Source organism: Nitrospiraceae bacterium, assembly GCA_035623075.1.
GTDB lineage: Bacteria > Nitrospirota > Nitrospiria > Nitrospirales > Nitrospiraceae > DASPUC01.
Genome location: DASPUC010000027.1, coordinates 1 through 57,671, shown reverse-complemented (window position 1 = coordinate 57,671; position 57,671 = coordinate 1). Strand labels below are relative to the sequence as shown.

The 57,671-nt window shown below is 54.7% G+C and carries 51 protein-coding genes (1 of these 51 running past the window's edge); 18 read left to right on the top strand and 33 right to left on the bottom strand.

Features of this window, described 5'->3' with window-relative positions; translation table 11 throughout:
- The 8 genes from VEI50_09625 to VEI50_09590 form a co-directional block, all read left to right on the top strand.
- A protein-coding gene (locus VEI50_09625; protein ID HXX75377.1) for a hypothetical protein crosses the window boundary here: on the top strand, nucleotides 1-348 show its 3' portion. Its footprint begins 21 nt before the window's first position; 348 of the gene's 369 nt are visible here — the last part of the coding sequence; its start codon lies off the left edge, out of view; it ends in the stop codon at nucleotides 346-348.
- A gap of 84 nt (nucleotides 349-432) precedes the next feature.
- Complete coding sequence (locus tag VEI50_09620; GenBank protein HXX75376.1) at nucleotides 433-1,626, top strand: DegT/DnrJ/EryC1/StrS family aminotransferase; 1,194 nt, start codon at nucleotides 433-435, stop codon at nucleotides 1,624-1,626.
- A 19-nt stretch (nucleotides 1,627-1,645) separates the two neighbouring features.
- Nucleotides 1,646-2,563, top strand: coding sequence for an NAD-dependent epimerase/dehydratase family protein (locus VEI50_09615; GenBank protein HXX75375.1), 918 nt, complete (start codon nucleotides 1,646-1,648; stop codon nucleotides 2,561-2,563).
- Nucleotides 2,564-3,229: 666 nt separating this feature from the next.
- Nucleotides 3,230-4,537, top strand: coding sequence for a BamA/TamA family outer membrane protein (locus VEI50_09610; GenBank protein HXX75374.1), 1,308 nt, complete (start codon nucleotides 3,230-3,232; stop codon nucleotides 4,535-4,537).
- Nucleotides 4,538-4,593: 56 nt separating this feature from the next.
- Nucleotides 4,594-5,058 (top strand): ankyrin repeat domain-containing protein, encoded by a 465-nt coding sequence (locus tag VEI50_09605; GenBank protein ID HXX75373.1) that lies wholly within the window; start codon nucleotides 4,594-4,596, stop codon nucleotides 5,056-5,058.
- Nucleotides 5,059-5,167: 109 nt separating this feature from the next.
- Nucleotides 5,168-5,368, top strand: a complete 201-nt coding sequence (locus tag VEI50_09600) for a MoaD/ThiS family protein (GenBank protein ID HXX75372.1) — start codon at nucleotides 5,168-5,170, stop codon at nucleotides 5,366-5,368.
- Between the two features lie 252 nt (nucleotides 5,369-5,620).
- A complete protein-coding gene (locus VEI50_09595) occupies nucleotides 5,621-6,196 on the top strand; it encodes a hypothetical protein (GenBank protein HXX75371.1) in 576 nt (191 codons plus the stop codon).
- A gap of 252 nt (nucleotides 6,197-6,448) precedes the next feature.
- A complete protein-coding gene (locus tag VEI50_09590; GenBank protein HXX75370.1) occupies nucleotides 6,449-6,871 on the top strand; it encodes a hypothetical protein in 423 nt (140 codons plus the stop codon).
- Between the two features lie 775 nt (nucleotides 6,872-7,646).
- Here the strand turns inward: VEI50_09590 and VEI50_09585 are convergent.
- Nucleotides 7,647-7,982 (bottom strand): hypothetical protein, encoded by a 336-nt coding sequence (locus tag VEI50_09585; GenBank protein ID HXX75369.1) that lies wholly within the window; start codon nucleotides 7,980-7,982, stop codon nucleotides 7,647-7,649.
- 490 nt (nucleotides 7,983-8,472) lie between these two features.
- Here VEI50_09585 and VEI50_09580 point away from each other — a divergent pair, with 490 nt between their 5' ends.
- The 6 genes from VEI50_09580 (at nucleotide 8,473) to ilvD (ending at nucleotide 14,003) form a co-directional block, all read left to right on the top strand.
- On the top strand, nucleotides 8,473-9,411 hold the full coding sequence (locus VEI50_09580) for an ATP-binding protein (GenBank protein ID HXX75368.1): 939 nt from the start codon (nucleotides 8,473-8,475) through the stop codon (nucleotides 9,409-9,411).
- A 175-nt stretch (nucleotides 9,412-9,586) separates the two neighbouring features.
- Nucleotides 9,587-10,609 (top strand): J domain-containing protein, encoded by a 1,023-nt coding sequence (locus VEI50_09575; GenBank protein ID HXX75367.1) that lies wholly within the window; start codon nucleotides 9,587-9,589, stop codon nucleotides 10,607-10,609.
- Between the two features lies 1 nt (nucleotide 10,610).
- Nucleotides 10,611-11,258, top strand: coding sequence for a MarC family protein (locus VEI50_09570; protein ID HXX75366.1), 648 nt, complete (start codon nucleotides 10,611-10,613; stop codon nucleotides 11,256-11,258).
- A gap of 23 nt (nucleotides 11,259-11,281) precedes the next feature.
- Nucleotides 11,282-11,929 (top strand): Spy/CpxP family protein refolding chaperone, encoded by a 648-nt coding sequence (locus VEI50_09565; protein HXX75365.1) that lies wholly within the window; start codon nucleotides 11,282-11,284, stop codon nucleotides 11,927-11,929.
- Between the two features lie 49 nt (nucleotides 11,930-11,978).
- On the top strand, nucleotides 11,979-12,323 hold the full coding sequence (locus VEI50_09560; protein ID HXX75364.1) for a PepSY domain-containing protein: 345 nt from the start codon (nucleotides 11,979-11,981) through the stop codon (nucleotides 12,321-12,323).
- Between the two features lie 6 nt (nucleotides 12,324-12,329).
- Nucleotides 12,330-14,003, top strand: coding sequence for a dihydroxy-acid dehydratase (gene ilvD, locus VEI50_09555; protein HXX75363.1), 1,674 nt, complete (start codon nucleotides 12,330-12,332; stop codon nucleotides 14,001-14,003).
- Here the strand turns inward: ilvD and VEI50_09550 are convergent.
- The 28 genes from VEI50_09550 to VEI50_09415 all read right to left on the bottom strand — a co-directional run bounded on the left by VEI50_09550 (nucleotide 14,000) and on the right by VEI50_09415 (nucleotide 49,381).
- Nucleotides 14,000-14,782 (bottom strand): methyltransferase domain-containing protein, encoded by a 783-nt coding sequence (locus VEI50_09550; GenBank protein HXX75362.1) that lies wholly within the window; start codon nucleotides 14,780-14,782, stop codon nucleotides 14,000-14,002. The two genes, ilvD and VEI50_09550, sit on opposite strands and share 4 nt — an antisense overlap.
- 99 nt (nucleotides 14,783-14,881) lie before the next feature.
- Nucleotides 14,882-15,727 (bottom strand): hypothetical protein, encoded by an 846-nt coding sequence (locus VEI50_09545; GenBank protein HXX75361.1) that lies wholly within the window; start codon nucleotides 15,725-15,727, stop codon nucleotides 14,882-14,884.
- 43 nt (nucleotides 15,728-15,770) lie between these two features.
- Complete coding sequence (locus tag VEI50_09540; protein HXX75360.1) at nucleotides 15,771-16,772, bottom strand: response regulator; 1,002 nt, start codon at nucleotides 16,770-16,772, stop codon at nucleotides 15,771-15,773.
- A 3-nt stretch (nucleotides 16,773-16,775) separates the two neighbouring features.
- The gene (locus VEI50_09535; protein ID HXX75359.1) at nucleotides 16,776-18,584 is read right to left on the bottom strand and encodes a PAS domain S-box protein; all 1,809 of its coding nucleotides are present in this window, start codon (nucleotides 18,582-18,584) and stop codon (nucleotides 16,776-16,778) included.
- A gap of 446 nt (nucleotides 18,585-19,030) precedes the next feature.
- The gene (locus tag VEI50_09530) at nucleotides 19,031-20,062 is read right to left on the bottom strand and encodes a serine protease (GenBank protein HXX75358.1); all 1,032 of its coding nucleotides are present in this window, start codon (nucleotides 20,060-20,062) and stop codon (nucleotides 19,031-19,033) included.
- Between the two features lie 162 nt (nucleotides 20,063-20,224).
- The gene (locus tag VEI50_09525) at nucleotides 20,225-21,370 is read right to left on the bottom strand and encodes a glycosyltransferase family 4 protein (GenBank protein HXX75357.1); all 1,146 of its coding nucleotides are present in this window, start codon (nucleotides 21,368-21,370) and stop codon (nucleotides 20,225-20,227) included.
- 9 nt (nucleotides 21,371-21,379) lie between these two features.
- Nucleotides 21,380-22,708 (bottom strand): FAD-dependent oxidoreductase, encoded by a 1,329-nt coding sequence (locus tag VEI50_09520; protein ID HXX75356.1) that lies wholly within the window; start codon nucleotides 22,706-22,708, stop codon nucleotides 21,380-21,382.
- A complete protein-coding gene (locus VEI50_09515) occupies nucleotides 22,705-23,751 on the bottom strand; it encodes an MraY family glycosyltransferase (GenBank protein ID HXX75355.1) in 1,047 nt (348 codons plus the stop codon). The genes VEI50_09520 and VEI50_09515 overlap by 4 nt, the downstream gene beginning before the upstream one ends.
- 4 nt (nucleotides 23,752-23,755) lie before the next feature.
- Nucleotides 23,756-24,964, bottom strand: coding sequence for a glycosyltransferase (locus tag VEI50_09510; GenBank protein HXX75354.1), 1,209 nt, complete (start codon nucleotides 24,962-24,964; stop codon nucleotides 23,756-23,758).
- A 54-nt stretch (nucleotides 24,965-25,018) separates the two neighbouring features.
- Complete coding sequence (locus VEI50_09505; protein ID HXX75353.1) at nucleotides 25,019-26,092, bottom strand: glycosyltransferase; 1,074 nt, start codon at nucleotides 26,090-26,092, stop codon at nucleotides 25,019-25,021.
- A complete protein-coding gene (locus VEI50_09500) occupies nucleotides 26,089-26,979 on the bottom strand; it encodes an NAD(P)-dependent oxidoreductase (protein HXX75352.1) in 891 nt (296 codons plus the stop codon). The genes VEI50_09505 and VEI50_09500 overlap by 4 nt, the downstream gene beginning before the upstream one ends.
- A complete protein-coding gene (locus tag VEI50_09495) occupies nucleotides 26,976-28,178 on the bottom strand; it encodes a glycosyltransferase (GenBank protein ID HXX75351.1) in 1,203 nt (400 codons plus the stop codon). Before VEI50_09495 ends, VEI50_09500 begins: the two co-directional genes overlap by 4 nt.
- Entirely contained in the window at nucleotides 28,175-29,470 is a 1,296-nt protein-coding gene (locus VEI50_09490; GenBank protein HXX75350.1) for a glycosyltransferase, read from the bottom strand. Before VEI50_09490 ends, VEI50_09495 begins: the two co-directional genes overlap by 4 nt.
- Entirely contained in the window at nucleotides 29,467-30,465 is a 999-nt protein-coding gene (locus VEI50_09485) for a methyltransferase domain-containing protein (protein ID HXX75349.1), read from the bottom strand. Before VEI50_09485 ends, VEI50_09490 begins: the two co-directional genes overlap by 4 nt.
- Before the next feature lie 168 nt (nucleotides 30,466-30,633).
- The gene (locus VEI50_09480; protein ID HXX75348.1) at nucleotides 30,634-31,863 is read right to left on the bottom strand and encodes an ABC transporter ATP-binding protein; all 1,230 of its coding nucleotides are present in this window, start codon (nucleotides 31,861-31,863) and stop codon (nucleotides 30,634-30,636) included.
- A 9-nt stretch (nucleotides 31,864-31,872) separates the two neighbouring features.
- Nucleotides 31,873-32,679: an ABC transporter permease gene (locus VEI50_09475; protein HXX75347.1), complete on the bottom strand. Its 807-nt coding sequence runs from the start codon at nucleotides 32,677-32,679 to the stop codon at nucleotides 31,873-31,875.
- Between the two features lie 86 nt (nucleotides 32,680-32,765).
- On the bottom strand, nucleotides 32,766-34,754 hold the full coding sequence (asnB, locus tag VEI50_09470) for an asparagine synthase (glutamine-hydrolyzing) (protein ID HXX75346.1): 1,989 nt from the start codon (nucleotides 34,752-34,754) through the stop codon (nucleotides 32,766-32,768).
- Between the two features lie 7 nt (nucleotides 34,755-34,761).
- Nucleotides 34,762-35,670: an NAD-dependent epimerase/dehydratase family protein gene (locus VEI50_09465; protein HXX75345.1), complete on the bottom strand. Its 909-nt coding sequence runs from the start codon at nucleotides 35,668-35,670 to the stop codon at nucleotides 34,762-34,764.
- 308 nt (nucleotides 35,671-35,978) lie between these two features.
- Nucleotides 35,979-36,743, bottom strand: coding sequence for an ABC transporter permease subunit (locus tag VEI50_09460; GenBank protein ID HXX75344.1), 765 nt, complete (start codon nucleotides 36,741-36,743; stop codon nucleotides 35,979-35,981).
- A 2-nt stretch (nucleotides 36,744-36,745) separates the two neighbouring features.
- Nucleotides 36,746-37,690 carry an ABC transporter ATP-binding protein gene (locus VEI50_09455; protein HXX75343.1) on the bottom strand — a complete coding sequence of 315 codons (945 nt, stop codon included), beginning with the start codon at nucleotides 37,688-37,690 and terminating at the stop codon, nucleotides 36,746-36,748.
- 3 nt (nucleotides 37,691-37,693) lie between these two features.
- Nucleotides 37,694-38,566: a hypothetical protein gene (locus VEI50_09450; GenBank protein HXX75342.1), complete on the bottom strand. Its 873-nt coding sequence runs from the start codon at nucleotides 38,564-38,566 to the stop codon at nucleotides 37,694-37,696.
- A 32-nt stretch (nucleotides 38,567-38,598) separates the two neighbouring features.
- Entirely contained in the window at nucleotides 38,599-40,419 is a 1,821-nt protein-coding gene (locus VEI50_09445) for an O-antigen ligase family protein (GenBank protein ID HXX75341.1), read from the bottom strand.
- A 482-nt stretch (nucleotides 40,420-40,901) separates the two neighbouring features.
- On the bottom strand, nucleotides 40,902-41,432 hold the full coding sequence (locus VEI50_09440) for a prepilin-type N-terminal cleavage/methylation domain-containing protein (protein ID HXX75340.1): 531 nt from the start codon (nucleotides 41,430-41,432) through the stop codon (nucleotides 40,902-40,904).
- Nucleotides 41,433-41,919: 487 nt separating this feature from the next.
- Nucleotides 41,920-43,791 carry a tetratricopeptide repeat protein gene (locus VEI50_09435; GenBank protein ID HXX75339.1) on the bottom strand — a complete coding sequence of 624 codons (1,872 nt, stop codon included), beginning with the start codon at nucleotides 43,789-43,791 and terminating at the stop codon, nucleotides 41,920-41,922.
- 56 nt (nucleotides 43,792-43,847) lie between these two features.
- Nucleotides 43,848-45,194 carry a replicative DNA helicase gene (gene dnaB, locus VEI50_09430; GenBank protein ID HXX75338.1) on the bottom strand — a complete coding sequence of 449 codons (1,347 nt, stop codon included), beginning with the start codon at nucleotides 45,192-45,194 and terminating at the stop codon, nucleotides 43,848-43,850.
- Between the two features lie 5 nt (nucleotides 45,195-45,199).
- Nucleotides 45,200-46,504, bottom strand: a complete 1,305-nt coding sequence (hisZ, locus tag VEI50_09425) for an ATP phosphoribosyltransferase regulatory subunit (GenBank protein HXX75337.1) — start codon at nucleotides 46,502-46,504, stop codon at nucleotides 45,200-45,202.
- Between the two features lie 107 nt (nucleotides 46,505-46,611).
- Complete coding sequence (gene serA, locus VEI50_09420; protein ID HXX75336.1) at nucleotides 46,612-48,195, bottom strand: phosphoglycerate dehydrogenase; 1,584 nt, start codon at nucleotides 48,193-48,195, stop codon at nucleotides 46,612-46,614.
- 43 nt (nucleotides 48,196-48,238) lie between these two features.
- Complete coding sequence (locus VEI50_09415; protein ID HXX75335.1) at nucleotides 48,239-49,381, bottom strand: alanine--glyoxylate aminotransferase family protein; 1,143 nt, start codon at nucleotides 49,379-49,381, stop codon at nucleotides 48,239-48,241.
- Between the two features lie 432 nt (nucleotides 49,382-49,813).
- Between VEI50_09415 and VEI50_09410 the strand changes: the two genes are divergently transcribed.
- Nucleotides 49,814-51,046, top strand: coding sequence for a transglycosylase SLT domain-containing protein (locus tag VEI50_09410; GenBank protein HXX75334.1), 1,233 nt, complete (start codon nucleotides 49,814-49,816; stop codon nucleotides 51,044-51,046).
- A gap of 56 nt (nucleotides 51,047-51,102) precedes the next feature.
- Here VEI50_09410 and VEI50_09405 read toward each other — a convergent pair whose 3' ends face one another.
- The gene (locus tag VEI50_09405) at nucleotides 51,103-51,885 is read right to left on the bottom strand and encodes a tetratricopeptide repeat protein (GenBank protein ID HXX75333.1); all 783 of its coding nucleotides are present in this window, start codon (nucleotides 51,883-51,885) and stop codon (nucleotides 51,103-51,105) included.
- A 153-nt stretch (nucleotides 51,886-52,038) separates the two neighbouring features.
- Between VEI50_09405 and bioF the strand changes: the two genes are divergently transcribed.
- From bioF to VEI50_09390, 3 genes are all read left to right on the top strand, one after another.
- The gene (bioF, locus tag VEI50_09400) at nucleotides 52,039-53,199 is read left to right on the top strand and encodes an 8-amino-7-oxononanoate synthase (protein ID HXX75332.1); all 1,161 of its coding nucleotides are present in this window, start codon (nucleotides 52,039-52,041) and stop codon (nucleotides 53,197-53,199) included.
- A 135-nt stretch (nucleotides 53,200-53,334) separates the two neighbouring features.
- Nucleotides 53,335-54,393 (top strand): type IV pilus twitching motility protein PilT, encoded by a 1,059-nt coding sequence (locus VEI50_09395; protein HXX75331.1) that lies wholly within the window; start codon nucleotides 53,335-53,337, stop codon nucleotides 54,391-54,393.
- Nucleotides 54,394-54,421: 28 nt separating this feature from the next.
- Nucleotides 54,422-55,597, top strand: coding sequence for a PilT/PilU family type 4a pilus ATPase (locus VEI50_09390; protein ID HXX75330.1), 1,176 nt, complete (start codon nucleotides 54,422-54,424; stop codon nucleotides 55,595-55,597).
- 46 nt (nucleotides 55,598-55,643) lie between these two features.
- Here VEI50_09390 and VEI50_09385 read toward each other — a convergent pair whose 3' ends face one another.
- From VEI50_09385 to VEI50_09375, 3 genes are all read right to left on the bottom strand, one after another.
- Nucleotides 55,644-56,132 carry a hypothetical protein gene (locus tag VEI50_09385; GenBank protein HXX75329.1) on the bottom strand — a complete coding sequence of 163 codons (489 nt, stop codon included), beginning with the start codon at nucleotides 56,130-56,132 and terminating at the stop codon, nucleotides 55,644-55,646.
- Between the two features lie 77 nt (nucleotides 56,133-56,209).
- Entirely contained in the window at nucleotides 56,210-57,124 is a 915-nt protein-coding gene (locus tag VEI50_09380; GenBank protein HXX75328.1) for an SUMF1/EgtB/PvdO family nonheme iron enzyme, read from the bottom strand.
- Between the two features lie 305 nt (nucleotides 57,125-57,429).
- Nucleotides 57,430-57,671: hypothetical protein (locus VEI50_09375; GenBank protein ID HXX75327.1), on the bottom strand; the 242-nt coding region annotated here is incomplete at its 5' end.

Genomic DNA, 57,671 nt, shown 5'->3' with positions numbered 1-57,671 from the left:
GCAATCATCGTGCTGGCAGATGCGGCGGCGGACGTCTTCCTGACGAAGGGCATGAGACAGATCGGCGAAGTTACCAGCTTTGCTCCTCGAGAATTACTGACCGTCGCGCTGAGGGCGCTCTCCAATCATCACGTTCTAGCGAGCATGCTGTTTATGACCTTGCATTTGACCGGATTTCTGATCGTGCTCTCCTGGGCCGATTTGAGTTTTGTGTTCCCCGCCACCGCGATGGTCTATGTGGTCGGGACGCTCGGGGCCAAGTTTATCCTGGGAGAAACGATTTCCGCCCACCGGTGGGCCGGGACCATGCTCGTCTGCCTGGGTGTCGGATTGGTAGCCATTCCATAGAAGGAAACAGTGGTTGGAGGAGGCGACCTTCCCTGGTATTTTGAAGAACCCAAGGTCGGTCAATGAGAAAGGAGCGGTGATCATTTGCAAACTCTGAAGCAGACACACAGCCCGCGCCCATCCGTGAACGGGCTGGCACGCCAAGACGGCGGGGCGGGACAAACGAGGAAAGTCCCCGCTGCGAAGATTCAGTTTCTGCCTGAAGACCGCGCCTGGATCGCGGAACGGATTCAGGAGATCCTGAGCACCGGCCAATTGACGCTCGGGAAATACGGAGCCGAATTCGAACAGAAGTTCGCCCAGTTCTGCGGGACAAACCACGCGATCGCCGTGAGCAGCGGCACCAGCTCGCTGGAAATCATCCTTCGGGCACTCGCAGTTGAGGGCAAGGACGTCCTGGTGCCCACCAACACATTTTTTGCTACAGCGGCTGCTGTCATTCACGCCGGCGGGCATCCGGTTCTCGTGGACATGGACCCCGAATCATTTGCTGTGCGGCCGGAAGACCTCGAGGAGAAGCTGACACACAAGACCGCCGGCCTGATTGTCGTGCACATTGGAGGCATCGTGTCCCGCCGCCTTCCTGAGTTGCAGCGATGGGCGACCCAAAAAGGCTTGTGGCTGGTCGAGGATGCGGCCCATGCGCATGGGTCGTCGTTAAACAGCGTCCGTGCCGGTGCATTCGGCATCGCCGCATCTTTTAGTTTTTATCCCACGAAGGTCATGACCTCGGCAGAGGGAGGCATGATCGTGACGAACGACGCTCGCATTGCCGAAGAGGCCCGCATTTATAGGGACCAAGGAAAAGCCAGCTTTACACAAAATGCCCACATTCGTATGGGGTACAACTGGCGGATGTCTGAGCCCCACGCCATTATCGGACTCAAGCACTTCGAACGTTTGCCCGCGATGATCAACGATCGCCAGAAAATTGCCTCCGTCTATGACCGTGAATTGCGGATCTTCAGAAACCTGACGACCGTGGCAGTCCCTTCTCAAGGGATCTGCAATTATTACAAGTACCTCGTCGTGCTCAAAGAGAGGCAGGATCGCAAAGCCTTGAAGACCCTGTTGCGCGAAAAATACGGCATCTCGCTGGCCGGCGAGGTCTACGAAGAGCCGCTTCACAAACAACCGGTATTTGCCGGGTACGTGTCAGAGTCGCTTCCTATGGCTGAGGATTATTGTGCGCGGCACCTCTGCCTGCCTGTCTTTTCCGGTATGGAGGAGGAAGACGCACAGCACGTCGTCCATGCATTGAAAGCCGTCGTCGGTTAACCAAAAAGGAGACCTCAATATGGCAAAGGTTGTTGTCACTGGAGGCAGTGGGTTCATCGGATCCCATGTCGTCGATGCCCTGATGGATGCCGGACATCGGGTGACGGTGATCGACCATAGGGTACGCCCCCATCGATCAGACGTAGGCTTCGAGGACGTGGACCTTATGGATCTCTCGTCGGTCCTCGAAGCCACTAAGGGAGTTGAGCATATTTTTCATCTAGCCGCTGTGTCGAATGTGAACTATGCGTACAAGTATCCGGTGTATTCCACAGCGCTGAACGTGATGGGCACGACCCACATACTTGAATCTGCGAGGATCAATGAAGTCCAGCGTGTTCACTTGGCTTCGACTGTGTGGGTCTATAACGGCGCGCCCAACGGTAAACCGGTGGACGAAACTGTTCCCTTCTACTTGGAAGGTGCCGGCCATATCTACACGTCCACGAAAATGGCAGCCGAAATGGTCTGCCACAACTATGCTCAACTGTATAAGGTACCGTTTACAATTCTGCGGTACGGCATTCCCTACGGCCCGCGCATGCGCGAAGAACTTCTGATTCCCGCTTTCATCAAGAAAGCGTTGAACGGCCAGCCGCTGACGATCTCCGGCAAGGGCGAACAGTATCGCAACTTTGTCTATGTGCGTGACATGGCCGAAGCCCATGTGCTTGCGATGAAAGACAAGGCCGTGAACCAGACCTACAACCTTGAGGGCACGAGGAAAGTGACGGTTCTTGAAGTAGCCGAGGGGATCAAGAAGCTACTTGGCGATGACGTGAAGCTCGAATTCGTACCAGCACGGCCCGGCGACTTCGACGGCAAGGAAGTCACAGCCACAAAGGCGCGACAGGAACTTGCGTGGTATCCGACGGTGTCATTCGAGGAGGGGCTAAGACGAACCGTTGACTGGTTCCGCCAAGTATGGTTGAACTGAGTCCAGGACGTAAACATGGGTGCCTCACGCAGTGGATCTTAACCATTCCTGCGAAACCTTACTTTCCGGGGTACCTGGTTCCCGCTCATTCAACAGGCAGATCGGTTGTTTTGCACTGCCCAAGCCGTGCCACGTAAATCACCGTCAGTTCCTCTTACTCTAGAGACATACGCGACAGGATCATTGTGGAATTCCCTCACAGTTACTGGAAGAGCGGCAATGGCTGCAGCTATTGCGCTTTTGTTCTATATGGCGTCGAATGAATCGTGAGCAGGGCAGGACACGCAAAGCAAGTGCTCGCGCTATCTCTCATAGCCAACACATGAACGGAGCAAACTGGGCCTAGTCATGAAACGACTCCCTGGAAGGTTTTCGCTCGAGGTGGTCGGGCGAGTCATTGCCGGTACATAGTTGAATGTTACTTCTGTAAACCCGCAGGGGCTGCCTACTCTAAGATTTTTCCGTCTCATGGAGATGTGACGCCCGCGAAGTGGAAAGGAGCCGCCAATTTTCCCTGTCGTGTTCCGGCGTCGCAGTCAAAGTCTCGTCTGGCCCTTTCCTTGGTACCTTCGTCTCCTCCTTACAGCACATTTCACACCGACCGTGCGAGAGTTGGGTTGGGACGAGTCTGTTTGTGCCCTGGGTAGACTGGCTCGCCTGTTCACAGTGTTCTGCTCACTGCTTCTGTTGCCCGATTACTCCTTAGCTGAGACCAAGTCGGATGCTGCGTCCGAATTCATCGGTCCTCTTCATCCGCGACAGAACCCCTCGCCAGTTGCAGAAACGGAATATGAGCGCGCTGAGGCCAAGCAAGCCGAAGGCAAAGAAGAGGCCCTGAAGTCCGTACCTCTCGCTGGTGAGTATACCTACATCCCGCTTCCTGCCTTTTCCTATAACCGGAACGAGAAGTACTGGGTTGGAGCCTTGATGCCGGTACTACGATCGACTGGGAATGATGAAGTCAAAGATATTATCGCCCCCCAATATCTGCACAACCAATACATTGGCGAGACGTTGTCGCTCAACTATTACGGATATCCGTCCGACACCGAGACCTATCATGCGGTGGCCTCGTACGCGACGAAGATCGAGCGAGACTTCGACTTGAGTTACAAGAACGTCGCGGCTGGCGGAGGCCGCTACATCATTGCGGCAGACATCCATTGGTTCAAGAACGCCTTTCGCCGGTTTTTCGGTATCGGGAACACTACTCCGGAAAGCGACGAGACCAATTACACCTCACGAGAGGCCATTGTAGAGTTGACCGCCGGCATCAATCTCACCTCGGACTTTGCCCTCATGTGGACCGAACGCTATCACGATGTCCGAGTCGATCAGGGAGCGGTGAACTCGTTGCCACAAACGAGCGTGGCTTTCCCCAACGTCACTGGAATCGATGGAGCACAGATCGTGGGGCACAAACTCTCGCTTCGCTATGATACACGGGACAAACAATTGATCCCGACGCAGGGCAGTTATGCTAATGTCTCAGCCGAGTTCAATCAGAATTTGAAGCTTTCAGGGAAAAACCAGTGGTGGCGGTTTTCGTTTGATGCACGGCAGCTGGTTCCCCACGGGCCCGGGCTTGTCTTTGCGGCCCATGCCTATATGGATTCGATCAGCGGGCCGGGCGTGCCGTTCTATGAAGAGCCTACGTTGGGTGGAGAGACGACGTTACGAGCGTTTGGTCAGGGTCGGTTTATCGATGAGAATGCGCTCCTCGTCAATTTTGAAGAACGGATCCCCGTCCTGGAAAAACGAATATTTGACCACCCGATCAGTTTCGAAGCCGCTCCCTTTATGGACATTGGACGGGTGTATGACACTTTCGGCACCAAGTCCTTCACGAATCTCCAAGTGAACCCCGGCGTCGGCCTTCGGATGCTCGCTCGCCCCAATGTCGTCGGTCGACTGGACATCGGGTATGGACGCGATGGGACTAACGTCTTCGTAGGTCTAGATTACCCGTTCTAATCTTCACGACACTCTGCTATTCTGTCCAATAGCTGCTTTGATCGCAGGATCATCAGATGATACCCAGGTCCCTTGTCGCCTTACTTCTGCCCCTGCTCGCACTGTGTTCTGCCTGTACGACCGTCTCTCTGCTCAATGCCGCAGGCGCCGGTGAGACGAAATCCGTTAGAGGTATCCTCCAAGAGGGGGTTGATGCAAATTCGTCATTCCCCATCATCGGGACGAACGGTCTTATGATCGCCGCTGCGCAGGGTCATGCAGACACGGTCAAAGTGTTACTCGACGCCGGAGCGGATGTGAATGCTTCCGACATTACCGGATGGACCGCGTTGCACGCCGCTGTCTATAAAGGTGATAAGCAAACTGTTGCGTTGTTGTTGGAGCGTGGAGCCGTTGTCCCTCGATCCGCTTGGTTCTTACAAAGCCCGTCGCTTATGGCGGAGAAGTTAGGGCACCAAGACATCGTGCCGATCCTCATACAGGCTCAGGCAAGAAGCACGCAAGTTTCGACCCTCCCCTGAGGAATCGGCTGTGACTACCTAAGCCAGGAGGAGTCAACCGTCTCAGTGGTTCTGGGGACGGTACAGCCTATTTGCAATCGTCTAGCAACCACCCGTATCATCGTGCGCAATGAAGATCCAGCTCAGTCATCCAGCCAGAACGGTCGAAGTCAAGGGTCCCAAGCGGGCGAAGGACCTGTTGCGGGACCTGAACCTCATCGTTGAAGCACACTTGGTGATTCGCGGCGATGAGCTCGTGACGGAAGACGAAATCCTCACCGACAAGGACCAGATCGAAATCCGACCGGTGATCTCGGGGGGCGCTTTCTAGCAGACTCGATTCCTTCCTGCCTTTCCCTTCGCATCAGTCGCACCACGGTCTCGCAATGAGCGCCAGGCTGTGCGAGCGCAAAACTTGAGGCGGCCCTTATATGCAGGTGGGTGGCGTTGTCAGGGTCACTCTTGAGCGCCGTGCGTCAGGAGTTCGAGAAGGGGGACGGCGAAGAGCCGTCATCTGCCGCAGGTGTTGAACGGGCCCGCTTATTTTTTACTTGCGGGAGGGTATTGGCGTATCCTAACCGGCATGAAACGGTGGTACGTGTATCTGATATCTGTTCCGGTCGGGTTGGTGGTGCTAGTTTACCTCATGGTCAGGTGGAATTTTCCAATGAACTTCACCGGAATGTGGAGCGGGACCAATGACGCAAAGAACAGGCAGACCGATGGCGGAAAGAGTCGGGATGGAAAAGTTGCCCCCGATGATGTACTGGAAGAACTACGCCGGAGGTACGATCTCAGGCCGCTGACCAAACTAGAAGATGGAGCGAAAATACAGAATTTGCCGAATGGAGTTTATGGTTTCTCACTGTGCGATGTCCCATCGCTCAGCGCGAAGCGTGACAACACATTCCCCTTGGAGATTCACAAGAAGCATGATGGGATCGTGTACTATGTTGGCTATGCTTCGAACGAGGACATCGCAAAATACCTGACTCATCAAAAACAGTTTCATATACTCATGTACCCTCACGCACGGGAAACGACTGCCTCACTGCTCGAAATCCCTATCGCATTTATAGCGAAATGTGAGTCACGTCCTTTTAGAGACGATTATCTTTTTGATCTGTATGTGACGGACATCCCCGAGTCGCCAGACTAAGGTGCATTCAGTTCTCAGATCCGTGCCTCTAGCTTCCCTCGGCAGAAGCATCTTCCCCCACTCCCACTAGGGCAGGCAATGGTCCGGGCCGCCCTTGACCAGTAACGATTGCAGCTGTTGTAATGTAATTGTGAAGGGGCCTTTCTCGCAGAGAACGGAAAAGGACTTTGTTCCGTGTCTTTCAGCACCTCATGTAGGATCCTCCCAAGGGCCTCCGGCCAGCCAGAAAGGTTCATCGCAACGAGAACCCACTTGCTGACTGGTTGGACAAAAGCTGTCGCCCTGGTGTTGCTGGTGGCAGTGGTGGGAGTCTTCCTGCTCCCGCCTGGATGGGCTTGGGCTGATGATGCGGCTTCTGGCGGTGACGGATCAGACGACACGGGAACCCAGGTTGCCGCCTGGGCACTGACTGTTCCCTACATCATCGGCAAAGGCGCCTTTGCGCTCGGAGGCGCCGTCGTCGGTGGTCTAGGCTACCTGTTTTCAGGGGGAGATTCTGACACGGCGAAGACTGTTTGGACCAAGAGTATCTATGGGACATACATCATACGCCCAGAGCATTTGAGGGGAGAAGAGCCGGTGTACTTCCTCGGTAAAGCCGATGAGAGTCAGGCCGAGGCTCCAGCCTCTCCGGCTAAACCAACACCAGAACCAGTCAAACCCGAGAAGAAGTGATCTCACCATTACATCTCTGTTTGCAGCACGGAGAAAACAAGTCCTGAAGAAATCGCCCTCTAACTTCTGTCTCGCCACAATCTGATCCTTGGTCGCTTCAGGTGTCACGATATCCCCGTCGCCGTGTTCGGTGATCTAAGGTTTCACCTCTATCTGCGGTACCTCTCTCAGAATGTACGCAACCAGATCAGAGATTTCCTGATCAGTTAAGACGGTGCCCCACGCGTGCATCGGCGTTAACTTCCGACCCTGTCGGATCGTTTCCTCCAATTCAGACGCCCCTCTGTCCAACATGAGGTATGTACGAAGGTTGGTAGGCCGCAAGCGAAGTGAGTCCGCGTCCGGTCCATTCCCATCCAGCCTCCCTCCATGGCATCTGAGGCAGTGCTGCTGGTAGAGGGCCTGACCCTGTCTGGGATTGCCTAAGGGTCTCTCGGCAAGGACCGAGGAGGCGATTGGGACCATCAGCCCGCATAGGAGGACCACAAGCCGATCTGCTTTCATGGCATACCCTTCCTGCCCCAAAGGTGAGCGTCCAGCGCAATCAACACGAGGCGCACTCCGAATGCCTCACTTCTGTTTCGCCTCTACCTGGTCCTTGATCCTGTCATAGGTCGCTTGCGGAATGATTTTGTTCTGAATAGCTCGTCCTTCCTGATATAGGGACGCCCGTCCATGATGTCGTGCGCTGTAGGCTCATCTATCCCAGAAAGAGCAGGTAGGTCACGCGCGAATATCCTTTAGGCCCTCCTCGATTTTCTTCCGTAACTGCGAATCATTTGCCGAATGGATTACTCAGCAGTCCCTTGGCTCCGTCCTCAAGACTCTTGGTGTTGTCCTCAAGACCCTGTACATCTTGTTTTACCTGACCCGCATCCTGTTCGGCTTTGTTCACGTCCAAGGCTTTGACATCATCCGTCGTCTTACCGGTGTCCGTCTGGATTTGTCCTATTGCGCCTTCCACGGACGACGAAGGTGTAGGTGTGGGCGGCGTGGTACCCTGATTAGCGGGGGGCACTCCTTGGGCCCACACAGTGGACTGAAGTATCAAGGCAGCACTGAGACTCAACGCCATGGCGACCACGATCGTAACAGCGGGTGATTGTCGCATCACATTCCTCCTTCCTCTCTGATCGGCAGTGTTTTGTCAGTGATCTTGTCGAGCGGTTCAATCAGATAGAGTTACTCTACGATAGCCTCTCGGACAGATCAACCAGGAGAAGTGGGCAAGGATTACCGTGCGTTATGTGTTGGTGAATATTCGATCAGAGGGGAGCGAAACAAGAATTGAGCCAAGAACTAGGGGTCAGGTCTTGCGATCACACATTTTTCCCTTGAACGCGCTCGAACGGCTCATGTGAAGAAATTTCACTCGGCGGTTGAACAGAAGCAATGTCTAATCATCTTTCAAGCAAGGTTGCCGTTTCCGCCCGAAGCCCCCAGTTATCGTACAGGATCGGCCACTGTGTTCTGTCCTCTCGCCATTTGCATTTGCCATCATCCTACTCGTATGATCGAATTGCTCCTGAGAGACCTCAGCTATCAGCCGTCACTCTTGCTGAAAGCTGATGGCTGAACGCTGAAAGCCTTTTTCTCACATCATGAACTGCACGAAGTGTAAAACCAAAGCGGTCATCGACCTGCCGCGCCACAATGCCGCGTTCTGCAAGGGCTGCATCAATGGCTACGTCCACGACCAGGTCGCCAAGGCGATCAAGTCGCAGCGGATGTTCGGGAAAGATGACCGCATCCTGGTGGCGGTCTCAGGCGGCAAGGACAGCTTGGCTCTCTGGGACATACTGCTCAAGCTCGGCTACCGCGCTGACGCGCTCTACGTGAATCTCGGCATCGGAACCTATTCGGAGGAATCCCACCGTAAGGTCACAAAGTTCGCGGAAACGGTTGCTGCCTCGCACGGCGCCAAGTTGCTCACCCACACCGTCGAAGAGGAGGAAGGAGCCGGCATCAAGCAACTGGCTCAGCTTATCCACCGCCCGACCTGTTCGACATGCGGGACGATCAAACGGTACCAATTCAATCGCGCCGCCGTGGAACAGGACTACGACGTGATGGCCACGGGCCACAATCTGGACGACGAGGCGGCCCGCCTGCTCGGAAACGTGCTCCACTGGCAAGAAGAGTATCTCGACAAACAAGGGCCGTCGCTGCCGGCTTCGGTCGAAGGGTTCGCCAAGAAAGTGAAACCACTCTACCGGCTGTCGGAACGAGAACTTGCCGCTTATGCGGTGTTGAACCGGATCGACTATATCGTCGAGGAATGCCCGATGGCGAAGGGCGCCCGGACGCTCGTGTACAAGGAAGTCCTCAACCGGCTGGAAACCGAATCGCCTGGCACGAAGCAGACCTTCTACTGGGGATTTCTTGACAAACAGAAGAAGAGCCCATCGAGTCCTGCAACCATGACAGAAAAGGATCAGTCCACCCTCCATCCCTGCAAAACCTGCGGCCAGCCGACTACTGCCGAGGTCTGTTCCTACTGCAAGATGATGGCGCGCGCCAAGATCGCAGCTTCTCACTAGTCCATTGCCATGACCCTTGCAATGTGGGAAGGCTCCCCGTAAGCTGCATTTCTAGCGCTGAGTGCTGTGTCAGATCAGCCGTCAGCTTCCGGAATCACAAGCTGAACGCTGATCGCTGAGTGTCACTCTAATCGATCAATGACGACTGACGACTGAGGCCTTACCTCCTTAACGCATGGCGACAACTGAACGCGACTACTATCAGATTCTGGGCCTCGCTCGCGGTGCGTCCGCCGACGAGATCAAGAAGGCCTACCGGCGTTTGGCCCGCCAGTACCATCCCGATCTCCATAGCGGCGCCAAGAAAACCGAGATGGAAAAGAAGTTCAAGGAACTGAACGAAGCCAACGAAGTGCTCTCCGATCCCGACAAGCGAAAGAAATACGACCGGTACGGCGCCCAATGGGAACAGGCCGAAGCCTTCGAGCGGGCGCGGCAGCAGGCCGGTACTCGCGGCGAGGCCGGACCGGAATTTTCGTTCGGCGGGGAAGGATTTTCCGACATCTTTGAAAACCTATTCGGCGGCCGTGGACGGGCCGGTTCCGCACAGGGTTTTGCCCTGCCGGGTGAAGACCTTGAAACGGAGGTTGAACTTACGTTGCGTGAAGTGTTGACCGGCGTGACGAAACGGGTCAGCTTGCAGGAGCCGGTGCCTTGCTCAACCTGCCAAGGAAGCGGCCGGCTGCGGGGACGTCCCTGTCCCACCTGTTTGGGCCACGGTGTTCGGCTGGAACCCAAGACCATCGAAGTCAAAATTCCGGCCGGCGTCCAAGAAGGGACGAGGGTTCGCGTCGCAGGCAAGGGCCAGGCAGGACAGAACGGCGGGAAACGTGGCGACCTCTATCTGCAAGTCCTGCTCAAGCCCAACAAGATTTTCCGCCTGCAAGGCAGTGATCTTCATGTGACTCTTCCGGTCTGGCCCTGGGAAGCAGCCCTCGGAGCGGACGTGATGGCGCCGACGCTGGGCGAGCCGGTGCGGGTGAAGGTTCCTCCCGGCAGCCGCGCTGACAGCAAGCTTCGCTTAAAAGGAAAGGGGTTACCCTCGGCCTCCGGCGGACATGGGGATCTCTTTCTCATTCTGCAGATCGTGATGCCGCCTTCCGTCTCAGAGGAAGAACGCAAACTGTATGACCAACTCAGCCGTATGAAACAGCAGGATCCCCGCGCCGAGTTGCTGGCGTCGGCACAGCGGAGTTGAGATGACGCTGGCCGAATACGCGCTGTTCGCCTTTAGCTCCCTGTTCGTGATCGTAGACCCGGTTGCCGCCGTTCCAGCCTTTGTGGCCATGACGTCGCGCGACACTGTCGCTCAACGACTGCGGATGGCGCGCGTGGCTTGTCTGGTCATGGTCGGACTCCTGACCGGCTTTGCGCTGGTGGGTCAGTCGTTGTTGAACCTCTTGGGCATCACGTTACCCGCCATCCAGGTGGCCGGTGCGCTCGTCCTGCTCTTAGTGGCACTGGATATGTTGCGCGCGCAACGATCCGCCGTCCAGGAAACTGCGGAAGAAACCGCGGCGGGAACCAGTAAGGAGGATATCGCGATCACGCCGCTCGCCATACCGATGCTGGCCGGACCGGCCGCTATTTCGACGGTGATCCTGCTCGAAGCTCAGGCGACGACGTGGGCCCATCGGGGAATGTTGCTGGCTTGTCTTGCACTGGTCGGTCTGGCAAGCTATATCATCTTTGCCCTTGGCGCGACCGGCGCAAAGTGGCTGAGTCCCATCGCCGATAAAATCATTACGCGGTTGATGGGATTGTTGCTCGCTGCGCTTGCCGTCCAATTCATTTTTAATGGGCTCAAGGGAGAAGCAGGATTGCTGAAACAACTCACGGGACACTGAGAAGGCTCACCACGAAGGAGGACATGATGACGATAGCAACACGATTTCTCACGATCGGGACTGCGGTGGTTCTTGCGCTTTCCCTGAGCCTTTCCACCGGCTTGGCCGATCCGCCACCGAAACCATCCGAACATGGCGACGGCTACGGAAAAGAGGGACATGGCGAAGGGTACGGCATAGGCGGGCCGATGATGGGCATGATGAAGATGATGGGAGGGATGCATGGCGGGACCGGGCACTTCCTCCGCCATCTCATCAAGCACCAAAAGGAGATCGGTCTCAGCGACGAACAGGTTTCGAAGCTCAAGGAAATGGAACTCAATTTGGATCGCACCAGGATCAAGGCTGAAGCAGACATCCTCGTTGCGGAACGAGAACATGCGGCGCTGGTCGAGGACGAAAAGTCCGATCTTGCTGCTATCGAGGCGAAGATCAAGCAGAGTATGGACCACCAACTTGCCCTTCGCATGGCCGTGATCAAGACCAAGCGGGATGCGCTGGCGCTGCTCACTCCCGAACAGCGGGCAAAGGAGAAGGCCGAATATGAGAAGATGATGCAGCAGCACAGGGAGATGGGAAAAGACCGCGGAGGCCCGCATGGCGGCCCCACTCCCCATAAGGGTGATGGCAAGGCTACACCAGCCCCTCCATCAGACATGAAAGTTCAATGACCCCGAGGAGCACAGCATGACTCACCATTTAGCATAGAGGAGACCTCCTATGAGACCGGTCGGAATCATCACCGCCATGGTAGTCGGAATCGTGTTGGCACTCAGCACCGCTGTCTGGGCCGACGATAAAGAAGGCAAGGTCAAGGATCTCGCCAAAGAGGCGAAGACCACGATCGATCAGGCGATCAAGACTGCATCTGAAAAAGCTCCCGGCACGGTTGTCGAGGCGGAACTCGAAAAGAAGCACGGCAAGACCGTCTGGGAAGTCGAGGTGCTCGGTGCAGACGGCAACGTCACGGAAGTCCACATCGATGCCGCCACCGGTGCGGTCATCGACACGGAATTGAAGAAAGAAGAGAAACACGAGAAGCACGAAGGGAAGAAAGGCAAGTAAGCAGGCATGCCGAAGGAATTGAAGCTCAAGAGCCACGATCTGTTGGTCGGTCCCGGCCGCGCACCGGCACGGGCGATGTTGAAAGCCGTTGGATTTACCGATGAAGACTTGTCACGTCCGCTCATCGGCGTGGCCAACACCTGGATCGAAGTCATGCCCTGCAACTTCCACCTGCGGCGCCTGTCAGAACGGGTGAAAGCCGGCATTCGAGCGGCAGGAGGCACTCCCATCGAATACAATACGATCGCCGTGTCCGACGGGATCTCGATGGGGACCGAGGGGATGAAGGCGTCCTTGATCAGCCGAGAAGTGATCGCCGATTCGATCGAGTTGGTGGCACGCGGGCACCTCTTTGACGGCGTCGTGGCGCTGTCAGGTTGTGACAAGACCATCCCCGGGACCGTGATGGCCTTGGCTCGCTTGAACGCGCCGTCGCTGATGCTCTACGGCGGGTCCATCATGCCGGGCCGGTTCCAAGGTCACGACGTGACGATTCAAGATGTCTTCGAAGCCGTGGGCAAACATGCGGCTGGCACGATGACGAATGCGGAGTTGAAAGACCTGGAAGACCATGCTTGCCCCGGACCCGGGGCCTGCGGCGGCCAGTTCACGGCCAATACGATGGCGATCGCCTTTGAATTTCTCGGTATCTCTCCGATGGGTCGCAACGGGGTCCCGGCGATGGATCAACACAAGGACGACGTGGCGTTCGAATGTGGAAGGATGGTGATGGACCTCCTGAAGCACGATCTGCGACCACGCCAGATCATCACGCGGAAGTCGCTGGAGAACGCGATCGCAGCGGTGGCCACGACTGGTGGCTCGACCAATGCCGTGCTGCACTTGCTCGCCGTCGCTCGAGAAATGGGCGTGAAGCTCACGATCGATGATTTCGATCAGATCAATCGGAAAGTGCCGCTGCTCGCCGACCTCAAGCCGGGAGGCAGGTTTACGGCGGCGGATCTCTATGCTGCTGGAGGAACCACGCTGGTGGCCAAGCGGCTGCTCGAGGCGGGCATTCTCCACGCCGGCCAACCTACGGTGACTGGGCAGACGATCGGCGAAGAAGCCAACGAGGCGAAGGAAACGGCCGGCCAGCAAGTTCTCAGACCCTTGTCGAATCCCATCAAGCCGACCGGCGGATTGGTCATCCTCAAGGGCAACTTGGCTCCGGAAGGTTGCGTGGTCAAGGTGGCCGGCCATTCCATCATGACCTTCCGCGGTCCCGCGAAGGTGTTTGACCGGGAGGAAGATGCCTTCGTCGCCGTCCAAGCACGGCAGATCAAGGCCGGGGATGTCGTGGTGATCCGCTATGAAGGTCCCTCAGGTGGCCCGGGCATGCGCGAAATGTTGGGAGTGACGGCGGCAATCGTCGGAGCGGGGCTGGGAGACTCGGTGGCCCTGCTTACCGACGGCCGGTTCTCCGGCGCCACCCACGGCCTCATGGCTGGCCACGTTGCCCCAGAAGCCATCAAAGGTGGGCCGATTGCCGCTGTGAAGAACGGCGACATGATCCGGTTCGACATCGCGAAACGGCGCTTGGACGTCGAACTCTCGCAAAAAGACATTGCGGCGCGGTTGAAGAAGGCGAAACGGCCTGTTCCCCGCTATACCTCCGGCGTGATGGCTAAATACGCACGGCACGTCTCCTCCGCATCCGAAGGAGCGATTACCAGTTAGCTTGATTGCAAAGCGTGAGCGTTCAGCGGCTTTTCCAGGCAGACCGTCAAGATACTCGTGACGGCGTCGTCATGACTGTACTTGTGCAGATACTTCAGCGTCGGTAGCAAGCGCGCGATATTGTCACTGGCCGTCGACTCCTGCACCCGCACCACAAATCCCGCCTGCGAGAAGAGCCTGAGCCAGTCCGATCGTCTCAGTCGGTTCACATACGAGCTTCGATTCCATCTCATGAGATTCCATAACCATTCCGGATACCGAAGGCAATCGAACAGTTTGTCGGGGCCGGCTACTGCACGTCCATAGAACGCATGATCTCCGAGGTCGATCACAGAGACGAGACACCCTCCCGGCCGAAGAATCCGAAAACATTCTCGGACGGTGAGCTCGGGATAGCGCAAATGCTCAAAGGTCGTATACGACCAAATGAGGTCAAAGCGGTCTGCTTCAAACGGCACCTCTCTCCCCCCGTATATCACGTATGTAATAGCCCGCTCTCTCGCCTGCACCGGCGACCGGTATTCCGTCACATCGATCGCTGCACAGCTCCGTGCCCCCTCCGCTTTCGCCCGTTCCAAGACTTCCAGTGTCTGACCAGGACCGATTTCCAGAATGTCCTTCCCCTGTACGGATACGAATCGTGAATAGAGTCCAAACACACGGCTGACCATCTCAGGGTCAGCGTTAATTCCCGTCGAATGATATCGCTGGGCAAACTTCGCGACAGGCCGGAGGCCCATGAGGAGATTGTGAAGGATTTCCTTTGGAATGAACTGCATCAGGCAGATCCTCCGGTACCGACATCGGATCTTCGACTCGGTCTTTCATCCCTGGATGCATGTCGGACAACACCCTCACAGGCATCCGGGCACCTCGCGTTATTCTGATCCGTAGTAGGTCAAGAGCCGCTCTCGGCTGACGACGGTATCGGCCAAGGTGAGACTCCCACCCTTGTCCGTCCACTGCTGAACGGTCTCTTTGCTCCAGTTGCCGACGTGGTCGAACTCGAAGGTCACGATCGTCTTTCTGAGGTGAGACTGGTGAAAGAGCTCGCTCTGCTGTTCGATGAGCTGACCCGCCTCGTTGTAGCGATAAAGGTCCTTTCGCATCAAGTCTCCATCGAACCCGTAGTACCGGCTTTCCATTAAACGGCCGAGGGGGTTGTGGTGATGCGTCGCTTCTTGCACCAATTTCCCTTGGTAGTAGCGCGCATGGTAGACGAGATTGCCCCGAACATCGAAGAGGCTTTTTTCGATCAATCCTTGGCCGGAGAGAATGAGCTCTTCGACCAGGAATCCGCGGTGGTCATAGATCGAAAACTCCGCATTGGTGAAGACTCCCGTGTCTGTGGCAGCCACGAGCGCGGTTTGCCGACCCCGCTCGTCAAAGCCATAACGAACAATCTTCTTATAGGCGATCGTGCCATCCGGCTCGAAGGTCTGTTCCTCGGTCACACGCCCCGACGCATCACGGACAAACACGTAGCGGGCTGAGTCCTTCCCATCGGTTTGGAAGAGCTCCAGGCTCGTGAGGAGGCCGTTTCGATCGAATTGATGAGTGGTCCGTAACTGGGGATACTTCGTGACAACCGTCTTGACAGGCCCGAGCAACTCGAATCGCTCGAGATCAGTTCTTGCGAGTACGTCCGCCGCCCAGATGAACAGGACGGACAAAGCGATGCCCGCGACTGGAAGATACCGACCGAGGGAACCGTTCGGCGACATGCCAGGGTGTCATCATACACTGCCCGCAGGATTTGAGAAACCCCTACTCATCACGTGAGGGTTCGAGATCACACAACTGCCCCTGATCCTCGACCTTACGTGGGAAGCACCTGGCCATACATTCCGGACAGAGTCCTCCATTGAATTGGAGCAACGAATGTTCGCTGATGAAGGTTGCGAGATCATACCAATGTCCTGATTCATCCGGCACCCGTTTGCACCAGGCGCAGAGGTTAATGATCCCTGCCGGCCTCGCATAACGGTGATCCAGTTCTCCCCGCACCAGCTCGGTCCCTTTCATCTCTTGGAAGACAACCACGGCGCCCATGATCGTTCCTACGTCGTCGGACACAGGCGCAACGCGGCCGCTGATCTCGTCGACGGCCCCGTTTTTCTTCTTCAAGTACAGCCCCTCCAGTTGAACGACATTCCGTTCGGCGATCGCACGCCGAGCCGGATTGTCGATTGTCACGCATGGCATCTCCTTGCCGGCCTGTAAAAGGACTCTGAGATCCAGTTCCACCAGTTCTTGCAGCGTCCAACCGGTCAACGCTTCCGCAGCCGGGCTCAAATAGGTCACCCGGCCGTCTCGGTCGGTGGTGACCACGGCCTCTTGAATGCAGCGCACAGTCGTCATCAACCAGCGCAAACTCTCCTTCACATGCCGATTGGACCGTGACCGGTGCAGAGCCAGCTCAATGGTCGTGCGCAACTCGGTGGGCTGGAAGGGTTTGAGCATGTATCCAGCCGGCGTAGTTGTTTTGGCCCGATCCAACGTCTGACGATCGGCATAGGCGGTCAGGTACACGACCGGAACATCGTACTGATGCTGCAGCTGCTGCGCGGTCTCGACCCCGTCCATCCGCCCTTTGAGCACGATATCCATGATGACCAGATCCGGCTTGAGTTCGCCCGCCTTGCGGATCGCCTCTTCGCCCGACGTGGCCGTACCGGGCACGTGATACCCTAGCCTCTGAAGGCTACATTGAATGTCCTTCGCCACAATGGTTTCGTCTTCGACAACGAGAATGGTGGCCTGTTCCATAGTTCACATCCTTTCTTGGTACTGGAGCGGACGGAACCGGACCTGCCATTCGGTCCCTTGCCCGCTTTGCAATGTGACAGCTCCGTCCAGTTTTTCCGCCATGAGACCGACCAATTCCAGACCCAGAGAGTCCGGATTGTTCAAGACTCCGTCCTTGGGCAGGCCAACGCCATCGTCGCTGACCCGGAGCGAGTAGGTATCGTCTGCGTGCGCCTGCAGCGAAATCGTAATGCAGCCTGTGCGGTGGCCGTTGAAGGCGTGTTTGAGACAATTGGATACGAGTTCGTCCAGAATCAAGCCGCACGTCAGGCCTGTATCGATGTCGAATTCAACCTCATCAAGCTGAAGGTTGACTCGAATTCTGGCGCTATCCACTCCGTAGGACCGGAAGAGATGGCCGATCAGAGTCCGCATATACTCGCTCATGGCGATCTTGGACAGGTTGTCGGACCGATGCAGCGTGTCATGGAGCAAGGCGATCGAGGTGATGCGCACCTGGCATTCACGAAACAGCTGAGCAACCTGCGAATCTTTGATCGAACTGACCTGAAGGTTCAGCAGACTCGAGATGATCTGCAAGTTATTTTTTACCCGGTGATGGACTTCGCGGAGGAGGCTTTCTTTGTCCTTCAGTGCCTTGCGCAATCGATCTTCCATTTCCTTGCGCTCGGTCATGTCTACACAGGTTCCGATATAGCCTCCGAACCGGCCGCCTGGTTCGAAAAACGGCACTCCGGTATCCAAAACCCATCGATACTTCCCATCGCTCCGTTGCAACCGATATTCCATCGAAAACGGTTGCTCGGTTTTGAATGAACCCTTGTAGGTGTTCTGGCACCGTTCGGCATCGGTCGGGTGAAGTCCGATAATCCAGTCGTCGCCGATCTCATCGTTGAGCGAGCGCCCCGTAAACTCGAGCCAGCGCTTGTTCACGAAGGTACAGCGGCCGTCCGGACCGGCCATCCACACCATCACCGGGGCGGTGTCCGCCATCATATGGAATCGAGCTTCGCTTTCACGCAGAGCGGCTTCAGTGCGCTTTCGCGCCGTGATATCCCGGGCGATCGACGAAGCACCGATCACGATACCGTCTGCGTCCTTTACCGGAGAGACGGTCAACGACACATCGATCGGCGTTCCTCGTTTCCGTCGCTGGACTGTTTCGACGTGGCGGACGTGCTCGCTGCGTGCGATTCGGCCCAGCATCGCCGGCACTTCGTCGAGTCGATCGGGTGGACACAGCAGTGAGATCGATCGTCCGACCATTTCATCCGCCGTATAGCCGTAGATCTGTTCGGCCCCGGCGTTCCAACTTCTAATAATGCCGTTGAGCGTCATGCCGACAATCGCGTCATCCGAGGACTTCACGATTGCCGCGAGCTGCGAGACAGCCTCTGCATGCAGAGCGTCCAGGAGTTTGTTGGCCCGGGCCAGATCCGCCGTTCGCTCTTCAACCTGCTGTTCGATGGCCTGACAGACTTTGCGCAGCCGCGCCTCGTCCCGCTGCCGGTGGAGACAGAGCACCGCCGTGACCCAAATGACCAGAAGAGTGAAGGATCGATTGCACACCGCCACCCAGGTGAGGTTCGCCAGCGGCGTGCGGATCATTTCCGTCAGAGTCAAGACAGAGGCCAGGATTGCTACCTGTGACGTGAGCCAGGATACATGAATCCGCGACGCCAGCAGAACAGGAACCACATACAGCACAGTAATCGCGAGAGTTTGCGGGAGCCACCAGTCGACGGCGAAGATCCCGGCGATCAAGGCCAGGATCGCGGCAACGACCGGATAATGGGCTTGCAGGAGCATCATAGGGACACCAGCCTGTTTCTCTACCTAGATATTTCTCAGCAATGCTCATGCCGTTCGCTCTAATCGATCTTTAATCCAAAATGCTCTGATGGTGGTGCACTCTCGCACCAATTCAGCCGTCACATTTTCTTCGGTGCACTTCTTTGAGAGCCACATGGGCCATGTGGCTAGTCCATTCGCCTCATCACTGGTTGGTTTCCACCAGCGCACGAGACAAAGTTGTACAGAGAGGAGAGAACATCACTGAGGCTCGCCGACAGACCAAGGGAAACACCTAGGTTTTCGGCGTACGATTTGGGAAGCACAAATGTTCAGCCTTGAACGGATTGACAGAAGGGAAAACGCGCAGAGCGAGGGTGGACACTCGATAGCTAGAGACGCGACCTGCGCGAGAAGACTGCAGCGCTTGGCCTGAACGTCACATTATGTCGCCGCGAGATCGGCGGTTAGCGGCCTTTCATCCTACCGCGCATCTCACTGATCATATTGTCGAGATCGGCCTCCGCCTTACTCCGATCGCTGATTAACTTATCGAGGTCATAGGGTCGAGCAGGACCGGCGTCGGCGAGATCTGGTTTGACGGGCGGTTTATTCAATCCTTCCGCCCTTGGTGTGGGAGCTGGCTTGGCCTGCGGAGCGGATTGATCCGGTGGAGCGGACGTCGACCCATCTGTCGCCACTCTGGTTTGCCCCATCCGGGACGTGGTCCCGTTCCCTTGTTGAATGGCAACATGTTGATCCCGCATCCACTGGGTCGCCACACTGGATTTGAGCGAGAAACTGATGCTTGTGATCGGAAGCCCGTCGGGCGCCACGCGGGCGATCGCCGTATTGATCCCGACCATGTGTCCTTCTCCATCCAGCAGCGGGCCGCCTGAATTGCCGCGATTCAATCCCGTCTCTGTCTGAAAGACGTTTTTGCCCTTCACCCCGTTGAAGTTGTCAACCTCTGCACTGATGACGCCGGTGGTCAAGGTCCAGAGTCCTCCCTGCTCCGGATGTCCGATAGCGACCACGTGATCTCCGATACTCGTGCGTGACGAATCGCTAAAACTCACCACTGGGAGCGCCTCTGTGACTCCTTCTAGTTTCAACAACGCCAAATCCAATGGGTGAGAATATGCCACGACCCTCGCACGATACATGCGCGACAAGTCCACCTTTGAATCGCCTGTCACCCGTGCTGGCTTCAAAAAGACCGACAGCCGCGGGTAGGGTTTTCCCGTTCGTTCCTCGATGACCACATGGGCATTCGTAAGGATCGTTCCGTCGGCCTGAATGATCGACCCGGTTCCCCCACTCCCGCTCGTGCCGCCGTCAGAATGTCCCATGACCATCACAACCGCGGGAGCCGTCCGTTCGTAGATCTCACGGGGCGAGAGATCACTCCCCTGGCCCACACCAGTCCCTCCGAAGGCAGCCACTGTATTTCCCAGGATAGAGAGGACGAACAAGGCTTCCCAGATCGTGAACTTCATGATGACCTCCTTCGGCATAGCATTGATCGGCACCGTGTCAAGCCCCCAAGTTGTACAGCCTCATTATACGACAGAATATACAACGTGTGGAGAGAGTAGATGTTGACAGGGGGAACGCCGTTTTCTCGATGAGAGCGGCCTCAAAAGACATGGGCATTTCGGTCAATCTGACGATAGACTCTCGATCAGATGCTGATATTCCTCTTCTTGGCGGCGCACCATTTCACGGATATCAAACTCTTTCTCGAGCCATGACTGGTCTAATTGAGAGAGCGACACACGGTGGGAGAGAAGCAGTTGCACCTTGGCAGCCATTCCAGCGATATCACCAGGCTCCAGCAAGAACCCGTTCACGCCATCTTTGACGACTTCATCCGCGCCATCCACCCACGTCCCTACGACAGGGACTCCCAGAGCCAAGGCTTCAAGGTAGACCCGCGGAAGGCCCTCCCAGAGCGAAGTCAAGACAAATATATCCATACATTGCAGGATCTCAGCGACATCCCGCCGCCAGCCCAACACATGCAACGACTGGTTCAATCCGAGTTTCGTGCATTCCCGTTCAACGGCCGGACGAAGTTCTCCATCACCGACCATCACGAATTGGACATTGGGATGCGTCTGGCGAACCAGTGCCGTTACTCTGACAAAATCCAGCGGTGCTTTCTGAGGCTTCATCGGTGCGACCACACCGACGACCGGTCGAGCCGGATCGAGTCCGAGCTCACGCTTCTTGCTTGGCTTGTCGACCGAGGTCCCCCGCAACGCTTTGAAGTCCACTCCGCTCCGAATCACGACACAGCGATCGGACGAGAAGAGCCCCCACGCGATGCCTTGTCGGCGATTCGCTTCCGAGACCGAAAAGAAGCGCGTCGTCTTCTTTGAGACCAAACGCTCCAATCCCAAGAGCATACGACGAACCAGCGGATGTTGAACCGGTGTCAGCCCATACCCATGAATCGAGTGGATCACGATGGGAACGCCGGCCAGCTGAGCCGCCATTCGGCCGAGAATTCCCGCTTTCGAACTGTGTGTATGGACGACCATTGGCCGGAGCTTTCTGAGGATGTTCGTCAGCTTCAATAGGGCACGGCAATCTTTAAGAGGACGGATTTCTCGAACCAAGGAATGCACTTGAAGGAACGTCACACCCGGCAGGGCTTTGGCTTCCTCGTCAAGAATGCCCGGTTCGCCGGTAATGAGCACGGGGAGAAACTTGGTCCGGTTCAGATGAGAAACTGTGTACAGCGTGTTTTGCTGCGCCCCGCCGAGCTCCAGCTTGGTGATAATGTGGCAGACCTTATGCACGCTACTCTCTTAGGCAGACGCGCGCTGATCGGCCTTGCCGCGGAGGCGCTCGGCGAGCTGTTGCCCTTGGCTGATCGCATCCTCCATCGAGGTGTGCTCCCAGCGGCCATAGCGACCGATCGAGTAGATCCCTCGCCGCTCCAATTCAGCAAGGATGGCAGGCACCGTGCGCGCGCGATGGCGATCGAAGTAGACATACGCGTAATGAAGGTCTTTGACATCGGCCACAACGAGTTCGTCGTCCGGCCGCAAGATGCCGGTTCGTTCCATGCCGGAGCGTGCCTGCTTGATCAGTTCTTCTGCAGGCTGACGTTCGTTCGGCCGGTGCGAGATCTCCACATAGATCGAGCTACAGCCGGGGCGTCCTAAAGAGGCGGAGAAATTCATGGGGAATCCGGCCCGGTAGAAGGGATATTCGGATTCGGGGAAATAGATCCAGTGTTTATCGGACACTCGGTCCCGCGACACGCCGAGATTCACGTTAGAGACCGAGACCCACCGAAGACCTCGTGCGGCTTCCTTCAGATGGTCGGGAAAATCACGACAGCGACGAACCAGTTCAGGAATCGGAATCGTTGAAACCAGAGACTCGTAATGTTCCTGGATGCTCTTACCGCGCTGCCGATCGTCAAAGGATGCGCACCGACGCTTCGTGTCGATTTCCACCAGTTCCATGCTGTTTCGGATTGCAGTAATGCCCGGCAAAAACGAATCCGGCAAGACTCTGATTCCGTCCGTTGTCGGGTAGAGAAACGAAGGGTTGTAGCCAAACGCTTTGTCCTTGATACCCAGGGCGCCGTTGATCACATCCTTGAGTTCCGGCTTCGGCACGAGCCATGAGACCCAATCGGAGGTCAGTTCGTCCAATGAGACCTGCCAGAGTTTTTCGTTGAACGGCACCATGAAATGCTTCGCCATGCCTTCGCCAAGGTTCTCCAAAATCCACTGTTTGAACGTACGGTCCTCAGGGGAGATGGACGACATAGGCCGCGTCAATGTCGCAATAAATCCCATGAGACATTCCCGGATTACCTCAGGCGGCAACCCGAACGTATTCACCTGAAACGGATATTCCGTATAGGTTCGGTGGGAGTAGATGAAGGATCGCCTGGCATGTTTTGCCAGTTTTCCGGCGAGTAGGCGTTCGACTAAGGCTTTGATTTCGGCTTGGCGAAAGTGGAGCAGATGTCCCGTGTAATCGAACGTAAATCCATCTTTTCGATACGAACGGCACAGCCCGCCGATTTCCTCCTCTCTTTCAAACAGTCGATATGGAAGACCGGAAAGGTGGTAGGCTGTGCTGAGGCCCGCCAACCCTGCACCGACGATGACGATCATGCAGCCCTCGTCCCGTTTCCCTGACCAATCGCCACGGCAGGCTGAGGTGGCTTCCTCACATCAACTTTTCGCAAGACAAGTGTGAGGCAAAGCAACACTCCTATAGTCCCGAAACATAAACTCCACGCGACCTCCTGGCTCGTGACCAACATCAATAAGCCGATGCCTCCCACCACCGCAGTGGCCACACAGCTCGTCATGACAATCTGCGGGACCGACATGCCCCAGTGTCGTAAACGGATCGCGATATGATCCGGACTCCCCCAGAAGACGGGAAGTCCCCGCATGTACCGAATGTACATGACAAACAGCGTATCGAAAATGGGAATCCCCAAAATAAACACGGGAGTTAAGAGCGAGACGGGATGAGAACTAGGATATTGCTCGATCATCGTCATCGCGCCAAGCAACAGGCCGATGAACATGGCGCCTGTATCGCCCATGTAAATGGTAGCGGGTTGCCAGTTATACCGAAGAAAGCCCACCAGACTTCCGATCAAGGCTGCCAGCATGAACGCGATGGTCTGATCTCCTTGCAAGATGGCGACAACGAGCAGACAGCTCGCGCTCACCGCTCCCACGCCAGCTGAAAGTCCATCCATGATGTCCAAGAGGTTGAACGCATTGATCAGACCAACCATCCAAAACATCGTCAAAACCAAATCCAGCCAATCGGGTAAGGCGGCGATTTCGATTTTGATCCCGCTTTTGATCAACACGAATACCGCCAGAAGCTGTCCAACTAGTTTCGTGGCGGGCGTCAAGACTCCAAAATCGTCGATGAGCCCCAACATCACAACAATGGTTCCACCCAGGATGATGCCGAGCACGTCATGGCGAAACTCAAACGTAAAGACCAGGCTCATCAGAAAGGCGATGTAGATCGCCAGTCCACCGAAATAGGGCACCGGTTCTCTCTGGTGCTTCAAATTTCCGTCGGGCGCATCCACGATGCCGTATTTGAGCGCCGCGCGGCGGGCCAATGGGACGCCGTAGATGGCCATCGTGAATGCGAGGATGCCGGTGAGTATCAGGAGCAGCATGTATCTACCGCATCTCGATGACAGGATCTGTCTTCTTGGTCACGGGACTGTTCTCAAAGTTCGAAGGGACCTGCCGAGCCAGAAGATGTTCATAGAGAAGTTCATGACGTCTGGTTGCAGCCTGAATCGAAAATCGCTCTTGGACCCTCGCCTGACCACCGTCCGCCAGTTTCTTGGCCAATGTCGAATCGCCCATTAGCCGCATGAGAGCCTCCGCAAGTGCCACGTGATCCCCAGGTGCGACCACAAGTCCACTCTGATCGTGAACGATGACCTCCGGGATTCCCCCCACTTCCGTTGCGACCACCGGCCGGTGGGCCGCCATCGCCTCAATCAAGGAAATTCCGAAGCCCTCGTACAGCGAAGGCATGACAAACAGATCCATGAGCGGAAGGACCTCCTCGACATGGCGATGGACACCAGCAAATACCACGCTGGACGAGATCCCCAATTCGACACACCGCCGCTGCAACCGCGGCAACGCCGGCCCCTCTCCGACGATGACGAGTTGACAGTCGGTCGGCGGAGTGGAGTTGAGCAGATGGTTCATGGCTTCCAGGAGAACCGACAAGCCTTTCTTCGGCTCCTCGATGCGACATACAGTGCCGATGACTACAGTGTCGTCGCGCAACTTCATTTTTGCCCTGCTCGTGACGCGTGGGCGAGTAAAACGCTCCACATCGATCCCGTTGTGGATCGTGATGATACGATCCTCCTGTACGTGGAAGTTCGCGAGCGCAAACTGCCTAACCGCCTCCGAGCAACAGGTGGTGGCATGAGCCCTTCGGACCATCATACGGTCAATGAGGATGGCAGGCCATCGTTTCCACACTTCTAGATCCCGATAGGACAGGATCAGTACCGGAATCCTCAGCAAAGACCCCATGACACAGCAGGCAAAATTCGCCGGGGACAAGAACGCATGAATAACATCGGGGCGTTCTTGCATCAGGACTCGGCCGAGCCTCCAGAACACGCGGACGTCCAGTTTTCCTCTTCCGCCGAGCGTAATGACACGGATGCCGCGCCGTCGCATTTCCTGCGAAATCGTCCCCTCTCCCTTTAAGCCGCAGACCACAATCGCGAAACGTGTCGGGTCCAGGCGGCAGGCGAGTTCCATCACCTGCCCTTCTGTCCCTCCGATTTCCAGCCCGACCGTCAGCAGCATGATTTTACGTCGCGCTGAAACACCAGTTGCTTTCATGGTGGTCATGTGAGGAGACACTTTCCTTGAGGGGTTACGAGCCGGGATCGTTGCTTCGCATGATCAGCCTCGAGAAACGTGTTTCTCATAGGCGAGGATCGTTCGGCGTGCAATCTGTAGCGGATCGTGGTACCGGCACACAAACGCACGCCCCGCTGCTCCGATGTCATGCCCTTCCGCTCGTCTCAGAAGAAACGTGCGCAGGTCGTCAGCAAGCGTTTCTTTCGTGGTGCGCATAATCGGGATCTGCTCGTGGAATGGAACGAACCGTTTTAAGTCTTCCTCGCGGAGATAACAGAACACCGGTTTCTCCAGTGCCATGGCTTCCACCGCCACCGCTCCGTACCATCCGATGAGAAGTTGATCGACGACCACATCAGCTGCCTCAATGAGTTCTTTCATGCCGGCGTGCGGAGCGTCTTCCACCACATTCAATTCGATCGCGATACCCTCTCGTCGCAACCGTTCACAAGCCGCCTCGACATACCGCGTGCCCTTTATGCTCCGATTAGTAGGGAGATGAAGAATTCTGAGGGGTTGTGTTCGGCCGTTCCCGTCAAAGCTTCTCTGTGACGGCACCCATTCTCTGGCATCAACGCTGGCATACGGCAAGAACTCCGCTCCCGGAAGAAAATGCAGCAGATCGGGGTTGAGAGCGAAAACTTGGTCCGCATAGGAGAATATTTTTTTGATTCGTTGTTGTCGAATCTGATCCACTTGCTCTGTACACCAAGCCACGTCGCATTCCCGACACGCCGATGTGGCGAGGTGCTCTCGACTCCATATTTTCATGCGGGCATCGCAACCCTGAAAGGTCACGACGACACGCTTACCCAACCGTTTGAGCAGAGGCAGCTCGAGACAATTCACATTCCAGAGCCAATGGTCAATAATGGTCATACCCCAGTTGAAGTGAAACACGTCGTAGTCGCGAGCGGCACGCATGAGAAACCTGGTCAATCGATAGAACCTTGACGGCCACCACCCCGACCGAAGCCGAAGGTCGATATCGTGAGGGTACTGCCGAGCGTCCGCACGACGCACCATGACGTCGCTTTGGATGCCGAGCTTCCGTTCGGCCCGTGACAACCCCCACGCGTTTCCTCCCGTGTCTGTCGGGCAATGCAACACTCTCATCGAGATTTTGCCGATCTCTCGTCCATGACATCTTTGGCAAGGCGTTCAATGCCTTCCTTGAGCGTGATTTTCGGTGTCACCCCGAGTTTTTGCTTCATGTTCTCGATACTGCCGACCATAGCCAAGGACCCCTTGTCCGGTTCATACTGGTACTGCGGTTCATGGCCGGTCACCTGCCCGATCAGTTCAGCCAAATCATAGACGGTGGTTGTCTCCCCTCCCGCTACGTTTATGGTCTCCCCGCGCGCGAGATCCATAGCTCGTACCGTCGCTTCGACCGCATCGGACACGTGAACGGGATTCATGGAAACACCGGTTTTGCCCGCTGTGGTGACGGGCGAACCTTCCAGCACTCTGGTCACCAATCCGGGCATGAACATATCTCTCTGCCCTTCTCCATACACGAAGAAGTATCGGAGATTGATGGGTGCAAAGAAGTCTCCATACGAATTCACCAGGCATTCTGCGGCGTACTTTGAGGCCAGATAAAAATTGATGATTTGAGGCGGATCAGTTTCGACAATCGGCCGTGGCAGATACCCGCAGACCCCCCCTGACGATGCGTATACAAAGACCCTGCACTTCGCTTGGCGGCCATATTCCAGTAGCTGCAGGGTGGAGTCGGTATTCACCTTGAAAATATCCCTCGCCTGATCGGGAAATTTCCGAAACTGTCGTGACTGGGCCAAATGCAAGATGGCATCGACAGACTTCGGAAGCGCCCCCGCATCGATCGTCACGAGATCTTGCTCCACCCGGTGAACCTGTGGATGGACCGGCAATGCGCCTCCCTTGCGTGTCACGCAATACAGTTCATGATCCGACATGAGGCGTCTCACAACCTGCCCGCCGACAAAACCTGTCGCACCGGTCACCACAATCTTCATCGCACTCCCTCCATCATTGGTCTTGCAAATCCCAGTTGATCATAGAGACGGGTCATTCGTTCTCCAACGCGCTCAAGCGAAAATACCTGCTCGATATACTGACGGCCTTGGACTCCCAGTTCCCGACGCCGCTCCGGATCCTCGATGAGCGACACCAATGTCTGTTTCAGAGAATCGGGGTTCGCACTGACGATCGGACATCCTAGACCCTTGGGAAGGTACAACTCGGGTTTCCGAATGTACGCAACGACGGGCTTTCCCAGCGCCATTCCCTCAACCGCAAAATTCCCATGCCACCCGATGAGAAACTGATCAGCGACGATATCGGCTCTCTTATAGATTTCCATCGCCTCGGCATGACTCATGCCTGTCACCACATCAAGTTCTACGGGATACCCTTCCGCCTTGAGCTCCCTGACACACTCAAACAGAAACCGCGATCCCTTAAATTGGGGATGATTCGGCGCGTGCACGATGCGGACTGGTCGGCTCGAGAGGGAAACACCCACATACGGCCACTTTTTCAAGTCGATCGCCCAGTAAAACATGTCGTTGCGGCTTCCCGGTGTGTATTCGGTCATATCGCCCATCGACAACGTAACATGTGCGTAGCGATGGACATGCACCAGATTCTTCTGGGCCTTCGCGTCGTCACAAATGCAGGCGATCAGGCGCTGTGTGCAATCGAGACAACAGTTGTACGCTCCCAGTGCACGTGTCTTGGATTCCGTACGGACATCCGCTCCATAGGCAGAGACAACCACTTTTTTCCCCAGTAGTCTCAACAACGGAAACTCCAGCCGCTTCCCGATGGTTCGGTTCAGAAATCCCCCGTCAAAATACAGTTGAAAGATGTCGTACCGAAACACAGCCCAAATGAACACGCCCCAGGGAATAAAAAGAGCAAGTAGCTTATGTTTCCACCACCGCTCCAAATTGAACGTAAATTCATTTGTAATATAGTAGGGCCGATAGACGAGCGTGTCGCTTTGATACCCGTAGAGCCGATCGGCGGCCGCGTTCGTTGCGATATTGATGATCGGCGTCGGCCCCCAAATAATCTTTGGCTTGTACCCGGCTTCTTTCCCTCTTTGTTTCACAGCCACCCAAGGCCAGCACACGCACACGACGATCACGACGAAAAACGGAAGGATCACACACTCTCCGGCCAACTTGAGCCATTGCTGAGTCCTGCTCATCGTTGTAGCAACTCGCGATAGACTTCAATGTGTCGATCCGCCACCAATTCCCATCCGTGATACTTTTCTACCCACTCCCGTGAGGCTTGCCCAAGGGCCGCGCGGTGACCCGGACTACTCAGCAATTCCATGAGCCGGTCGAAGATCTGGTCCTCCGTCCTTGCCGAGACCACCGGCGGCATCTCGCCATAGCACCATTCATGGACTTCGCGGGAAAAGTGCAGCATGACCGGCTTCCCGCACGCCATAGCCTCAGGTGTCACGGTGCCGAATGTCCCGATGGTGAATTGATCCAAAACCACGTCAACCGCGTTGTAGTACTCGATCAGCATCATCTTGTTCAGCGGCGGAGTCCAGACGACGCGGCTGCCGATTCCGAGTGTCTCGATTAAGGCCTTCGATTCTTCCACCTCTTGGCCCCACTCGTTCAAAATCAAGATTAATCGTCCCGGGAAAGACTTTATGCACCGGGCGAACGCCTTGAGCACCACATCATTTCCCTTCAAAGCCCAGTTATGCCTCGAGGGAGCGAAAAGAATCAGATCAGCTTGGTAACGATCGACCAGCGACTCGCGCAACGATGTGTGCAGCGGGCGATACTTCGTTTCATCGACGGGGTGCGGAATAAACAGGAAATTTTTCAAGCCGAGGCGTTGGGCTGCAGCGACGACGTCGGGATTCGTGATCACCACCTTGCCGGCCTGCCGGTAGGCGAGGGTCAACAATCGACCCCGCGCACTGTGCTCAAAGGGAATCTCCCGCATCGTCCCGTGCTCGAACGCCACATAAGGCCGGCCATCGGCAAACATCCACGCATCGATAGGATCCGTCGAATACGCCTGAATCAAATCGTACCCTTTAAACCATTCTTCGAATCGCTTTCTGTGGCAGGCATGGCTCCAGAGGTCCAGCATGCGGGGGGTCGGAGAACTTCCTGTCCTTTTGCATTCCAGATGTTTGGTCATGAGCCAAAACCACAAGGTAGGCAATTGAAAGGCCAAGCGCTCCATCCTAAATTGCCCTTTGAAGAGTTGTTTCCGAAGAATCCCTCCTCTGCATAGCGTTTCCTGTTTGAACCATGCGGGTCGACGAAAATTACCCAGATCCATCGACGTCCAATCCGGCTCATACTCGTCGACCACTCCAGAAAAGGTCGCATCTTCCCATTCCGGCTGAGCCATCACGTGTCGATAGTCATGACACAATACGTCGGCTTCAACACCCTTGCGACGCAAGAATTTCACGTTGTTGTACGCGTTGTTCGCGATGTTCCCCACATGGAGTACTTTCATGCGCGAACTCCGCGCATGTTGATCGCGCCTCCACATTCTCCCTGCAATTTGATGTCCCGTTTCCGAGTGAATCGTACGGGCTTGGTCAACGTAATCTGATTGAAATGATGCTCTTGGAACCAGGCAGTAACTTCAGCGCGCGTATGAAGAAAATTGTACATGGGCGTGTACGCATCATAGAGCCCGTAATGAATCGTTGAGATTGCCAATGGGTCTCCACTTGGAGGATAGGCTGCACAAATGAGGTGGCGTTGAAGAAAGGAGTAGAGATGTCGATTTTTAATGATCAAATAGCGGCAGAGGTCATATCGACGCGGCTCTGGAAACCGTTGCAGGATCCGACGGAGAAAATCCGTGCAAACAAACTTCCACGGGTTGTGTTTTTCATATACCATCGCATAGAACGTTCCACCCTTCTTGACCATTGGCGCGACCCGATCAAACGCCGCCTTGGTATTCGGCGTATGGTGCATGACGCCCCAGCTCACGACAAAATCGAAACTTGCTTGGCGGAACGGGAGCTGAAAGAGACTGGCTTGCACGACGACGACATTGTCCATCGCCGATGTCGCAGCATGAGCGGCTGCGACGCCGGAGTCTGTCAGGTCGACGGCGACGACGGTGGCCCCCAACAAAGCCATCGCATAGGTCCATCGCCCGGACCCACAACCGGCGTCTAGCACGAGCTTCCCCTGAAAATACCCTTTGGGCAGATTCACGTTTTCCAGCCATTGGTCGACCAATGCAGGCGTAAAATGGAGATAGCGGGAGTCCCTATAATGCTGATAGGCGATGTTAAATCCTTCTTTTACCTGTTGCTCATCCTTTGACAGTGCCGGCAGGAAGCGAGGAATACCATCCCGAATCGGAAATTCGCATCGGCAGTTGACGCACGCGTACCGTTGGGGTTCTTCAACCAGTGTGCCGAGACAGGATGGGCACACCAGAAGCTTAGAAAGGAGGGTTTTCTTCTTACCAGCACACGCAGATTCCATTACTCAGTCGACCACCCTTTCTCGTTTCGATCGGACACGCGGATACAACTCTTGGCCTCGACCGAGCGCCTTGAGAGGCAAGAGCGCCAGCGTACACAGTGACAGTACTTCCACTTCTTCACAGAATCCCGTTCCAATACGTTCTTCTCCGTTCCAGAGCTATTCGGGTCAAGGCGAGGCTTTATGGGACCAGCTGACCGGATGATCACACACAGTCTGTAGGGGCCGATCCGGGCGTTTCACGGTGAATTCGCATACATTTTCATGGAGGTCGTAGGGATCGAGGCGGTAGATGGACTCAGCCCCTTCCTTCCTCGGGAAAATACCGACTGAAACCAAGTATGACCCATCTCCCAACAGCAGAGGATCAAATACGATGTCGACGGTTCCGGTTTTGGAAAAATTCCCTAACTCCACCGCCGGCTCACCGGAGAAGGCACTCGTCACGAGCAATCCGTCTTCCCTGGTGATGAGGATGTATACAGAAGGATTCTCAAAAGTGCGCGTGGACTCATAAGTGAGACGGACGACCATTTTTTCGCCGGTCACATAGGCTGACTGGGATTGCTCGGCACCATCCAGCAACGATGTGGACTGAATACGGATCTCTCCTGATCCCCACCGAAGGTCCCCCTCACTTTGGTTGTGAGTATTTTGCTTTGCCCGGTCGCGCTGGCGCACATAGAGATCGTACGCACGGCATACGGCATGTGCCTCCCCTACCTGCACGAGCTTCCCCTGGTCAATCCAAATGACCCGCTTGCAGAGACGGCTGAGCAGAAACGAATTATGCGAAACCAGTACGGCCGTTCCTCCCCTATTGAGAAAACGCTGGAGAAACTGAATGCATTTATTCACGAAGGACGCGTCCCCGACAGCCAACACTTCGTCGATGAGGAGAATCTCCGGCTCCAATGCCGTCGCGATTGCAAAGGCCAGCCTCGCCTGCATGCCTGTCGAATAGGTCCGCAATGGCTGGTCGATCACGTGACGCAATTCGGCAAAGTCCACGATTGCATCAAACTTCTGTTCAATGGCACCCCGACTCAATCCGAGAAGCATGCCGTTAACGCGTATGTTCTCCGCTCCGGAATAATCCGGATGAAATCCGGTGCCCAACTCGAGCAAGGCAGCAACTCGTCCTCTGACATCAAATACTCCGCTGGTTGGCTGGGACAGCCCTGCCAGCAATTTCAACAATGTGCTCTTGCCGGCACCATTACAGCCCATCACCCCGATGCTCTCGCCTTTCATGATTTCGAACGAGACATCGTCAAGCGCGGTTCGCAATAAGTGGTAGGACCTTCGGCCGAAGGTGAGCCATTCTTTCACGATATCCGTACGTCTCGGATACCATCGATAAATCTTCGTCAGGTTCTTCGCTTGAATGGCCAGCATATCGGATGATTACAGATAGTCGGCTATCAAGAGCCGCATTCGACCAAAGATCCACCACCCGCTGAGACATGTCGCAGCAGACAAGCCGCCGACGAGCAGCCATACATCAACAGGAGGACTTTGGCCGGTTAAGAAAATCGCTCGGTATCCTTCAAGAAAATACGACATCGGATTGTATGAGAACAGCACCGCAAGCGGGTGCGGCACCATGACCGAGGTATAGACGACCGGGCTCAGAAACATCCCGAGGGTCAAGGCGAACGGAAGAACCTGATTCGTATCCCGCACGGCCACGTTGAAGGCGGAAAGGACCCACGAGAGACCAACAGTAAATAACAGCTGGGCCACCAGCAGAAATGGCAGTAAGAGCACGGCCCATCCGAGGTGATGCAATGGAATCAGCACCGCCACAAACACCAGCAGACTGACCAACCCTGTCACCGTGGCGCTGACGACCTTGATGACCGGAAGAATTTCGATCGGAAACAGAATCTTCGTCACTAGACTCACGTTCGACGAAATGGCCCCGGTCGCAGCCGTTAAGGCCTCCGCAAACATTTGCCAGGGCAGCAAGCCGCTTAGAAGCACCAATATGTATTCACCGGTTGTTTGGTCCGCTCCACCGCGAATTTGAAACACGAACCCGAACAGGACGGTATACAGGGTGATGAGCATCACAGGCTTCAAAATGATCCAGCTGAGACCGAGAAGCGATCCCCCATAAGTTCGTCTAAGCTCATCAAGAGCCAATACCCAGATCAGTTGAAGACGGTGCGTGAAGCCCGCCAGGTCTTCCGGCCAGAGTTTGACTCCCATGGAAACGTTGTCCGTCTTGTGCATGATTGATATCAGTTTGGGATTATCGGTATGACACAATCGCTGTACACTAGAAAAGCTGGGCGTTACCTCCGAGGCGGAATTGCATATGCCGGAATCCCCTCACCGTCGATGAATAGACGATTCCAGAACTCAAAACTCAGCAAGCTCCAGATGAGGAGCCGATGGTTCACTTTCCCGTTCAAATGTTCATCCACGACACGTTGAATAAATGTGTTCTGGAAAAACCCTCGGGCCCTTGTCCGACGGTCGAACAAAATACTCTTGATGTAGGCCATGAGGGGCCCCTGATACCACGACTGATCCGGAGCGCTGAATCCCTGTTTGCGTTTGAGCAGAATCGCATCCGGAAGGATCCCCTCCATCGCTCGCCGAAACAGGTATTTGCCTGACAGGTTTTCGTCTCTGTGCGGGTTTTTCTCCCATTGGCGATTGATGAGATACTTCGTCGGCAACGTGGTCACAAAATCCACCAGCGCATGATCAAGCAGCGGCACTCGCGACTCAAGCGAGTGCGCCATGCTGAGTTTGTCCTCAATCACGAGGAGCCCGTGGAGAAACGTCTTCGCCTCAAAATAGAGCGCCCGCCTGATCGGATCACGATCCTGGCGATCCTGATTCACAATTCGGCGGAAACTCTCAACGGGATTATGACCGCTGGTGTGATGGATCATCTCGGTGGAAAAGAAGCTCGTGTGCTGTTGGCAGGGAACGAGCCGATTCCAATACTCAAAATATCTGCCCAGAAAGTCATCGTGGTTTTGATCCTCGCCAGAGGCCATCCGGTACCGCCAGGGATACCCCCCAAAGATCTCATCTCCACCTGTTCCAGCCAACACCACTTTCACGAACCGACTGGCCAGCCGTGCCGTGTAATAATACGGATAGCACATTCCGGCTCGAAGATCCTCGATTGACCAGATGACCCGGGGTAGAGCCCATTCCAGATCTCCCGCGTGGAAGACCATCTCATAGTGTTCCGTCTTGAATAACGCTGAGAGCGCCTCGGCATCGCGCCGTTCGTCGAACGCCGCCTCGAATCCCGAGACATTGGTGAGATCAAATCCCCCCGTAAACGTCATGAGCCGAGGCACGCTCGCAGAAGCCAATGCCGTAATGGATGCAGAATCCATCCCCCCACTCAAGTACGCCCCGACCGGCACATCGCTCATCAACTGTCGCTTAACCGTATCTTCCAAGAGAAATCCGAGTCGTTCCCTTGCTTGGTTCTCTCCAAGATCCTCAATCTGAACAAAGTTGAAATCCCAGTATCGCCGTCGCGTGATTCCGCCCTCACTGACGACGACGTAGTGTCCTGCTTCGAGCAGATGCACACCGTCGAACAACGTCGTCTCTCCGAACGTGTTTTGGAACGTAAAGTAGTCTTTCACAGCGGCACGGTTCACCTGCCGAGGGAAGTCCTTCAGCCCCAAAAAAGCCTTCATCTCCGATGCAAACATCAATGAGCCTCTCCATTCCGTGTAATAGAGGGGCTTCACTCCGTAGCGGTCCCTCGCCAGCAGCAGTGTGGCGCGCAGGTCGTCCCACAAGGCGAACGCAAATATGCCGTTCAATCGCTCGATACAATCCAATCCATATTCTTGGTACAGGTACAGAATGACTTCTGTGTCCGTAGTCGACACGAATTCATACCCTTTGCGGACGAGTTCCTTCTTCAGCTCAAGATGGTTGTAGATTTCTCCGTTATAGGTGATCCACAACGTCTTCTCACGGTTGGCCATTGGCTGATGACCGGCCGTTGAGAGGTCAAGAATGGAGAGCCGACGATGCCCAAGACCAAGTCGATACGGTTGCCGTCCGTAGGCTACTCTCGAATGACTCAATTCTTGCGTCTGCAAATCCGGAAATTCCCGACATTGATCGGTTGGGGTAATCTCCCACCAACTAGGCTTCTGTTTTTTCTTGACCGGAGCAAGTAAGACATAGCCAGCATCATCGGGGCCACGATGAGCTTGGGCATCACACATTCGAACGATATCGAATGGCTCGATGGGCTTGCCTGCAACACTATAGATACCGGCTATCCCGCACATGTGACGATTACGATCCCTTCGCCAATTCTTCCAAACCCTGTTGCAAGGTGGTCTGTGCTTGAAAGCCCAGCAACCGCTTCGCCTTTTCGCTACTCCCTACGCGCCTTGTCATCGATCCAGTCGCTTGTGGCTGATATATGGGCTGAAGCAGCGAACGGCACAACTCCAACAGCTTCACGGTTATCTCTTTGACCGTCACTTCTGTTCCGCTCCCGACGTTAAACGCTTCTCCGCTGACGTCACTCGCCATGGCCATCACGGTACACCGTGCGACATCCCGAACGTGTATAAAATCAAACGATGCGGATCCATCTCCATTAATGACGGGCGCTTGTCCCGAGCGTATTTTTCCTAACACCGCGGGGATCAACCCTCCGACTTGCCGAGGCCCATAGACATTCATATATCGCACGACTGCGTAGGGAAGCTTCGACTCGAACGGACGGAGAAGCAGTTCGCCGCACAGTTTCGTCACGCCATACATGCTTCGAGCGTTGAATGGATGTTGCTCATTCATCACTTCAAGGGTATCCCCGTACACGGATGAGGCTGACGAATATACGAACTTGTTGACTCCTGCACGGATCGCTTCCTGAACGATGGCGAACGTACCTCGAATATTGACTTCAAATGCCAGCTGAGGATCCTTGTCACAAGGCCCAAGCGGGAGTACGGCCATGTGAAAAATCCCATTTATTCCCTGACAAACCCGTTTCAACGCATCCTGGTTCAGGAGGTCTCCCTCGACAAGGTTCACCCGCGCATCTCTCCGGACCTCGGCGACATTGCTTTCGTTCAGGGCCTTGTCAAAAAGCACCACTCTGGATGCCTTGTGGTTCAGAAGCAGTTCGGCTACGTACGCGCCGATAAACCCGCTTCCACCTGTAATCAAGAAATGCCCGTTCTCAATCTTCATCGTGGAATCCTTTCTTTCGATTCAAGTCGTTCTGAAATTTTACCTCTAAACCCAAATGTCTCAAAACATTCCGAGAAAATTGGCTGAGCCACGGCTGAAACTCGAACGACCATCTCGTGATGGTTCAGGAAATCGGCGGGACAAAAGACAATCACAGGCCGGCTCAGTCCAAATCCAGAACCATCACTCGGCTGAGACGATTGCCCTAGGCTCCAAACACCCCTTTGGGGACGACTGATGCCCGTTGGCAAGGGCACCAGCGATGCGAGGGACCACTACACCGGACGCAAAACCAACACAGTGCTGATTCAGAAATCTCTACGCTGAAAAATCAAACAGCCTCCGACGAGCAGGAGAGTTGCATATAACAATCCGTACACTGTTGCCATCGATTGAAATGCAATCGATACGGAGATCCCTGATGCCGCTTGTCCTTTGATATTCAGCATCTCAAGATTGGGAAAGATATAGTACAGACCGCTCATAAGACCTTTAATCGTGGCACTCGGACTCCTCTCTGCAATGGCTTTGAGATCCTCCGTCAGATGACCGACGATGTACACTCCGATCGTGAAAATTGCACTGAGGGTTGCCGTGCTGAACGTTGAAAACATTAATGCCACTGCCGTGATCACTAACATTTCCACCAGCATGAGCTGGACAGCTTGAAACACAGTGCTCCGAATTGGAACATGCCCGGACCAGAGAGTTGCCAGATAAACAATCAGCATAATCACCACATTCACCACCAAGGTCACCACCAGTCCTAGATACTTGCCCAGGAGAAATTGCACTCGGTGGATGGGGCGAGCCATAATTGTATAAACGGTTCGCCGGTCGATTTCTCTACTCACTAAGCCAGTACCCACAAAGATGGCGATAATAATCCCTATCAAATTGATCGAAGCCAAGCCGATATCGGAAATGATCTTGTCGTGTTCCATCACGGTGAGATCGCCAAGGGCGATCGCTCCCCCAATCAAAAACACGGCAAAAAAGAGAAGGTTGTACAGAATCTTGTCGCGGAGATTCTCGCGGAATGTATTGAGGGAGATGACTCCGATACTCCACATCGTTAGCCTCCCACCTCAGAAAGAGAGCATGATGGATTCAGAAACAGCTCCTCAAGAGTTCCTTTCTGTGGGGTTACTGAAATAAGGTGCCCCCCGTGCTTTCGGATTTCTGCCAATACCCGCTCAAGGTTGTGAGACTGTTGCAGTATGATCAAAGACTGCCGTCCTTGCTGCCTCACACGCGAGGCGAACGGCTCGATCCCTGACAATTTATTCACTTCCACCCCTTCACAGACCACTTCTACGGACTGAACATGATCTCGACGAACCAACTCATCAACTCTGCCTGTCGCTAATAACTTCCCCTTCATGATGATTCCGACTCGATCACAGATCATCTCCACATCAGGGATGATGTGAGAACTGAAAAAAATCGTTTTCCCCCGGTCTCTGAGGTTTAGTATCACATCGCGGATGAGCTTACGTCCGATGGGGTCTAAGCCCGACATCGGTTCGTCGAGAACGATGAGTTCGGGATCGTGGATGAGAGCCTGTGCGAGGCCGACTCGTTGAAGCATTCCCTTGGAGAATTTTCTCAGCTGACGGTGTCGCGCTTCCGTTAGGTCGACGAGTTGAAGCATCTGTATGATTCTCCCCGAAAGCTCGCTCCGATTGATCCCGGCTAAGCGCCCATAAAATCCGAGAAACTCTTCTGCGGTCAAATAATCGTAGAAGTAGGGTGATTCAGGGAGAAAACCTGTTCGTTGTTTGGCACGAATATCTCCTGCCGCATATCCAAACACCTTCGCCGTTCCGCTGTTCGCCCGCATCAACCCCATCAAGATCTTCAGAGTAGTGGTTTTCCCTGCGCCATTCGGTCCAAGGAACCCATAGATTTCACCCGCCGCTACCGAAAAAGATAAACCGGATAGAACAACGAGGGGTGGACGACCGGGCCATCCCGAAGAGTAATGTTTCGTCAATCCTTCGATTGAGAGGATATCCATAACTCAGTACCCTTGCTCCATCGGACTCGGTAAGCCACTGTTACACGCGACCTTTCTGTAGAGGCGGAGCCGTTCCTTGAGCGCAGTGCTTATCACCACTCCATCCGACTTAAGAATGTACTGTCCTCCGAGCGGGTCCATCGGAACTTCGTCGATAATTCCCACGGCCACTAACTCATCCAAGGTTTCCGGCAACCGGCCGTAGTGAACTTTGAAATGACTGATCGCTTTCTCCAGCGACCGGATGATTCGCTCCGTCATTACTTCTTTTATGCGCCGCGCAAGCGCTTCGCGAATGCGCTCATCACCGACCTGCTGCCGAAATCTCACCAAGAATTCCAACGCAGCGTCCGGATCTCCGGCTTCTACGGCCAGTCGCGCAGCCAGTTTTGCCAAGTATGGCGGCGCTCCGGGAAGAGCGGAGGCCAGTTGAAGATATTGTGAACCATTCGTCGGATCGCAAAGTTCGTAAAAGTAGTCGTAGCCGAGGAGAAACGGAAGATGCCAATCCTGAGGGTTATGCTGTATTCCTTTTTTCAATAGAGCAACACTCTCGTCGAGCAGGCCAGCCCAAACTCCTAAGACAGTGCCACCCGTGTAATACGCCAGAATGAACTGCGGGTCCAAATCCGTCACAACGTTGGTCGTATGATATGCCCATCGATACCCAGTCATGGTTTGTTTCTGTTCGCCAAAATATTGGACGGCCTTCAGCCATATTAAGTCTGCCGCCACATGCCGGTACCCAAGTACCGCTACCCTCAAGACACTTCCCTTTGGTAGGAACGCAAGCTCTTGGGCTCGAATCTCTTCTGGTCGATATTGCTCAAGGCTTTGGAGCGAAGCAATAATGGCCCAACCGAGAAGAAGGATCATTAGCAGAGAAGAAACTTGCCGCCCACCTCGCTTCACGTTGCCCCCCTGCGGGCATCTAAGAATGCCGCTAGTTCCCCGGGATCGGCAGTGAGGAACTGTGTTTCGAGAGAACTCTTGTTCCAACCAACATACCGCTGTTCTCGTTCGAAAACCTCGCGATACTCACGTGCAGCAAGATCTAGCCGACCGGATTGAGCATACCGCTTCGCAAGCCACACACGTCCTGGCAAGAAGTTCGGTTCAATCTCGATTGCATTTTTTACAAGAGACTCCGCCTTCTCGACTTCTCCAAGCTTTAGCTGATGCAGACCGCACTCAAAACGATAGACTGCATTAAAAGGTTCTAGCTTCATGGCTTCTTCGTATGCCGACACTCCTAGCAAGAGCTGTTCATGCTCTCGTGTCTGATCCCGCGAGGCCAAGCTGGCAAATCGCCCATGCACTCGCCCAAGGAGGCCTACTAAACGTCCATCAACAGGATTCAAAGCAATTGCCTGCTTAAGTTCTTTCATGCAGTCGACAGCGCGGGCCGTGTCCTGCTCGCGCTCATACAACGAACACTGCGCTGCAGCCAACACACTATGGTAGAGGGCTTTCCCTGGATCAAGAAGGATCGCAGTGCGATAAAACTGAGTTGCATCCGCGATGTTCCCCTTTCTATGGAGTTCTTCCCCCTTTTCGTACCACATCCAGGCTGTGCCTAGGCGAACGATACCGATGATCGCCACAAGAATGATCGCGGAGCCTAGCCATCCCCAGATCGGTGTCACTCGAAGTGCGTTCTCGGCGACAGGGGATGTGGCTTGCTGCTGCAGTAACCGCCGACAGACAATGATGATCCCAGCGAACAAGACAAGCATAATGGCAAGAGCTGGTTCGTGCAGATTAGAATCCACCGCGGCATGAACCAGTAGTGCCACTATTGTCCCCGCGACCCCAACAACGATGCGCCGCTGATCTCGCGTGAGTCGCTGATTCAAAACCCACCTCACATGCTGCCCAACTACCCAAAGCCCCCAAGCAAAGATAGCCAGGCTCGGAATTCCGAGCTCAACTCCCATTTGCAAATATTCATTGTGAGGAGTTTGCGCTGTTTTCCCGTATCGCGCGATCGCCTGATCGACAGGGAACGCATATCGTGGATAGAAATATTGGTACAATCCCAACCCAATACCCATTGGATGATCTGCCATCATATAAAGCGTTCCCTGCCACATCTGCCACCGTGCATAAGCAACAGGGTTTGACACATGTTCCGTGTAGAAACGCTCGCGCGTCGAATTAGGAATCGCGGCCAGCAGAAGTAGAAGGAAGAAAAGAACAGCAACTCCACGACGACCGAATCGTAATCCCACGACCACGATAGCTCCCGCACAAGCAGATAACACAGCCCCCCGGGACCCAGTCCAGACAATGGCGAGCGTAAGCCCGACCCAACCGATCAAAGCCCAAAGCGGCTGAGCGAAGATTGAGCAGAGTTTCAATCGATTCGTTCGTCTCCATAGTCGATGGATCGGCAGATAGCAGAAAAGAGCGAGCACGATGAGCCATCCCGATACCAAATACCCTGCTAGGAAGTTCGGATTGAAGAATGTGCCCGTGGGCCGCTCAATCCCTCGCCAAAGCTGAGTGAACGATAGCGCTGATTCAGCATATCCCATGACGACCAAGAGACCAAGCAACATTGAGATATGTGCCCACTTGGTCAGAAACATGACAAGCAGGTAGAGCAGCGCACTGTAGCTCAATAATATAATGAGCCACTGGAGGCTTTGATGCCTGTAAGGAGAACTCAGCATGGAATAGACAGCGAGACCAAGATACAACACCAAGGGTGTCCAAGCCCGATCCATGATTGGCTCGCATCGACCTTGTTGAACCATCTGATAAAGCCCAAGACCTGCTAAGGCAGTAATTAGTAGCCGAATAATCATGACGGCGAAATGCGTGGTCCCCCCATCAAATAATGGTGCGAAAATGGCCAGTGCGCAAATGATCAGAAAGCCTTGAGAGGCATCATCAAGACGGATGGATGGAATAGGACCAGCTTCAGACGATGTAACCGGGGGTCTGAGCCTTGTGGCGAGAATTCTCACATTGCAAAAGATAGTAGCTGGGTGCTCAAAAAAGACAAGAAATAGAAGATTTCCGTCTCTCTCCAACAATCTGCTTGCGACACAAAGACAGCGTCATGGTCATTTACATTGAATTCCACTGTAACGAATTTTCTGAATAATCAGCCGAGTCAATCGATGCGGAGAAAAAGGTCTGGATAAGGCACAAGGGCGGAGAAACTGCGTCTCCCCGCCCTTTCCTCTCGGTCAGAGGAAGCTGACTATCCAGTCACGTCGTTGAGCTGGTTCACGATTGCCTTGATGTCGTTCAAGCTCCACTTGTCGACGGTCGCATCTCCATCGATGTTCCCGTTCGCTGTCGCAGTGAATGCCGCCTGGACACCAGCAGCCGGTACTACAGCACCGCTTGTAGGCCCGACCGCTTGTTCAACCGTGATCGTTCCACCAGCCGTCGCCGATCCCGCGAGGGTGGCAAACATATCCTGGCCTTGGGCATCCGTTGAAGCAGCCGTTCCTAACTGGTTCGGGCTTCGATACGTGTACCGGTTTCCGCTGCCTGCTAGCGTATAACCGATCGTGGCAAAGTTGGAGTAGTAATTGTTCTCTCCGAACCATGCCGTCTCGGACACAAACACCGCGCCCAAGTTGGTCCTGGCTTCAGCCTGGCGGGACCGGGCTTGGTACGCCAAGAAGTTCGGGATGGCGATCGCCGCCAAGATCCCGATGATCGCGACCACGATCATCAACTCGATCAACGTAAAACCTTTTTGTCCCTTCAACTGCTTACACATTGCTGCTCCTCCTTGTTGATGGTTCACTGACGGGCCCTTGCTTGCTTCTTTGTCCTCTCTGGAAACCTTAGACGCCCATAAATATAGGCGTCTATCTTCCCTCTAGCAGGTTCAGTGCCGGAGAGATCTGACCGCTGTCAGACACCAGATCAAATGGAAATTCAATGCCTTAGCAAACACGTTGGGTTAGAATTTTCGTCCAATTCGGAGCTGGCTCTTCCGGTTTCTGCTCGAAGCGGCCGAGAATTGGCACCTGTGACGCTTGTGCTCACAGGCCTGTCTGCCCGCTGATAGCTGCAACCAATCCTCAGAATTTCTAACAACATACCTTGCTGATCCCTCCGAAAATTTAAGATTTTTCACCCGAATTCCATCCGTAAGTCAGAAGGTCGAATACATGAAACACACCTCAGCTCACGGGAGGGAGTAACCCCAACAAATGTGGCTAGAATCGGATAAGGAGGAAGCTTAGAGGGAGAAAATGTGACTACTGCGTCGACGGTTGAGACTGTATCCGCTCAGATACGCGCCGTTTTGCCTGTTGGATACGGTCTTCTTGGGTAGGATCTCCCATACCTAGTTCACGGAACCGTTCAATTAGCTTTGCATTTGATGGATCCAATTCGAGTGAATGGAGCCAGGCCTCGCGGGCTTCGGACATTTTCTGTTGCTTGGCATATATATCTCCTAGATGTTCGAAAATTACCGGATCATCTCCAACGAGGGCTACGGCGCGCTTGATTTCGCTGAGTGCTTCAGTCAATAGGCCGGATTTGAAGAAGGCCCAACCTAGGCTATCCACATAATAGCCATTGTCCGGCTTCAGGGCGACTGCCTGTTTCGTGAGAGACAGAGCCTGGTCAATTTTAATCCCGCGCTCCGCATAGCTATATCCGAGATAATTTAGCGTGTCAGCATGATGTGGATCCAGCTGGAGCGCAATCTCCATTACTCGCACAACTTCATCGAAGCGGTTGAGCTTGTCATATGCCGTACCAAGGTTGAAATACAGATCGGCGCTCTTTGGGTTCTGGCGAATGCCCTCTTCAAATACCTTCGCGGCATTTTCATACTGCTCCATCTGGAGGTAGGCCAATCCAAGAACGATATACGACTCAGGTTGTTTGGGATTCAGCTTTGATGCCTCAGCAAGATGCGTAACAGACTCTGGGAACTTCTTAAGACGATAGTAAAGCACTCCAAGATGGAGGTGCCCTTCGAAATATGACGGTTCAATTTGCAGATTTAAGGCATACGCATCGAGCGCTTTTTGCGGTTCCTTTGCCTCTTCGTAGAGAAAGCCGAGATAGTCTCGCACCTTCAGTTCGGCCGGTCTCGCTTTCAAGACTATCGTCAAGCGATTGATCGCCTTGGCATAGTTTTTTTGTTCTCCCTCGATAAGCGCCAAACGTAGGTGAGCGTCGAGGTCATTGGGGTCTTCGGCAAGCAACTCATCTAACTCTTTCGTAGCCCCCTGGTAATCCTTCAATGAGACATATAAGCGAACCAAATGGTGGCGAATGTCCCGATTGCGGGGATTCACATTCCGGAGGTATTTCTGAAGAACTCCAATTGCCCGGTCTTTATCCTGTCTGGCTTCATATAGTGAGGCCAAGGCCAGGTAGGCTGGTTCAAACGATTGATTGATTGAAATGGCCCGATCAAAACTGGCAGCCGCCTCTTCCAATTTCCCACTCTCAAGCAGGATACGTCCTAAGTGATACTGGCCGACGGGGGACTCAGGATTTCTAGCAAGGCCAGCCCTGATTGCCTGCTCTGCATCCGGCAGATGTTTGAGATTGAGCAACAGCAATCCTTTGGCAAAATACACCTCGCTCGAAGTTGGATCCTGCTCAATCGCTCGATCTAATAGAGTCACTGCCCGATCTCCTTGCCCCACTCCGACGAGAATCTTGGCGACCTGCGTCAGCAATTGCGCATCTTGCCCTACTCCCTCTGCGGCTTCATTGGCATAACGCTGCGCATCGGGGAAATCGCCGAGTGAGAAATAGAGCTCGGCCAATCTGGCCTTGACTGATTGGGCTGAGGGATCAGTTTTGAGAACCAAAAGATATTCCTGAATCGCTCGATCGATATCCTGAGCCGACTCAGCCTGATAGCCCAGCATGAAATGGTAAGCTGCTGACGCATCGGGGATGTGTGCTGGAGGATTCGTTTTGACAGCGGGCTGAGAAACAACCGTCGTTTGTGGAGCCTGAGGCGCCGCCGCACACGCCATGACAGTGAAAAGGATAAGCGCGAGCGTGATGCCGAAGCTTGATGTGGTATGTCTGGCGACGATCGACGTTGTAAGAATCCGATCAGCTATCAAGACTCGCATGACCATCTCAGAAATCATATCGAGTGGGACTCAAGGAGATTATACGGGGCGGAGCGAAGCGGGGTCAAACGACTTCAGGTTTCCTCTCGATCTGAGAAATCGGCAAACTTGGCAAACTTGTCAAGAAAGGTTAGCTTCACATCTCCCGTTGGACCATTACGGTGTTTCTTTACCAGTATGTGTGCAATCCCCTTTTCATCGGAATCGGGATTGTACACTTCGTCTCTATAGATAAAGATGACAACATCTGCGTCCTGTTCAATGGCGCCGGACTCTCTCAGATCAGCTAGTATGGGTCTTTTGTCAGTTCTATTCTCAACAGCTCGGCTTAACTGGGACAAGGCAAGAATCGGAACTTGCAGTTCCTTTGCTAGTGCCTTCAACGAACGAGAAATATCAGAGATCTCTTGTTGCCTCGATTCGGCATCTGCCCTACCTTGCATGAGCTGAAGGTAGTCCACGACAAGCAGGTCTAGTCCCTTCTCCTTCATCAAGCGTCTTGCCTTACCACGCATTTGCGTAACCGAAAGGCTACCCGAGTCATCGATGAAAATGGGTGCCAGTTCGAGCTTACCTGCTGCCTCAGCAAGCGCCCACCACTCCTCTTTGTCTAATTTGCCAATCCTAAGCTTGTGTGAGTCGACCGCCGCATGGGAGCTAAGCATCCTCAAAACAAGCTGCTCCTTGGACATTTCTAAACTAAATATTCCCACTTTCTGTTGATGATCGATTGCGGCCTTTATCGCAATTCCCAGAGCAAGACTTGTTTTTCCCATACTGGGTCTAGCTGCCAAGATAACGAGATCAGATGATTGGAGTCCCGCGGTAATATCGTCCAACTCTGTAAAACCAGTAGGAACGCCTGTTACACTTTTCCCTAACTTATGGAGAGCGTCCACAACCCCGAGACTCTCGGCGATAATCTCTTTTAGAGGGTAGAATCCTCGTCCCAGCCTGTTTTGGCCTATCCTAAAGACCGATTGTTCAGCAGACTCAAGTACCACCTCAGCAGACTCCGTAGAGTCATACGCCTGCATCAACACATCCGTTGAGGCACTGATCAGCCCCCGCAAGAGAGCCTTGTCTTTCACAACCTTACAGTGGTAGCGGACATTGGCAGCAGAAGGCGTAACTGCGATAAGCTCCGCGAGGTAAGCCGCACCGCCAATTCCTTCGAGTTCTCCCAAACTTCTTAGATGTTCGCTCAGCGTAATGTGGTCGATTGCTTCATCCCGCTCAGAAAGATTCAGCATGGCTCGATAGATCTTCTGATGTGCCGTACGATAAAAATCCTGCTCTACCAGCAGTTCCTCAACTTTTGGCATCGCCTCTCTGTCGAGCAGGATAGCGCCCAAGATTGACTGCTCCGCTTCAATATTTTGCGGAGGAATTCTTGGTTGCGACAGGTCAACGTCCGACATGGACTTCATAAAGGTTCCTTGCCACCCTGCCGCTTTCGGCGAGCAAGGTGAACCAGATCTCTTATCTTCATTGTTTTCCGATGAGGTCTGCCAACCTTCTTGGTCGGCAGAGCCACGACCACCACCTCATCCTGTGCTGTGCCGTGAGCACCAACAACGATCACCGTCCCGGCTCGCTGAGCTGCCCCCATCGCAACGGCATCTGCCACTGCCTTGTCGTCGGCTCCTTTGGCCAGATATTGAATCACCCGCGAATTAGATCGTCGCAGCTGGCTTGCCACCAACATCATGCGTCGAAGAGACCGTCGGGATGCTGCCACCAAATACTCGGCCCTCAACGGTTCTTCATCTCCATTGCCATTCACCACTGCATGAAAAATTCGATCGACATCCAAGGCAAACCCTGTCGAAGGCAACGGCCGGCCGAATCGAGCGATCAAGTGATCGTAGCGACCTCCACCACCGAGCTCGGCCCCAACTCCTTCAGCAAATACGTCGAACACCACACCATCGTAATAGTCGAATCCTCGAAATTCCCCTAGATCCAATAGCAATGAGTCTCGATAACCCGACGCACAAAGGAGTTGGTAGACTTGACCAAGCCGGTCAAGAGGACCCTGCAACGCAGGATTCCCCGCCGCTAGAATCCGACCCCGTTCAAGTACCTCTTCACGACCGTAGAGTTCCGGCGCTTCAAGGATGGCCGCGGCCAAAGCTTTCGAAACGCGTTCACATGCCAACACTTCTTCCAACCTGGGGAGATCTTTGCGGGCAACCGCCTGTTCCGCACGCTTCTGACCTTGTGGCGAGAGGCCGGCTCGTACCAACAGGCCTTTAGAAAATCCCACGTGGCCCACGGACACGGTGAATGAGTGGAGACCGATAGCGCGCAGGCACTCGATGAGCAGACTGATGATTTCACTATCCCCAGCCCCATCATCGACCCCAATGAGTTCGGCACCTACTTGGAATATTTCTCGGTCCCGTCCCGCATGTTCCGGCTGATACCGGAATACAGATGTCCGATAGGACAACCGTAAAGGAAGCATCGATCCCGTCAGTCCCATCCCGACTGTACGGGCGATTTGAGCAGTCGCATCAGGTCTGAGCAACAGCATCCGTCCCGTCGTGCGGTCGGCAAGTTTGTAACTCTTTTCAACGAGCTCTGCCTCGAGGCCAGGAGCCAGGACATCGAGATATTCTAGCGTCGGCAGAATGATTTCTTCATATCCCCAGCGGCCGACCTCCCCCAAAAACTCTCGTTCAAGCCGACGAACCTGCTTGGCAGCATGCGGAAGTATAGTTGCCATCCCAATGGGAACAAGGGATCGTTCACGTGCCGACGGGGTTGGCCGCGACGATGACCGAAACTTCAGAGAGGCGGAGAGCATAGCCGATCGAGGATGCGGCGCGGAACTTAGGAGAGACCCGCGACCTTTACCGAGAGAATATTGTCGCTAGATTTGATCTTATCGAGCACCGACTGCGGGAAGGCCATGTCAGACCCGATAATGAGCAAGGCATTCCCTCCCCGCTTTTCTAGTGCACACTGCATGCGGACAATGTTGATATTATTGTCACCGAGCACCTTCCCCACCATGCCGATCACACCGGGACGATCGATATTCTGGATCAAGAGCATATGACCTTCGGGCACGACTTCCACTTTGAATTGATCGATTTCGATGATGCGTGGATCCTTCTTATGGTACAGAGTCCCGGCAACAAGGTGCGACCGCTTGCCCGCTTCCACACGCACGCGAATCAGGCTTGTATAATCTCCGGCATCGGAACTCTTGACTTCCTTGACTTCGATTCCACGCTCCTTGGCGACGATCGGAGCATTCACATAGTTCACCGGCGCTTCCATGATGGGGGCCAGGAGCCCTTTCAGCACGGCGATCGTCATCGGCGCCACCGACAGACTCGCCACTTCGCCGCTATACTCCACTGTCACCCGCTCGAGCCCACCTTGACAGAGTTGTGTCTGTAATAGCCCCAACTGCTCGGAAAGAGCGAGATATGGCTGCAACCGCGGCAGTACATCCGGTGCAACGGACGGGATATTGACCGCTCCGCGCGCGATGCCTTTCGTGAAATAGTCGACAATTTGCTCCGCGATGCCGACTGCAACATTTTCTTGGGCCTCTGTCGTTTGCGCGCCAATGTGCGGCGTACAAATGAAGTTATCCAATGTCAACAAGGGATTATCGGCCTTAACGGGTTCTTCTTCGAACACATCGAACGCGGCGGCCAACACCCGCTTGCTTTTCAACGCTTCAAACAAGGCACCTTCATCGATGATTCCTCCTCGGGCGCAGTTCACGATCATTACACCAGGCTTCATCGTGGCGATCGACTGGGCGTTGATAATTCCCTTTGTCTCAGGGGTCAACGGCGTGTGCACAGAAATGATGTCCGCTCGGCGGAACAATTCGGGCAGCTCAGTCATCTCAACGCCCATTTTCTCAGCCCGATCCGTCGCCAAGTACGGATCGTACGCGATCACCCGCATACCCACGCCTTGTGCCAACTTCGTCAGATGGCTCCCGATCTGACCGACCCCGACGATGCCAAGTACCTTATTATAGAGTTCGACACCCATGAACTTGTCTTTTTCCCACTTACCCGCTTTGACCGATGCGTTCGCTTGTGGAATGCGACGGCTCATGGCGCATATCATCGACATGGTGTGCTCGGCTGTCGTGACCGTGTTGCCGCCCGGGGTGTTCATCACCACGATGCCGCGACGAGTAGCCGCCGGTGTATCGACGTTGTCCAGCCCTGAGCCAGCACGGCCGACGACCTTCAACTTCTCTGCAGCAGCAATGAGTTCTTCGGTCACTTTGGTGCCGGAGCGCACGATTAATCCATCGGCGTCCTTGATCTCCTTGAATAGCTCGTCTTTCGGCATCTTGGATTTCACCACCACGGTGAAACCGGCTTTCTCTAGCAACTCCACGCCTTGCTTCGAAAGACTATCACTGACGAGAATTTTCATGAGGATCCTGCTCGACCTTTGAACACCATTCCGTGCGGGGCTTTCACTTCGCCATGAGAAGTTCTTGCGCCTTGGCCACACCACTACCGAGTTTTATCGGATGGCCCAACCCTTTCAGCACCATCTCGATCGCTGCCACAGCCGTAATCACATCGAAACGATCCATATACCCCATATGAGACACACGGAAAATCCTTCCCTTCAAGTGATCCTGCCCACCCGCCGCTGTTATTCCATATTGGGTGCGTAGATTTTTATAGACCGCCTGCCCATCGACTCCTTCAGGAGCGGAAATGGCAGTCAAGGCATCGCTCGGTGATTCCCTTGGGAAAAGCGCGAGGCCAGCCGCCTTGACTCCCTCCCGCATGGCATGGGCCATGGCGGCTTGACGATGAAACACCGTCTCGAGTCCTTCTGCCTTGAGCATCTTGAGAACCTCTTGCAGCCCGATGATCAAGGAAACTGCAGGAGTGAAAGCGGTCTGATTTTTCTGCTGGTTTTCTCGTTCCTTCTTAAAGTTGAAGTAAAATGCGGTATTCTTGGCCTTGTCTGCTACCTGCCAGGCCTTCTCGCTCACGCTGACGAACGCCAGCCCCGGCGGCAACATCAACGCCTTTTGGGATCCCGTGATAAGAACGTCTATCCCCCACTCATCCGTCTTGATATCGAATACTCCCAAGGCCGTGATCGCATCAACCACGAGAATAGTATCGCCATGAGCCTTGACAATCTGTGCCAGGGTCTTGACGTCGTGAGCCACTCCTGTCGATGTCTCGCTTGCCTGCACATACACAGCCTTGATTCCAGGGTCCTTTTTCAATGCATCAGCTACCATTTGGGGATTCACGGCGTGTCCCCACTCAACTTTGATCTCCGTCACTTGAGCCCCGAACGTTTTGCAGAGCTTCGTCCAACGTTCCCCGAACTTGCCGCCGTTGATTGTGAGAGCCTTATCGCCGGGAGAAAGAAAATTCGATACCGAACCCTCCATGCCACCTGTGCCCGAGGCCGCTAACATCAAGACATCGTTTCTGGTCTGGAACAACCACTTCAAGCCGTCCCGAACCTCCGCAAAAAGCTTGTCAAATTCCGGGGCTCGGTGATGAATCATGGGTCTCGCCATCGCCAAAAGCACTTCCGGGGGGACAGGCGTGGGGCCCGGAGCCAACAAATACCGCTTCAACATCGACGACTCCTCCTCCGAATGGGACGTGACAGGGAAAACTGCGTCAGGAAGGCGCGTACGATACCACTGCCCTTTGAAGAGTGTCAAGGCAAGGAACAACGCAACGCGGCATGATTGCTATGAAGTTGTTGCTAACTCGCCGGTACGTTAATCGAGCAAGTTGCATAACGGAAGCACTTACAAGCACGACGGCATGACACCAATGCGGGGGACAGTAGTGCCTCCAATTTCTTGACAATGTCGGTCCCACTCGATAGTCTACGCTCAGGTATGATGGAACTAGCGCACAGCTTGTCACGAACTGGACTTGCCGAGTCAACTTGGCCATTGGCCATAATCCTTGGGCTTTCAATTGGCTCTTTGGCTCAGCTTGCGTTGGCAGCCCCTCCTACTCGACAACCAGGCGAGGAATCTCCGGCTATTGCAGAAGAGGTGAACACGTCAGCCAGCCCCGAAGACGAGCTAGACGCGAACCTGGTCCCAGTCGATACAGAGCCTCCCGCCTCCGGGTCACCTGGTCCGTCGACTACCATCGACGTCACCGGCCAGAGTGCTGTTCCAAGGTCCGAAGAACTCCTGCAACTCAATCCTATCGCTACTGGAACGACCGCTCGGTTTTCAGACGTTTTGAATCCTCCGGCTGAGACCACGCAGTTCCAGCCCTCTTCACCAGATTCGGTCGAACCGACGGCGTACAATGTTCCTATCGTAGTCGACTCTTCGGTACAGGGGCATATCCGCTATTTCAATACTGCGATTCGAGACCGGTTTGAACAATGGCTGCTGCGGCTCAGTCGCTATCGACCGCTTGTGGAAACGATTTTCACGGAATTTCACCTCCCCAGCGACCTGGTCTACCTCTCGCTCGTGGAAAGCGGATTTAACCCTTATGCCTACTCGCGAGCTCGCGCGACCGGGCCATGGCAGTTCATGAAAGGCACGGCGAAACTCTACGGCTTGCGTGTCGATCAATATGTCGATGAACGGCGTGACCCGATTAAGTCCACAGTAGCCGCCGCACGATACCTTCGAGACCTCTACGACCTCTTTGGCGCCTGGCCGCTCGCAATGGCAGCCTATAACGCCGGAGAAGGGAAAGTCCTACGGGCTCTTCAAAAAGCTCAAGCCGACAGTTTTTCGGAGATTTCCAAGACTCGGCTCATCAGACGGGAAACGAAGGAATATGTCCCGCGCTTTATGGCTGCGACGATTATTGCGAGGAACCCAGATCGCTACGGATTTAGCCAGGAGACCGTGACGCCTCACCGGTTTGAAGAAGTCATCGTTGATCGCCCGATTCATTTCCGGGCCATCGCACATGTGACGGGCATACCCTACGATGAACTCCGCCTCTTGAATCCGGAGTTACGACGAGAGGCGACGCCACCTGACGACACTGCCTATCATCTAAAGGTGCCGGTGGGATCGAAAGCCAAGCTTGAAGAACTCCTTGATCGAATCCCCACCTTCAAGTTTCCCCCGCTGCATACCAGCAGAGCAAAGTTTGCTGAGGCCGGGACTTCACGCTGGTATAAAGTGCGCGTCGGAGACACACTAGAGAAGGTGTCGAAGCGGTTCCGCATCCCCCTCAAGACGCTCAAAGCCAAGAACAACCTTTCAAGCCCCGTCATCAGACCCGGCGAATTCCTCATCATCAGCCACTGAGTACATTCACGGCGCGGGAATCAGAGCACGACCTTCGCGTCCGCGAGGGATGAGGGCTATTTCTTTTCTGGTGTGGGAGATGAAACAGGAGGACTCTGTGACACCGGATTGGATGTCGCGGCAGGATCTGGGGTTTTCTTCACATCCAGGATTTTGGTACGGATCATCGCTTCGCTGGCAAACGGAGAATTCGGATGGGCCTTCATCAACTCCTGATAATGGGCCAGTGCTCCTTCAGGACGAGATTGAGATTCTTCGAGCCGGGCCAATTCAAAGAGAGCCTGGTCCCGGTTGAATGCGCCCGGCATCTCAAGAATGCTGGTCAAGGTTTTGACCGCCTGTTCCCGATCTCCCTTCAAGAGATATGCATAGGCAAGTCGCTGTTGCACTAGCCCGACAAAACCGGGGTTCGAGCCATACAATGCAATAAATCGCTGGTACGTCTCGATTGCACCGCCTAAATCATTGGCTTGGACTAAAGCATTACCGGCTTGAAACAGCGCCAACGGGGCGGTCGGTGTCCGGGGATATTGGTCTGCCACTTGCCGATAGGTGGCAATAGCCTGCTTGAGTAGCGCCTCCGCCTTCTGAGGATTATTAGCCGCAGCCAGAATATGAAGCATCGCTTCTCGCTCGAGTTCTTGAGCTTTCTGCACAGCTTGTCGATCGAACCAGAGCACCCCTCCCACCACCGCTACCGCGAGGAGAAATACCCCAAGCCCCACAAGCAGTGGACGACGATAGTCCTGAAGTCGCAGGAGTGCATGTTCAACTCCGCTCAGAAGATGCGCTTCATCGACGGGAAGCGTTTTGGCTGGGACTTTAATCCGATAGGTCATTGCTTAAGACACCACCGCCACCGACAGTAAACCTGTTCCCTCTGGCTCGCCTTGGGCCTTATACTAAGGATGTCGCAAACTTGTCAACGTTGCGCCGGAGAGCCTACAGGAAACATTCGAACGATGATTCTGCTACCACAGTAGAAACCCCGAATGTTTGAACAACACCTGCATAAGTTGGCCACGCGACATCTGAGCAGACGTTTGCAAACGCTCCACTCAGCCACCGGTCCTGTCGTTGATCTCGACGGACGACGGGTACTGCTGCTCGCCTCGAACGACTACCTTGGCCTTGCTACCCACCCGGATGTCGTCCAAGCCGCAGTTCGAGCGACACAACAATTCGGGGCTGGATCCGGCGCGGCACGATTGATCTCCGGGACGCTCCCCCCTCATCAGGATCTCGAACTTGCGCTAGCACAGTTCAAGAGAACCAGCGCTGCGCTGACGTTTGGCTCCGGGTATCTCGCCAATCTTGGCACAATTCCCACCCTAATCGGTCGAGGCGGCTTGGTTCTTGCCGACCGTCTGAGTCATGCCAGTCTACTAGACGGCTGCAAACTAAGCGGAGCTGACTTACGGGTGTATCGCCACGGCGACGTCGAACATCTGCAATCCCTTCTCGCACGAAGAGCGCGCGGACGACGCACACTGATCGTCACGGATGGCTTGTTCAGTATGGATGGCGACTTGGCTCCACTCCCGGATCTCGCCGAGTTGGCACAACGGTATGAAGCCGATCTTTATGTTGACGATGCGCACGGGACCGGCGTCATGGGTGCAACCGGACGAGGCACTCTTGAACATTTTGGTCTTGAATCATGTATTCCGTTCCACATGGGCACGCTGGGCAAAGCCCTCGGCAGCAGTGGAGCCTATGTGGCAGGACCGGCGACTCTCATCGACTATCTCGTGAATACGAGCCGCGCCTTCATCTTTACGACGGCCCCTCCTCCAGCATCGGCGGCCGCTGCCGTCGCAGCTCTGAGGGTTCTGCAGCGAGAGCCGGAACGAAGGAATCGACTGTGGGCGAATCGAAAACGGCTTGCAGCAGGATTGAAGGACCTTGGATTTCGTTTGACGGACAGCGTTAGCCCCATCATGCCAATCCTCGTGGGCGATGCAGAGAAAGCCGTCGCCTTCGCTGAACAACTTTTAGCCGAAGGAGTGTATGCGCCGGCTATTCGCCCGCCGACCGTCCCGGAATCGACCAGCCGAATCCGCGTGACCATCACGTCGGAACACACACTAGCCCATATCGAACAATCGCTTGGTGCGTTCGAACGAGCTGGAAAAACTGCCCATCTCCTCTGACCCCATACGCAACGACCAACCGAGCGTCGGCTTCCGGCGATTTTCTTGCTTTCCCACTTCGATATGGCATCATGCTCACAGAGCACTCGGCGACCAGCAGCGGTCATCATTCCATCTCATTGAGGAGTCATCTTCATGGATATCTCGAAACTGCTGACTTTTGCGGCGAAAGAAGGAGCTTCCGATTGCCATATCAGCGCTGGCGAGCCTCCTATGATTCGCCTTCATGGAGACCTCAAGAAACTTGATCACCCGCCGCTCACCTCCGAGGAAACCCACGCGCTCGTCTATGACATGATGAACGACGCACAACGGAAAAACTTCGAAGAAAAACGCGAGTGCGACTTTTCGTTCGAGTTGGGCGATATCGCCCGCTTCCGCGTGAATGTGTTTGTGCAGAACAGAGGACTGGGAGCTGTTTTCCGGAACATTCCTACCGAGATCATACCCATGGAAAAACTCGGCCTACCGGCGATCGTGCGTCAGGTGTGCGACCGGGAAAAGGGGTTGATTCTGGTGACAGGTCCGACCGGGTCCGGTAAGTCCACCACGCTGGCCTCGATGGTCGATTATTTGAACAACACCTTCGAAGGCCATATCATTACGATCGAGGACCCCATCGAATTCGTGCACAAGTCGAAGAAGTGTCTCGTCAACCAGCGGGAACTGGGCGTCCACACGCTCTCATTTGCCAATGCGTTGAGAGCAGCGCTTCGTGAAGATCCTGACATCATCCTGGTGGGCGAAATGCGCGATCTGGAGACGATTCAACTCGCGCTGACTGCGGCCGAAACAGGCCACCTTGTTTTCGCCACCCTCCACACTTCCAGCGCACCGAAGACAATCGATCGTATCATCGACGCGTTTGAGCCTTCCCAACAGGCTCAGATTCGCACGCAGCTTTCTGAAGCCTTGGAGGCAGTAATCACGCAAACGCTACTCAAGAAAAAAACAGGCGGCCGTGTCGCGGCGCTTGAAATCATGGTGGCAACCACAGCGATCCGAAACCTGATCCGCGAAGCCAAGCTCCACCAGATTCCCGGCATTATGCAAGCCAGTCAAAAAGACGGCATGCAAACGATGGACATGGCGCTGCTAGATCTGGCGACACGCGGGATCGTGACCAAGGCTGAGGCGCAATCACGCAGCATGAGCCCCAATCTGTTCGGAGCGGTCGTCGGCGGGGCAGCGTAACGATCTCACGGAGGGACACGGACATAACATGGATATTCGTACGCTGTTGAAAGTCATGGTCGATCAGGAAGCCTCGGACATGTATCTGACCGTCGACGCTCCACCGATCTATCGTGTGCATGGCTCAACCGAACAAACCGACGCCCCACCGTTCACCAACGAACAGCTCGAAGCCCTTGCTCTCGCCCTCATGCGCGGACAACAACGTGGCGAGTTCGAAGAAAAAATGGAGATGAACCTGGCTCTCTACTACAAAGAGCTGGGCCGCTTCCGTGTCAATATCTTCCGTCAACGAGGAAATGTTGGATTGGTCTTCCGGCATATCAAAGCCGAGATCCAAACTGTCGAACAATTGAGGCTGCCCCAGATTATCAAAGACATCGCAATGACGAAGCGTGGGCTGGTGCTCGTGGTTGGAGCGACGGGATCCGGCAAATCGACCACCCTGGCTGCGATGATCGATCATCGGAATTCGATTTATCCCGGCCACATAGTGACCGTGGAAGACCCGATCGAGTTCGTCCACAGTCATAAAAAATCGTTAATAACCCAGCGCGAAGTCGGCTTCGATACCCTCTCATTCCAAAACGCGTTGAGGAATACCTTGCGGCAAGCTCCAGACGTCATTCTGATCGGCGAGGTTCGGGATACGGAAACTATGGAAGCTGCCATCACCTTTGCGGAGACAGGACACCTCTGCATCGGCACCTTGCACTCGAACAATGCCAACCAAGCGATCGAGCGTATTATGAACTTCTTCCCGGTAGAGCGTCATGCGCAGATTTATCTCCAATTGTCGCTGAATTTGCGCGCCATCATTTCCCAACGGTTGATACCGTCCACTGACGGCAAGCGCGTCCCAGCGCTCGAGATCATGCTCGATACCCCGCGCATCAAAGATCTGATCAAGAAAGCCGAGGTTGACACGCTCAAGGAAGCGATGGAGCAGGGCATAGAAGAAGGCTGCCAAACATTCGATCACGTCTTGTTTCAGTTGTACAAGGAAGAGAAGATTACGTTGGAGCAGGCCCTGATTAATGCCGACAGTGCCAACAACCTTCGCTTGAAGATCAAGATCGAAGGGCTGAGAGGAGACGAGGCCATCAATGTGCTCCTCGACAAGAAAGCCGGTGATCCGAACGACAGCGCCTTTCGGATCCAAGGCGGCAACTCCGGCAACGTCACACCGATCCGAAAGCGCTAGCTCCCTACCAGCCGCCGCTGCACAGATTCAACCTTAAGCACGGAACCTAGGGAGAAGCCGGCGCTTGCAGAGATTCCACATAAGACGATATTTTTTCAAGCGCCAGCGCACTCAGCTTCGTTCCATACCATGTCGGCATGGTATTAGCGGGGTAGCCGGGAACGACGTAGACGCCCGGTTCGACCACTGACTCGATCACATATTCGCGGATTGTTTTGGCTCTGCCCTGGTAAGCTGGATCAGCCAAACGCGTCGCTCCCGTCGTTCCCAACCACAATGGTGGTCCCACGCGCCCCTCCGCTCCCGATATTCCGGGAATAGTATGACAAACCGAACAGCCAGCCCGAATGAAGATGGACGCGATGGGTTCGTCACCGGTGACTAATGGAACAGCTTCTGGGGCAACGACGGGTACTGGTGAGACCCCCGACGAACGAGAGGTTGGGAGCGACCGCGGCGGTGACCGAAGAAGAGCGATGACCACTCCCAGCAGAATAATGCTGACAATTAACGCGGTGACGGACCGTTCAGACATGCGAGAAAGGCGGACGACTTAGTACGAGAAAGCTTCCACGCTCCTACAGTGAAGTTCTGGTCGGTAGGAACTGTAACCTATTTGGTTGTGATCATGGCACAACGGAAGCCTATCGTGCGATCATGGAAGTCGGGTTCAGCCGAGAAGCGGGCCGTAGCACGGAGATAGCGGGGCGGATCTATCCAACTTCCGCCTCGGTAGACCTTCTTGGATCCGCTGTCCGGCCCCGTGGGATTATCCTTCGGCGGGTTCTTTTTAAAGTATTCACGGTCGTACCAGTCGGCGACCCATTCATTCGCATTCCCCGCCATATTATAGATGCCATAGGCGCTGCGGCCCCCTCCTTTCTGAATGCCCAACCGTACGTTGAGGCCGGTGGCGCCATAGGTGACCGGAGACAGGGTCACCGCATAGCTGACCCAGTCCCCACGATTGTAATTGGCCAGATCAGGGAAAGGAGTCATGAATCCCCACGGGAAACGGCGCGCCTCATTCCCGCGCGCCCCCTTTTCCCATTCCGCTTCAGTAGGTAAGCGCTTGCCGGCCCATTTACAATAAGCCTCGGCATCGAGCCATGAGACATCCACTACCGGCCGATCGGCAGCTGACGTCATCGCATCATCATCCAAAAGAGATGGAGGATCATGCTTGGTAGCTTCCACAAATTTCATATAACGCTCGACCGTGACTTCAAATTGATCGAGAAAGTAGTCCTTCAAGCAGACTTCGTGCTCCGGACCCTCATTGGGAAACCCCTGGTTCGCCTCTGAGCCGATGTTGTTGGTCCCCATGGTGAAACAACCTGCAGGAATGAACACCATCGGCGCCCCATCGATCCCTTTCGGTTCAGACATGGGGAAAACCACCTCCTCCTGGTCCTTCTTGTCTTTGTCCCCTGCCTTCCCAACCTGCGACTCAGCCGCGCCAATCGCAAACACGCCACCCATGAGCAAGGCCAAGACCCATACAAGAGTCGGTCTGTCTCTCATCATCTCCTCCTTGACCCTGAGAGAATCCCTCTGAGAAATAGAGATCATTGCAAAGATTGCAGAAACGAGCGCTGAGTGTAGCCCTCCCTCCGAGCAAACTCAACTCCAGCTCCTCGGCCTAAACGACTTTCCTCAACCCATACGTTGAAGAGCACGGTTCGCCGAACGAGCGGAAGCGGTCACGGTAATCTATGGGACGAAGGAGATCGGAGGAAGAAACGGTGGTGTCCCCAACGGGATTTTCTAAAGGGGGAATCAACCCGCCGCTAACATTCCAAATCAATGCGACATGCTTGATAGCTTAGCACTTATATGCTGATGTTATTAACGTAATCCTGCGCTAGATTGCCTAATTTCTCCAAAACTGCTGCCCTGACCTTGTCGTAGACTTGGAGATTTAAGGTCATTGTTTGAGCTGCTTTGTAAACATCAATTTGAGATGAAGAAAATTTAAACCAGAGAAATTGGGTGACATCGTCTTTTGAGTCGAAGTAGAAGGCGCCTATGTTCATTGAGACTGATCCCCCCACCTCCTGCGCGGCCGCTATTT

Bases quoted from the DNA above. Each gene is read 5' to 3' on its own strand.
- VEI50_09615 (HXX75375.1), top strand. From the start codon at position 1,646: ATGGCAAAGGTTGTTGTCACTGGAGGCAGTGGGTTCATCGGATCCCAT.
- VEI50_09605 (HXX75373.1), top strand. From the start codon at position 4,594: ATGATACCCAGGTCCCTTGTCGCCTTACTTCTGCCCCTGCTCGCACTG.
- VEI50_09600 (HXX75372.1), top strand. From the start codon at position 5,168: ATGAAGATCCAGCTCAGTCATCCAGCCAGAACGGTCGAAGTCAAGGGT.
- VEI50_09595 (HXX75371.1), top strand. From the start codon at position 5,621: ATGAAACGGTGGTACGTGTATCTGATATCTGTTCCGGTCGGGTTGGTG.
- VEI50_09585 (HXX75369.1), bottom strand. From the start codon at position 7,982: ATGCGACAATCACCCGCTGTTACGATCGTGGTCGCCATGGCGTTGAGT.
- VEI50_09580 (HXX75368.1), top strand. From the start codon at position 8,473: ATGAACTGCACGAAGTGTAAAACCAAAGCGGTCATCGACCTGCCGCGC.
- VEI50_09575 (HXX75367.1), top strand. From the start codon at position 9,587: ATGGCGACAACTGAACGCGACTACTATCAGATTCTGGGCCTCGCTCGC.
- VEI50_09570 (HXX75366.1), top strand. From the start codon at position 10,611: ATGACGCTGGCCGAATACGCGCTGTTCGCCTTTAGCTCCCTGTTCGTG.
- VEI50_09565 (HXX75365.1), top strand. From the start codon at position 11,282: ATGATGACGATAGCAACACGATTTCTCACGATCGGGACTGCGGTGGTT.
- VEI50_09560 (HXX75364.1), top strand. From the start codon at position 11,979: ATGAGACCGGTCGGAATCATCACCGCCATGGTAGTCGGAATCGTGTTG.
- ilvD (HXX75363.1), top strand. From the start codon at position 12,330: ATGCCGAAGGAATTGAAGCTCAAGAGCCACGATCTGTTGGTCGGTCCC.
- VEI50_09550 (HXX75362.1), bottom strand. From the start codon at position 14,782: ATGCAGTTCATTCCAAAGGAAATCCTTCACAATCTCCTCATGGGCCTC.
- VEI50_09545 (HXX75361.1), bottom strand. From the start codon at position 15,727: ATGTCGCCGAACGGTTCCCTCGGTCGGTATCTTCCAGTCGCGGGCATC.
- VEI50_09540 (HXX75360.1), bottom strand. From the start codon at position 16,772: ATGGAACAGGCCACCATTCTCGTTGTCGAAGACGAAACCATTGTGGCG.
- VEI50_09535 (HXX75359.1), bottom strand. From the start codon at position 18,584: ATGATGCTCCTGCAAGCCCATTATCCGGTCGTTGCCGCGATCCTGGCC.
- VEI50_09530 (HXX75358.1), bottom strand. From the start codon at position 20,062: ATGAAGTTCACGATCTGGGAAGCCTTGTTCGTCCTCTCTATCCTGGGA.
- VEI50_09520 (HXX75356.1), bottom strand. From the start codon at position 22,708: ATGATCGTCATCGTCGGTGCAGGGTTGGCGGGCCTCAGCACAGCCTAC.
- VEI50_09515 (HXX75355.1), bottom strand. From the start codon at position 23,751: ATGCTGCTCCTGATACTCACCGGCATCCTCGCATTCACGATGGCCATC.
- VEI50_09510 (HXX75354.1), bottom strand. From the start codon at position 24,964: ATGACCACCATGAAAGCAACTGGTGTTTCAGCGCGACGTAAAATCATG.
- VEI50_09505 (HXX75353.1), bottom strand. From the start codon at position 26,092: ATGAGAGTGTTGCATTGCCCGACAGACACGGGAGGAAACGCGTGGGGG.
- VEI50_09500 (HXX75352.1), bottom strand. From the start codon at position 26,979: ATGAAGATTGTGGTGACCGGTGCGACAGGTTTTGTCGGCGGGCAGGTT.
- VEI50_09495 (HXX75351.1), bottom strand. From the start codon at position 28,178: ATGAGCAGGACTCAGCAATGGCTCAAGTTGGCCGGAGAGTGTGTGATC.
- VEI50_09490 (HXX75350.1), bottom strand. From the start codon at position 29,470: ATGAAAGTACTCCATGTGGGGAACATCGCGAACAACGCGTACAACAAC.
- VEI50_09485 (HXX75349.1), bottom strand. From the start codon at position 30,465: ATGGAATCTGCGTGTGCTGGTAAGAAGAAAACCCTCCTTTCTAAGCTT.
- VEI50_09480 (HXX75348.1), bottom strand. From the start codon at position 31,863: ATGCTGGCCATTCAAGCGAAGAACCTGACGAAGATTTATCGATGGTAT.
- VEI50_09475 (HXX75347.1), bottom strand. From the start codon at position 32,679: ATGGGAGTCAAACTCTGGCCGGAAGACCTGGCGGGCTTCACGCACCGT.
- asnB (HXX75346.1), bottom strand. From the start codon at position 34,754: ATGTGCGGGATAGCCGGTATCTATAGTGTTGCAGGCAAGCCCATCGAG.
- VEI50_09465 (HXX75345.1), bottom strand. From the start codon at position 35,670: ATGAAGATTGAGAACGGGCATTTCTTGATTACAGGTGGAAGCGGGTTT.
- VEI50_09460 (HXX75344.1), bottom strand. From the start codon at position 36,743: ATGTGGAGTATCGGAGTCATCTCCCTCAATACATTCCGCGAGAATCTC.
- VEI50_09455 (HXX75343.1), bottom strand. From the start codon at position 37,690: ATGGATATCCTCTCAATCGAAGGATTGACGAAACATTACTCTTCGGGA.
- VEI50_09450 (HXX75342.1), bottom strand. From the start codon at position 38,566: ATGATCCTTCTTCTCGGTTGGGCCATTATTGCTTCGCTCCAAAGCCTT.
- VEI50_09445 (HXX75341.1), bottom strand. From the start codon at position 40,419: ATGGATCGGGCTTGGACACCCTTGGTGTTGTATCTTGGTCTCGCTGTC.
- VEI50_09440 (HXX75340.1), bottom strand. From the start codon at position 41,432: ATGTGTAAGCAGTTGAAGGGACAAAAAGGTTTTACGTTGATCGAGTTG.
- VEI50_09435 (HXX75339.1), bottom strand. From the start codon at position 43,791: ATGATTTCTGAGATGGTCATGCGAGTCTTGATAGCTGATCGGATTCTT.
- dnaB (HXX75338.1), bottom strand. From the start codon at position 45,194: ATGTCGGACGTTGACCTGTCGCAACCAAGAATTCCTCCGCAAAATATT.
- hisZ (HXX75337.1), bottom strand. From the start codon at position 46,504: ATGGCAACTATACTTCCGCATGCTGCCAAGCAGGTTCGTCGGCTTGAA.
- serA (HXX75336.1), bottom strand. From the start codon at position 48,195: ATGAAAATTCTCGTCAGTGATAGTCTTTCGAAGCAAGGCGTGGAGTTG.
- VEI50_09415 (HXX75335.1), bottom strand. From the start codon at position 49,381: ATGTTGAAGCGGTATTTGTTGGCTCCGGGCCCCACGCCTGTCCCCCCG.
- VEI50_09405 (HXX75333.1), bottom strand. From the start codon at position 51,885: ATGACCTATCGGATTAAAGTCCCAGCCAAAACGCTTCCCGTCGATGAA.
- bioF (HXX75332.1), top strand. From the start codon at position 52,039: ATGTTTGAACAACACCTGCATAAGTTGGCCACGCGACATCTGAGCAGA.
- VEI50_09395 (HXX75331.1), top strand. From the start codon at position 53,335: ATGGATATCTCGAAACTGCTGACTTTTGCGGCGAAAGAAGGAGCTTCC.
- VEI50_09390 (HXX75330.1), top strand. From the start codon at position 54,422: ATGGATATTCGTACGCTGTTGAAAGTCATGGTCGATCAGGAAGCCTCG.
- VEI50_09385 (HXX75329.1), bottom strand. From the start codon at position 56,132: ATGTCTGAACGGTCCGTCACCGCGTTAATTGTCAGCATTATTCTGCTG.
- VEI50_09380 (HXX75328.1), bottom strand. From the start codon at position 57,124: ATGATGAGAGACAGACCGACTCTTGTATGGGTCTTGGCCTTGCTCATG.